Here is a 57,671-nt window from a genome sequence, read left to right on the forward strand (position 1 = left end):
CTTGTGCTTTGGCCGCATAAAACGCTCCGTATTTTGCAAGGTAATTGATAAATACAAGTATTATCCTGAATTTAGCGCGAGTATTTTATTTTGCAAGTCCTTATTTGTAAAAATGTTAAATTATTTTTCAGGGACGACTAATATAGTGGTGTTTAAAAATGCGCAAGTGGCTTTTTCAGTTTGCTGCATATTTTGCTTTTTTTATACGATTTCATGTTGTTTTACTACTGATTTACTTTTGTTTGGTGTAAATTCGTGTTGTTCAGTGTTGATTTTTTTTCGAACTTGCGCGAATCAATTTTAAAGTGCGCGAAATACTAAGTAAATTCTTGCGCACAAATTACAAATCGGAGCTTTTTAAAGATTTTTTACTTCAATTAGGCGCAATTCAGATTTTTTTGCAGTGTTTTTTGAACTGAAAAACGTGTCCACAATCAATAAAAAACCCCGCCTGTTATGACGGGGTTTTGAATAATTTTCTATCAAATTTTCTTCGTGTCTTCGTGGTGAAAATTTACTTTTGTTCCGGCAAATCGAACGGCGAAACGAACTCGCCGAATTTTTTGCCTGCTTCTTCGAGACGTTTTTTCTGCTCTGCCAAAACTTTGAAAACTTCAGCAGGTGATTCAGCGACGTTTGCCTTATGATACGCAACGACTCTGTCAATCTTCTCAAGATTTTCTTTAATGCGAATCGTAAACTGACTTACGTAATCTGCCTGCGTATAATCTTTCTTCAAAACGTCTTTGAATAATTTATGTAAATCTTCATAGCACGGAATCAAACCGGTTGGTGCGACTCTGCATCCTGCTTCGCCGTGCACGCGGAGTTCCATCCATTTCACCCAGACGTGTTTATCGCGAACGCCGTTGCAGAATTTGCCGTCTTTATCGCGGAGGAAATAGTTCACGCCGAACACCAATGGCGGGTTCCTGAATTTCTTGCCGAACTCGAGATTGTTCTTCACATATTTGCCCAGTGAGATCGCGACGAAATCCTGAATGCTCATCAGGTTAATTTCCGGCACGCCTTCTTTGCCGATGGTTGCGAAAGTAGTTTCAGTTTCGAGCGAAGCGCCGTAAGACACAATGCCGTGTTCCCAACTGAATCCCTGCTGGCACGGAACGTAAGATTTCGGGTCGCGTCCGCCGTACATCAGGCCGGCAAGTTCAACGCCTTTTGGATTATCCAATTCCGGGTCGCAGTTTTTCAACGCCGACAGCGTAACCGCATAGCGTGCGTTTTTGTGTGCACAAGGTATTTCAACGCCTTTTGCGTCTTTCCTGCCTTTTGTCCATTGGCCGGAAAAGTTTTCGCCGTCAGCCGGAACATCGATACCCATACCGAGCCAATACGGCCTGCCGTCTTTTACAAGCACGTTGGAGAAAATAACTTCGCCTTCTTTCGTCAGCACATCCCAAATCGCCGGGTCGTCTTTTGCCGTAACGTTTTGGATAATGCCGAAGATACCTGCTTCAGCGTTGACAGCCATACATTTGCCGTTGACTTCGCGGAAGTATGCGATGTCGTCGCCGACGATTGTTTCGCCCGGCAGCATCGCGGTCGAAGTTTTGCCGCAAGCGCTCGGAAACGCGCCGGCCAGATAAGTCTTTCTGCCGCCCTTGCCGAAAACGCCTGAAAGGAACATATGCTCTGCCAGCCAGCCTTCACGGTCAGCTTTGCGGATAGTCAATCGCAGTGCTAATTTCTTCAAACCTACGGTATTGCCCGCATATTGCGTATTCACAGCGTAAACGGTATCAGTTGTGTAATCTATATATATGCGTTTTTTGTCAACTTCAGAGCTGGTCATTCTCTTGTCCATTTTACCGCTCGAGTGCAGTGTCGCGAAAAATTCCGCTTTTTTGCCAAGGCGTTTGAACTCTTCATAGCCGCGGCGATACAGCAAATCCAAACTGTGCGAAACATAGAATGAATCGGTGCATTCGACGCAGGGAATGCTGAAAACGGAGTTATTCGGTCCCAACGTCATAAAGCGAACGACCATCGTTCTGCCCTGCATTGAGCCTGCCATCAGGCCTTTAACTTCCGTCAAACCGGCGTCCCTGTCCATCTGATTAAGGGCGGTGCTCAAAGTCTGACCGGCCGGAACCATATATTTAGTAACTTCGCGGTCGCGTCCCTGGTCTTGCTCGCCGTCAAAGTGGAGAGTGTGTCCCTTAATGTTCAAAGTCTTTTCTTCGCCGGTAGTTATGGCATGCTTACGCGTATAATCAACGTCGGCAGGAGAATCTGAAGAGACGAAAACCTTGGCCGGCTTTGTCAGTTCGATGGATTCGGCGACAAACTGGAATAATTTGTCGTTATTCAGTGCCGACAATTTCTCGAAATTTTCTTTGTCTAACTGTTGTTTGAGGTACTGTTGGGCGTCCGCTATAGTCATAGCAAATCCGTCCTTTCGTTAAAAAAAATGGGTTTTATAGACATATCCCCGCACAAACGAGGATTAAAAAGTATAAATCGGGCTTTAAATTCAGTCCGGTTGGTTTTTTAAGAATGCGCAAAAAAACCGATGGATAATAGAAATTTAAACACAAAATGTCAACCTTAATCGCAAAAAAGCGCAAGAAATTTTTTAAAAAAACGCAAAAAACACGCCTAAAAGCCGGCAAAACAGTGTAAAACATCGCCAAAAACACAAAAAAAGTAAAAAAAATAGGGAAATTAGCGTCTAAAACATAGTGAAAACGGTTCAAAACATCGCGGCAGCAACCTGGACGTAACTAAAAAACGGTAAAATAATCTGAATTTACGTGGAAAAAAGTAAAAACGACAAAAATCAGCATAAAAATCAAGACTTTTATCGGACAAAATGCAAAAAAAAGTAAAAATCAGTAGCAAAATCGTAATAATTATCGGAACAAGTTGTGGATATAAAAAAGCGTGTTATTAATGCTGGAAATGCGGTTTTTTTTCAAGTTTTTCCTTGATTTTTATTACGGGAAATGCTAACATAGTCTTACGTTCACGTACTGCAAAAGGTGTAACGCATAAACGAAACTTTATTTTTTGCCCACAGGGCGAAAGGGGGTGTCGGAAAAAGGAAACGAGAACATTCAGATTCGCCTTCCGAATCTGAAGCGAGATGAATAACTTTGCTTGTTCGATTTCTTTTTCAGGCAAAAGGGTGGTCGAGACGGAATTAAAAGGGCCGTCTTGAAAGGAAGGGAACTTAAAAGAAATCAAAACCGTGCCGAGCAGGCTCCTAAACCAAAGCCGAGACGGCGTAATGAATGTAAGAAAAAAAAGAAAGATTGTTTTATTTTGAGAGGTATGAAATGAAGAAGCTGATTTTAGTATTAGCGATTTTATTAGTAGCTTCACCAGTTTGGGCTGTGTTGGATGTCAACATCGTTAAGGTTGATAGTGACACAGTTGCGATTACTTACACAGGCGCAGATGTTAACCTGCCAAGAGCGTTCGCTCTGACTGTTACTATTAATGGCACTGGTACATTCACAGCCACGTCGCTTAACAATTTCAAAACTGGCGAAAGCACAGCATCAAGTCGTGGCTTTGGTATTTATCCGGCAAGTATTACAATTGACAGTGCAGGCGTTGTTAGCAATTACGGTACACCGTTAGCTGACCCATGTTCAGTTGGTACAACTGACCAGATTCTGCCAAGCCAGAGCATCGTGCTTGAATTCGGTTCACTGTACTATGGCGATGTAAATGCTCCTGCTGCAAGCGGAACACTTTGCACGTTAGATTTCACAAAAGGTACAGCTACACAGATTACTTTAGGCACAGAGGCAGTATATCGCGGCGGTATCGTTCTTGAAAACGGCGACCAGACTACTGACACTTTCACCTATGTTATTCCAGTCGATGAATGCTTGAGCAGTTCTGCTACTGAATATGCGAAATGGGTTGAGTACGGCAAGCCAGCTTGCTGGTGCTTTAGAAAGAATTGCCGTGGTGATGCTGATGGCCAGAAGACATTCCTTAAACCTGTTATGAGTTCAGATTTGACTATTTTTAAGGGTGCTTACAATAAATCAAAAGCAGATGTAAAAGCACTCGTAGTTAGTGGAATGCCGGGTATCTGTGCAGATTTTGATCGTGCTGATACTTTCCTCAAACCTGTTATGAGTTCGGATCTGACTATATTCAAGGCATATTATAATGATGCCGACAATACAGTCCCAGAATGCGATCAGGCTCCTGTGACGACCGGACCATATAATTTCTGGACAAATTAGTAGTTGGTTCAATTTTGAAAGTGAATGTGAAATGTTTAATAGTAATGTTAATCTTTAAGGAGGTTTTATAATGAAGAAGTTGTTAGCTTTAGTATTAGTTTTGGGAATGGTTGCTTCAGCAAATGCTACATTAATTGCAGAGCTGACAGGTGGCAATAGTGTTGGTTCAGGTACAATAACTCTGAATGCATCTCCTGTTGCAGGACAACCAGATCTTTACTATGTTGTTACTATACAGGGTTCAGCGATTCTAACATCAAGTCTTGGTGCCAATGCGCCAACAGACGCAGTATTTATTGGCAAAATGTCAGATATGGGTGTTGCTGGGGTGTATGGTGAAGGTGACATTTATGGTATGACTTCATATACAAGCACATACCCGGCTGGAGCTTGGATCACTGTACACTATACGGGTGCAGTTGCAGGTGATGTGATCACTGCTTATGAGTCAGATGGTGGAAGCTTTACTGTGCTGGATCAGATTGTTATTCCAGAACCAGCGACAATGGCATTACTTGCTCTGGGCGGATTACTGTTCAGAAAGAAATAAGCTATTGAAGGCTTAGATTTTAAAAGGGCTGGCTAAACCAGCCCTTTTTTTGTGTTCACCACGGACTCTCACCACAGAGACGCAGAGAAAATAGAGATGTCCGATAATATTGGTGGAATCAGGGTATAGGGTGTAGGGTAGAGGGTATAGAACGCGGGCAAAATCCGAAATCCTAATATCTAAATCCTAAACAAATTCAAATTACCAAAATTCAAATGAACAAAAAATAACGTAACTAATCCCTTGTAAAACAAGGTCTTATAATGTATAGTTTTTTTAATTAAATTAGCTCTGTGTCCTCTGTGCACTCTGTGGCTAAAAATAATTTTATTTTTCTCTTGCAATCCTTTCCCTCATCGGGTATAATTCCATAATCAAGTTGGCGGTAGGCTTAACATCTACAGTCGATTATCACATTTTGGGGTTCGAGAGAAGTTATTGCAGTTCGTTTACCACGAAGAAAATGAAGAATTAGTTTTGTTGTTTTTACTTCATAGCTCTGTGGTGAAGAACGAACGGTAATTGCTCTTTCGAAAATTCATCACTATTTTAGCCACAGAGAACACAGAGTTCACAGAGATTTTGTATAAAAATAACCTTCGTGATCTTCGTTTCTTCGTGGTGAAAAACGCCGCAAAGGCGCAAAGACACTAATTTTTTAACTTTAGTTTTACTATCCATTTCTCTGTGTCCTCTGTGCACTCTGTGGCTGAACATCGGCTTTAAAACGCGTATCGTTTAATTTAGTTAACCATAGTTAACCACGAAGGCACGAAGATGTATTTGTTATATATCTCTATGTGTCGCAGTGGCAGGAAAAAGTAAATTTTTTTAACACTCTATTTTTTAGGAGATCGAACAATGAAAAAAATGTTGGTTTTAGTTTTAGTTCTGGGTTTGGCATCGTTGTCAAATGCTGCATTGGTTGCAAATCTGACAGGTAACAATAATGTTGGTTCAGGTACAGTAACTCTAAATGCATCTCCTGCCGCAGGACAAGCAGACCTTTACTATGTTATTACTATACAGGGTTCAGCTATTCTGACATCAAGTCTTGGTGCTAGTGCTCCAACTGATGCAGTATTAGTTGGCAAAATGTCAGATATGGGCGTTGCTGGACTTTACGGTGAAGGCGATATTTACGGTATGACTTCATATACAAGCACTTACCCAACTGGAGCTTGGATTAATGTATCATACGCTGGCGCAGTTGCAGGTGATTTGATTACTGCTTATGAATCAGATGGTGGAACTTATACTGTCCTTGATCAGATTACAATCGTTCCAGAGCCAATTACAATGGCATTACTTGGTCTTGGCGGACTTTTCATTCGCAGACGTAAATAATCAAAGCTTACAAGTGATTAGCAAAAACCCTGACATTAATGTCAGGGTTTTTTTTATGGTTGCGATTTTACAAAAAAAAAGTAGAATACGAAAGTAGTTTAAGTAATATTTTTCATTTTTGAAGGAAAAATAATGAAAAAGGTATTTTTATTTTCTACAATTATTTGTTTCATAGCCATAATCACAGGTTGTCAGGATTTTGCTAAAAAAGTAAAGCCAACTGATTCTAAAATTACATCAGATAATAATTTTCCACAAATTATGATTGGGGTGTGGGAAGCTCAAAAAGGAAAAGTAAGATGGGGCATTAAATTTGAACGAGATGGCTCAATAAAAAAAATTAACCATTTTTTGGCGGGGAAAGTTGATTTAGATGAAGGTGGGAAAACACTTAGTGGTTCAGACCCAAATACTTATGCTGCATTTGTAATGGGGCCTTGTACATCAGAATATGATAAGGATGCAAAAAGCCTAAATGTGAAAATTGTCTTAGATTTTTATGAAATGAAATTGCCGAATGGGAATCTTAGAGGACGGATAGAAGATAGTATATCAGGTCATGTTTCAGAAGATGGTACAATATGGAAAGCCGAATGGAGAAGTTATGGTTGGTTGGAAGATGCAGTTCCGCCAGATATAAATGAAATCAACGCAAATCCGGAGAAACTTACTTTTTATAAAATTGATCCAACTAAATTAGATGATAAAAACAATAAAGCTCATCGAATAGAAGAAAGCAATGAGGTAAGGATTCATTTTGGTCCTTATTGAGGAGAGTCTGTTAGGGGACAAGACGTAAGTACACAAGGCGAAATTGTCTAAAGACGGCAAAATATGGAAAGCGGACTGGTTTAGCTATAATTATATCGAGGGGGGCAATTCCGCCGGATGTGAACGCAATAAACGCAAATCCGGAAAAACTTACTTTTTATAAAATCGACCCGACGAAGATAGCTCCGGAGGGCAATGAGCCAAATACCCCGGCGGTTCCTCATAGCCATTAATAGGGTATAGGGGGCAGTTAAGAGTGGATAGTGGATTTCAATTTAAAATTTAATGATTTAACGATTTAAAATTTACGGATTTAAGATAAGACTTCAGATTTCAGGCATCAGATTTCAGATTTCAGACTATAATCAGTCCCATGGGTATCCAAATTGAAGAATGTCGATTGAAGATTGAAGAATGAGACGGATTTAAGATTTAACGATTTACAGATTTAAAATTGACGAGGCAGCCCAAAAGTGTGCAAATTGATGATCAGATCATCAGAAATCGTGGTGTTGTTTTCTGTCCCCTATCCCCTAAACCCTTTTTCACTACTGAAAACGGCAAAAAAATTGATTTTGTCCGATAAAGACTAAAGTTATTATGCTGTAATGGCCGAAAAACCAGATATGGGACTATGTGAAAATAGTCGATAGCCATTAGTCAGTAGTCATTAGTTGCGGAATCCCGACAGGGTCGGGATGGCTGTTTTAGTATTTTAAATTTAAGATTTAAGATTGAAAATTGAAGATAGGCCACGCCAACGAACGCTGATTTGAGATTTTAGGACGTTTTTAGCGGCAGTCTTGAGTTTAAGATTGAAAATTTAATATTTTGAGTATATAAATTAGCTTAATAGCTGTTTTTAATATTAGTAGTGCGGTTTTGACACGGATTGCACGGACTGTGAGACACGGATTGACACTGTTAAACTTGTTTTAGACACGGATTAACACGGATTTACACTGTAAGTAAAACTAAAAATCTCTGTGTCCTCTGTGTTCTCTGTGGCTGAAAACTCTGTGGCTAATGTAAGAATAAAGGATTATTCAATGAGAACAATAGCTGTAATTAACCAAAAAGGCGGATGCGGAAAAACAACCGTTTCTATCAACCTCGCAAGCGCTATTGCGGCCGAAGGCAAGAAAACATTACTTGTCGATATGGACCCGCAGGGTCACTGCGCTGTCGGGCTGGCTGTTCCCGAAGAACAAATCGAGTTGAGCATTTACGATTGTCTGGTCGGCTCACGCAAAGGCGAGCCGATTAAGCTGTCTGAAATCCTCTGGGAAATCGGCGATAACTTCCAACTCGCTCCGGCAAGTATCGACCTGGCCGCGCTCGAGCAGCAGTTAAGCAGTACTACCGACCGTGAAAATTGTCTGCGCGATGTTCTCAATGCTGTCGCGAAGGATTTCGATTACGCTGTTCTCGATTGTCCGCCTGCGGTTGGGCTGCTGACGTTCAATGCTTTGCGAGCCGCAAGCGATGTGGTTGTTCCGGTCGAGACCGGTTACTTCTCACTGCACGGCTTGAGCAAACAGCTCGACACATTAAGCATTCTCTGCAAGCAATGCTCCCAGCACATTAACGTAATGGTGCTGGCGAGTATGTATGATATCAGAACGAAGATGGGACGTGAAATTTTGTCGGAGTTGCGAAAGAATTTCGCCGGCAGAATGTTCAAGACTGTTGTCAATTTCAATACGCGACTCAAAGAGGCGGCAAGTCTCGGCCAGCCGATTTGCGAATACGACCCGGCCAGCAGAGGGCATAAGGATTTCCAGTGCCTTGCGCAGGAATTAATCGCGATGGATACGCTTGTTCAGCAGAAAGAAAAATCAGTTGCGGCAGTACAGCAGCCGGTAGTTGTTCAGGCTATTAAAGAAATACCGGCGGAACGAAAAGAAATTATCAAGACGCTGGACAATAATCTTGAGCTTATCAGCTCATCGGCACAGGAGCTTTTGGCCAGTCTGAAAGACAATCAGCCCAATCTGAAAGAGAACGCCGCTTCGCCTGTTAAGAAAGCCGAGCAGCCGACTCCGACAGCGCAGATACCTGTAAAAGATATCGATGCCAAGCTGAATGATTTTTATGGCGTTCGCCAGTTCGATAAGTCGGTTAAGTTTGTTACGCTTTACCCCAGGGCGAAAGCAGTGCAGATTGCCGGCGATTTCAATAATTGGCAGCCGCAGCAGACGATACTGAAACCGTCGAAGGATGGCAAATGGGAATTAGCGATGGAGCTTGCACCGGGCAAATATCGTTATCGTATGGTAGTTGACGGCCAGTGGCAGCAGGACCCGTATAATGGAAATGTCGAAGCGAATCCGTACGGCGAATATAATTCGATTCTCGAAGTAAAATAAGAAGATTTAATATTTAAAATTTAATATTTAAAATAGATAATTGAAGACCTTAATGACTTATCATTAGGGTCTTTTTTGTTATAAAGCCGCCGTGCCGGCGGCTGCTAAACTAAATAATAGGGGATAAAAACAAACCGGCCTTTCACTTGACGCGAAAGGCCGGTGCGACTGCAGCCTGATTACAGTCTTTATTCTGATTTCTAAATCTTACGACTTAGTAATTGTCAATATCCGAAACAAGGTAGCTATCATCTTCTGCTGTAGGAATAGTAGTTGTACTAATACCTACTGTCTGCAAAGTGGTGAAATTGGTTTCAAAAGATGTCGCTGAAGTTTCCTGGCCTTTTACTGCGCCTTTACCACATTGTCTGACTTCTTCCTTGGAGCTGTCAACAGTGTTGGTGCCCCAGTATGTGTAAATATTATCCTGTTGGATACCAACGTTTGCCTGTTTTTCGAATTTGGAATGAAGGTCGGCATAAAGCACGTTCTGGCCGTCTTTCTGGTGATAAGTGTTATTACCGGCCGGTATAGATGCCTGATAAGGTTTGCTGCTGGAAGAGTCCCAAGTGTACATGTAACCGGTGGTGTTGCCGCTTATCCAGAATGGGTTTCTGTCGGCCATAACTGGTCTTGCCGGGTTTGATGTTGTTGTTATTGGATAAACGGTTGTCAGCGTACTGGACATCGGGAGTGGTAACTGATAAGAATAAGTGTTGTGGCCCTTGCCCATAGTAAAGCCGCTTTTTGCATCTTTCTTGGCGCCGAAATCCCATACATCAGTAAAGCTTGCATTTGCATAACCAGTAGCAAGAGTAAAATTACCAAGTTCGAATTTCTTATTGTCAGAACCTGGGCAAATAAACTGGTCTGGAGTTGTATCTGCGATTTTAACAAGCAGATATAAACAAGAACTAATTGTAGCTCTTTTTGGAGTCGCCGGTGTTCCGGAACCTTCTACAAATGTTGAAATTCTCCAGTCCCATGAATCAGTACCAGCTGAACCACCTGTTCCTCTGTCCCAGTAAGCGCCTGAAGAACCGCCGATTGGGAACGACTCATATTTGTCGTCGTTGCTGTAGGTCAGCATAGCTTTGCCGAGACCTGACAGGTTTGTAGCGCACATAATACGCTGGGCTAACTGTCTTACTTTGCCCAGTGCCGGCATCAGAATAGCAAGCAGCATCGCGATGATAGCGATAACAACCAGCAACTCAACCAGCGTAAAGCCTTTCTTTTTCATTTTTCGCCTTTCCATAAAAGTTGTCCTTTCAATTATCTTTGGCCGAGAGACCTACCTTAAGTGCTGTCTTCGGCTACATTCTCAAATACTATAAGAGCAATCTGTTCTGTTCGGTTTTAGGTCACTGTGTCAGCAAATCTCTGGCCGTTAAATTACTTAAACCGAAAGGCAGCACTTTTTAATACATTAATACATTTAAATCGTTTAATCTTGAAAAATATTAAACTTCACAGGGTGCTTATCATAGATACATCGAATAAAACATGCTACTACTTTAAAATGTACTCGTAAAAAGTGCCAAATGTGGGCTGTAAGATATGAATAAACTAAAAAATATAATGGCTTTTAAAATATAATATATAGCGCCCAAACAATTGGCTTTAATCCAATACAAGTACAAAATAACAAAATATTAAGAATGTGTCAATAGAAAAAAATAAAATATGTAAAAAAGATAGGGTGTAGGGGATGGGTATAGGGGGTAGGGTGGTATGGTGTATAAAGGACTATATTCGTCTTGTTGCCGGTTTTGCTGTTTTGGGGCTGGTTGAAATAATCATTATAGGACGTTAGGTTACAATCTTCAATCTACAATATACAATCTTCAATTTTAGATTGCCTTTTCCTCACTTCTTTATATCTTACCTTATTAGTGTCATAATTTTACGAAAGGCAATTAATGGCAATTACGCGATTCGCTCCATCTCCGACAGGCTATTTGCACATCGGCGGCGCCCGCACAGCCCTTTTCGACTTGATTTGGGCAAAGAATACCGGCGGAAAGTATGTTCTTAGAATAGAAGATACCGACCAGAGTAGGAATAGTCCCACAGCAGCAAAACAGGTCATGGACGACCTTAAATGGCTGGGAATTATTTGGGATGAAGGCCCTGATAAAGAAGGAGCTGCTGGGCCTTATTTTCAATCTCAACGACTTGATATTTATAGAAAATATATCCAGAAACTTCTGGATATGGGCAAGGCTTATTATTGTTTTGATACTGCTGAAGAACTGGAAGCGATGCGAAAAGAGGCTTCCGCCAAGAAACTAAATTTTATTTACCCACGTCCGAAAACATTTCCGAATCTGGCAGATGTAGAAAAGGCAAAATCGCAGGGCAGAAATGTTGTCGTTCGATTCTGTATGCCTGATGAGGAGGTGCTCGTTCAGGATATTGTCCGCGGCGAAGTCAAATTTGCCGGCAAAGACCTAAGCGATTTTATCATTCTCAAAAGCGATGGCTTCCCGACATATCATCTTGCCTGCGTAGTCGATGACGAACTGATGGGCATTACGCACGTCATCAGAGGCCAGGAACACTTGATGAACACACCCGGCCACGTCGCAATGCAGGCCGCGTTCGGTTTTAAAACGCCGATGTATGCGCACCTGTCGGTCATTATCAGCGAGGGCGGCGGTAAAATGTCCAAACGCGAACAGGCAAAAGTTTTGAAAGCCGCTATAAAAAAGGCACAAGGCCTTGAAAAAGAAAAACTCGCAGAGGTCGGCAAAATCAGCGTTGATGAACTGAACGAATTTCTTTCAGGCGACGCAACGCCGGATACGCCTTCGATTGACGCAATGGCGGCATATCTGAAGGTTGAACTGCCGGAGATTAATATAATAGATTTCTGGAAAAGCGGGTTTTTGCCGGAAACGCTCGTAAACTTCATCGCGCTTTTAGGCTACAGCGCTCCGCTTGATAAGGAAATTTTAACGCTTCAGGAAATTATTGATAGTTTCGACCCGACGCGGTTTAACAAGACCAATTGCCTTTTTGACCGCAAGAAACTGCTGGCGTTCAATACCGAACATATCAAAATGCTTTCGGAAGATGCGTTGTTGGGCAGGTATAAGGATTTTCTGAAGATTGTGAATTCGCCGGCGGCAAAAGCCGATGATGCACTGCTCAAAAAAGTCTTAAAGGCCAGCCATGGTGCAAGAACGCTTGCGGAAATAGATAATAAGAGCAGGTTTTTGTTTATTGAGGACGACAAAATAGAGTATAATCAGCAGGACGTTGACAAGGTTCTGCTCAAAAACGGCGAAGGTCTGGCGATGCTTGGTCTTTTGAAAGAAAAGCTCCTGGCTCTCGGCACTATCAGTGAAGAGGCGATAGAGAATCTGCTTCGTGGTATTGCCGAGGAAAAGCAAATTGGCTTGGGCAAGGTAGCCCAGCCTTTAAGGGTTGCGATTTGCGGCACAACTATTTCGCTTCCAATATTTGAATCTATTGATATGTTGGGAATAGATGTTACAATTCGCAGAATGGAACGTGCTATAAATAAGTTTTCAAAATAATTGCAAGGGAGGCAAAATGAGTTTGCTAGTAACAGGATCGATAGGAATTGATACGGTAACCACGCCGATTGGCAAAAGCGAAAGCTGCATCGGCGGTTCAGCGGTTTATTTCTCAATGGCGGCAAGTTTCTTTTCACCGGTGCGTTTCGTCGGCGTTGTCGGCGATGATTGCCCGTTTGAATTGTCGAAAGTCTTCGCCGGCAGAGAGGTTGACCTTTCAGGCCTTGAAGTCAGAAGCGGCAGCAAAACGTTCAGATGGAAAGGTTCGTATCAGGGCGATATGAGTCAGGCTCTTACCGATGGAATGCAGCTTAATGTTCTTTCCGAGCACCCGCCGATTGTGCCGGAGCATTTCCGCGACAGCGAATATGTATTCCTTGCAAACACACATCCGTCTCTTCAGATGCAGCTTCTCGACCAGTTAAGGAAACCGAAATTTGTAGTTGCCGATACGATGAACTGCTGGATTGACAGTCATACCGATGAGTTGAAGAATCTTTTGAAACGGATTGATGCACTTATCCTGAACGACGGCGAGGCAAGGAGATTGACAAAGCTGGAAAATCTGCCGACTGCTGCCGAAGAACTTATCAAAATGGGGCCGAAACTCGTTATCATAAAGAAGGGCGCCAACGGTTCAATTTCATTGGATAAGGACGGCAACTGGTTTATGCTCGGCGGTTTCCCCGCGGCTGAACTTAAAGACCCGACAGGAGCGGGCGATTCGTTCGCCGGTGCCTTTATGGGTTATCTCGCCTCGGAGGGCAGAATAGACTGGCAGTTTATCAAAAGAGCGATTGCTTACGGTACTGTAACTGCATCGATTGTAATCGAAGGTTTCTCGCTGTCGACAATATCATCCGCAAGCAAATCGACTATCGATAAGAGACTTGACGAGTTAAAAGCGATGACGGAATTCTAAAGGATTGAAAATTGAAAAATGAAGATTGAAAATTTAATAAGGAAGGTATTCCAAAAATCTTCTATCTTCTATCTTCAATCTTCAATTTTGAGTTATGCGGACTTTTATTGCGGCTGATATTAGTAGTGAACTTCGCGGAAGGATTGAAAAGCTTCAGAGCGAACTAAGACGTTGCGTCAGGAATCAGGCCAGTGGCATTAAATGGGTCAAACCGCAGCTTATTCATCTTACTCTTAAATTCCTCGGCGAAGTTGATGATGGCCAAACAGAAGAAATCTGTCAGGCTGTCGAATTGGTTTGTACTGGCGTGAAAAGTTTCGAGCTTGAGTTTACGAAGCTCGGCAGTTTCGGTCGGCCGCCAAAGGTTATTTGGCTGGGGATGGAAAAACAGGTCGCCGGACTGCAAAAACTGGCCGTCGATTTGGAAACCGCGTTCGAGGAGCTGGGCTTTGAGAAGGAAGGGCGGGATTTTAGTCCGCACCTGACTTTAGCGCGATTAAATGACGGCAGGGGTGATAAAACTCTGGTGCAAATTATAGAAAGTTTTGGTAAAATTGATGCCCCGAAGGTCAAAATTGACGGCGTATGCTTTTTTAAAAGTCAGTTGACATCTGATGGTCCAATATATACGCTGTTGAAGAAAATAAATTTTGTATAAGGATATAAACGTAACAGACAGGAAGGAAACTTATGGCTAAAGCAGCTAAACCAAAGAAAATGGAAGAAAAAGAAGAAAAAAAGGAAAAAGTTGAGAAGCTCGACAAACAGCAGGACAAGCTCGAAAAGCAGCAGGAGAAACAACAGGCTGAAAAGAACAGCTCTCTTGAACGAACGATAGCACAAATAGAAAAACAATACGGCAGCGGCTCGATTATGCAGATGGACGAGAGCAAATACGCAAAAATTGAAGGCGTTTCGACCGGCTGTTCATCACTCGACATTGCACTGGGCGGCTGCGGCATTCCTCGCGGCAGAATAGTTGAATTTTTCGGCCCGGAATCCAGCGGTAAAACCACTCTCGCATTGCACGTTATCGCACAGGCACAAAAAGTTGGCGGCGTCGCGGCATTTATCGATGCAGAACACGCGCTCGATACCACATGGGCAAAACGAATCGGCGTTGATGTCAGCGGTTTGCTCGTCAGCCAGCCGGACACAGGTGAACAGGCACTCGACATTGCTGAAATGCTCGTGAAGTCGAACGCTGTTGATGTGATTGTTATTGACTCGGTTGCCGCTCTTACGCCCGCCGTTGAATTGGCCGGCGAGATGGGACAATCGCACGTTGGTTTACAGGCAAGACTGATGAGTCAGGCGATGCGAAAGCTTACCGGCGTAATCAGCAAAACAAAAACGATTTTGATTTTCATCAATCAGATAAGAATGAAGATTGGTGTAATGTTCGGCAATCCTGAAACAACGAGCGGCGGAAACGCATTGAAATTTTACTGTTCTGTAAGAGTTGATATTCGCAGATTATCGACAATTAAAGACGCGACAAACGCAATCGGTAACAGAGTTCGTGCCAGAGTTGTAAAAAATAAAATCGCTCCGCCATTCCGCGAAGCTGAATTCGATATTATGTTCGACAGCGGCATAAGCTACGAAGGCGATTTGATTGATTTGGGAACTACCTGCGGCGTTATCACCAAGAGCGGCGCATGGCTGCTTTACGGCGAAACAAAACTCGGCCAGGGCAGAGAAAACGCTAAGAAACTTTTAGCTGAAGATAAAAAACTTGCCAAGGAAATCAGTGAAAAGATTTTGACGGCAATCGGAGTAAAGGCAGCGAAATAAAATGTTGACAGCGGCACAAATTCGTAAATCGTTTATCGACTTCTTTGTCGAAAAGAATCATACTTTTGTTCAAAGTTGGCCGGTAGTGCCGATTGGCGATGATACGCTGCTGTTTACCAATGCCGGGATGAATCAGTTTAAGGATGTGTTCCTCGGCACAGGCTCGCGCGATTACAAACGCGCAGCTAATAGTCAGAAGTGTATCCGTGCCGGCGGCAAACATAACGATTTGGAAGATGTCGGCACCGATACTTATCATCATACGTTTTTCGAAATGCTCGGCAACTGGTCGTTCGGCGATTATTTTAAAGCCGAGGCGATTGAATGGGCGTGGGAGCTTTTGACGCAGCGATGGGGAATCGACCCAAGCAGACTTCACGCCACTTATTTTCAGGGCGACGCATCCGACGGCCTTGACGCCGATGATGAGGCGCGGGATTTCTGGCGAAGATTTCTGCCTGACGAGCGGATTCACAAAGGAAATAAAAAAGATAACTTCTGGGAAATGGGCGAAACCGGTCCTTGCGGTCCGTGCAGTGAAATTCATTATGACGGCACGCCGGACAAATCTGGCGCAGCTTTTATTAATAAAGATAATCCAAATGTAATTGAAATTTGGAATCTTGTTTTCATGCAGTTCAATCGCGACAGTACCGGCAAACTGTTGCCGCTTCCCGCAAAGCACGTCGATACCGGAATGGGTTTCGAAAGAATCACGCGCATTTTGCAGGGCAAAAATTCGAACTACGATACGGATTTGTTCACGCCGATTCTCAACGCCATCGGTATTTTGTGCAATCAGCAGTACGGCGGCACAATGGAAAAGAAAGACATCGCGTTTCGCGTAATCGCAGACCACCTGCGAACGCTCGTCTTTGCGATAACCGACGGCTGTATGCCGAGCAATGACGGCAGAGGGTATGTCCTTCGCAGAATTTTGCGACGAGCCGCGCGTTTCGGCAGAACGCTCGATATGCACGAGCCGTTTATTTACAGACTCGTTGACGTTGTCATAAATTTAATGGGGCACGCATTCGAGGAAATCAAACAAAAAGGCGAACTTGTAAAAACAGTTATCCGGTCTGAAGAAGAAAGTTTCGGCAGAACACTTGACAGGGGGCTGGAAATTTTCGCAGACGCTGCGGAAAAAGGAAAAGCCGCGGGCGTTATCAGCGGAGCAGATGCGTTTCAGCTTTACGATACTTTCGGCTTTCCGCTGGATTTAACGCAGCTTATGGCTCGTGAGCAGAATTTGAAAGTTGACACCGCAGGCTTTGAAAGGCTGATGGAAGAGCAAAGAGAACGTGCAAGAGCCGCGCAGAAACCGAGTGGTTTCACACAGGTCGTAACCGACCAGCAATTACCTGCGACAGATGATAGTGCAAAATATAATCACGAAACTCTGCGAACAAAAGTTATTGGTTTCGTAAATCAGTCGGGCTTTAGTGCAGATGGCGAAATGAAAGTTGGTACTGAATTGGCTGTTGTTCTTGACAAGACTTGTTTTTATGCCGAGTCGGGCGGGCAGGTCGGCGACAAAGGAATCATAAAATCTTCCGCAGGTCAGTTTGAAGTCCAAGCAACTGAAAAAATCGCGGATTGCATAGTACACAAAGGTAAACTGGCAACAGGCACAATGAAAGTCGGCGATGAAGTTGACGCGATTGTTGACGCCTCTCGTCAGCAGAGCAGGAAAAATCATACGGCAACTCATATCCTGCAATGGGCTTTGCAGCAGGTGATGGGCAATACCGTCGCGCAGCAGGGCAGTATGGTTTGTCCGGACTATCTGCGTTTCGATTTCACAACTCCGCGGGCGCTCAAGCCGGAGGAAGTGAAAGAAGTTGAAAGACTTGCCAACGAAAAAATCAGGCAGGCTTTACCGGTAACATCGGTTGTTATGCCGATTGACGAAGCGAAAAAAATTGGCGCGATGGCGCTGTTCAATGAAAAGTACGGCGACACTGTTCGCGTTATCGGCGTCGGCGCACCGGATGCGCATAATCTTTCGCAGGCGTTCAGCAGAGAATTCTGCGGCGGGACGCACATTGACAACACCGGCAAAATCGTCGGCCTGAAAATTATCAAAGAAGAAAGCATTTCCACTGGTGTGCGAAGAATTACCGCCCTGACGGGCAGCGGCCTTTTGGATTATTACGCGGAAAGAAGTGAAATAGTCGAACAGCTCAATCAGTTGCTCAAAGTAAAAGCGCAGGAACTTCCCGCGCGAGTGAATAAACTAATTGACGAAAATAAAAAACTTGGCAAACAGTTAAAAGCCTCACCGGTCGCAAACGGCACGAATTTTCTCGATAAAGCACGACAGCTTTTGGACAACGCTGAAAAAATCGGAAGCGTTACGGTAGTTGTAAGCAAAATTGAGCAGACGCCGATTGACCAGGTGCGCACGGCTATCGATATGATTAAACAAAAAGCAGGAACTGCTGTCGTTGTTTTCGGTATGGCCGAGGGCGAGGACAAAGTTACACTAATTGCCGGCGTTACAGATGACATTGCGGCAAAGGGCTTGAGAGCAGGCGATATAGTGAAAGAAATTGCTCCGATAGTTTCCGGTGCAGGCGGCGGCAGACCTCAAATGGCGCAGGCCGGCGGGAAAGACCCGTCGAAAATCGACGATGCGATGGCAAGAGCGATGGAAATTATCAAAGCGCATTTAAGAAAATAGCAACAAAGTTTTTTCGCGCGGGTTTATGATTCACTTTACTTGTGCAAAGTGTGGTAAGTCCTTTACCGCGACAAACGACTACGCGGGCAAAGCCGGCAAATGCACCAGATGCAAATCTGAAATATTCATCCCCGCAAACAAAGATGCTCCCCCGCCCGAACTGCAAAAACCCAAAAATTTGCCCAACGACCCGCAGCTTGTCGAAAATAATTATAACGATGAGTTCAAAAAAGAAGCACCGCCTGAAGCGTTCAAAAGAAAATTCCCTTGGCTGCTCGATATATTTCTTTATCCTGCTAATATCACCGGCGTTGCAATGCTGCTGATTATGGCGGGCATTCCGCTGGTTACGCTATTGGTGTCTTCTGTTTTCGCGTTTATACCAGTTATCGGCTTATTTATAGGCTTTCTGGCCGGATTGATAGTTTCCGTGGTGAACATATATTCTTATGTTTATTTTTGCCAGTGCGTGCAGAATAGTGCGCAGGGGTATGTTCGGCTTTCAGTCGGCATGGGAGAGTTTATGGATTTCTGGGATGCGTTTTTAATGATGTTCAGAATCATCGTCAGCATAGTTTTGTTTGCCGCGCCGGCTTTTGCTCATTTATATTTGAGCAGCGAAGCGGATGACATCCCGGATTTCATATTTAATTTTCCGGAGTATAACAAACCTGACGAGTTTTTCTATTATCTGCTGGCAATCGGGGCGGCACTATTTCCTATGGCGATGCTGTCGGTTGTTATGCATGAATCGTTTGCGGGACTGAATCCGTTTTTGATATTATCGTCGTTGTTAAAGACGCACGTTTTTTATATTGGTTTTATAGTGCTTTTCTGGGCGGGTGTTTTCTCATTTTGGTATATTCGTTCATACTGTTTTAAATCATTTAAGGTGAATTCATATTCTCTTTTGTTTGCGATAGGCGCATACCGTTTCATTAAGATTTATCTTATGATGGTTCTTATGCACCTGATGGGAAGATTTTATTATAAAAATTCCGAGCGTCTGAACTGGATTTAACTATTTTTCCAAACGAATCGCGACGCTTTTTGCGTGTGCATCCAGACCTTCAGCTTCGGCAATTCGGATTATATCTTTCGCACTCTTTGCCAGCGTTTTTTTGCTGTATTCGATTATGCTTGTCGATTTGATAAAATCGTTACTGCTTAGCGGACTGAAAAATCTTGCGCTTGCACCGGTCGGAAGCGTATGGCTCGGCCCCGCGAAATAATCGCCCGTTGCTACCGGACTGTATTCGCCGATGAACATAGCGCCGGCATTTTTAATTTTGCCCGCGATTTTCCTGCTGTTTTTGCCGCATTGGATTTGTAAATGTTCGGATGCAAAACTGTCGGCCTGTTTGATTGCTTCATCCATATTTTTAAAACACGCGATAAGACTGAAATTCAAAAGACACTTCAGCGTCTCCTGTGCGCGTGATAATTTTCCGCATTGTGATTGAAGATTTTTAAGCACGTCCGTTGCGAGTTTTTGCGAATCAGTGAAAAGCACCGCGCTTCCGGGGGCGTGTTCAGCCTGACTCAACATATCTGCCGCGATGTATGCCGGGTTCGCGTTTTTATCCGCGATTATTAAAACTTCGCTCGGCCCTGCAACAGAATCGATATCAACCTGACCGAAAACTTCTTTTTTTGCAGTCTGCACCCAACTATTACCCGGTCCGACAATTTTATAAACTCGTTTAATTGTTTGCGTTCCGTAAGCAAGAGCCGCAACAGCCTGCACTCCGCCGATGCGATATACTTCATTTATTCCCAATTCCCAGCAAGTCGCCAGAATCACCGGATGAATACTGCCTTTGAATCTTGGCGGCGAAACAACCGCGATTTCTTTTACGCCTGCGACTTGAGCCGGAACAGCCGTCATAATCACGGTCGATGGCAGCGGGGCAGAAGCGCCCGGCACGCAAATGCCGATTCGTTCTATGGCAGAGTATTTTACACCGGTGTTGGCGAATTTTTTATCTTTGCCGATGAAAATTTGTTTCTGATACTGCCGAACATTCTTAATGCTTTTCTTTATCGAAGCCAGCAGTTTTTTATCGATATTTTTATAAGCATTATCCAATTCGCTTTGGGATATTTTAAAATTCGCAGGCGTTAATTTTGCGTTGTCGAATTTTTTTGTGTATTCGGCGACAGCTTTATCCTGTTTTTGCTGAACGTCTTTGATAATTTTTCTGACCTTTTCGCAGTCTTGTTCTTTGAGCAACGGAATATTTATAATTTTAGTGCGAAAACTTCCCAGTTTTTCGTAAAATTTTTGTTCAGTATCTTGCGATATAAATATTTTTTTAAAATTGTGTTTATTCGTGTTCATTCGTGGTTACCGTGCGAAATTGCCGTGGGAATAAAGTCTTGCCGCCCGCTGGAGCAATAAATAATTTTTACCTTTATATTTTGTAACGATTGCGAAAATTTTGAAACGCAGCGGAAACGCCGATGCCTTTTGCTGTTTTTCCATTTGTTCAAGCTCTTTGCATTGTAAAAGCGGAAGCTGCAATAAATCAACATTTCTGCCCATCGCATCGAATCCGAAATAACAGCCTTCCGGCGATACTTTCAGAAAACCTGTTCTGTCTGTGAGTATTCCGTCAGCTTCAATGGCCATCGGCTTTTGAAGTTCCGTAAGATTTATAACTCTTGTCGGCTTGAGCAGCGCGAGCGCATCATCTGGTATGATTTTGCTTTCGTTGACATCCGGCTCATTGACCGGAGTATTTGTGTCGCGGACTTTTGTTACTTTCAGAAAATATGAAAGATAAACGTAGTTTTTGTCTTTGTATGTTGTGAGTTTTCCCCAGACACGAAACGAATTATTCTGCTCCGATATAACGCTGACCAATTTTTCGAGCATACTCGACGGCAGAATCTCCGCCGGCGATGTTATAAATCCTTTGCCGTCCGTCGTCGGCTCGTAAACGGAGAAATACCATTTGCCGTTTTGTGTTGTGATTTTTCCGTCAATGCCGTTGAGCATAAACCCGTCGCTGGCAGGAACAGGTTTATGAAATGGACTTTCCTCCGCAAGACAGCAGCAGCTTAACAAAATAGAAAGCAGAACAACAGTGTTAATCTGTGTTAATCCGTGTCTAAAAACAACAGTGTTAATCTGTGTCTTTTTCATTTCCAAATTCCCTGTAATATTTCGACTGCTTTTTCGGCGTCCTCGGCCTGTACGATATAGTTTTTGCAGCCGGGGTCGTCTTTGGCCATCAGTTCCACTAATGGCGTCCAGAAATCGCCTAACAGTATAATCGGTTTGGCCGGTTTTACAAAGCCTTTGTTTGCCGATTCCCAGATTTCCGCAAGCTCTAAAAGTGTGCCTGTCCCGCCGGGCAAAACAGCGTAAGCATCGCCTATTTCGACTAATTTGCCGACTCTTTGCGTAAGGTTTTCTGTGATAATGTTGTCTGTGATGAATTCGTTTGGCCCTTTTTTGCCGAAAGCCGTGCAGGTAACGCCGATGGTTTTTCCGCAGGCAAGTTTCGCGCCTTTGGCGCTTGCGGTCATTATGCCCTTGTACCCGCCGTTAGCGATTACAAATCCCGCCTCCGCGCAGAGCTTGCCGAATTGGTAAGCAAGATTAAAAACCTCATCGCCTTCTTTGGCTTTGCTTGTCCCGAATATTGTTACGACTTTTTCTCTCATTTGTTTTGCCACAGAGTTTTATTTTTTATTAGCCACAGAGAACACAGAGCCCACAGAGAAAAAACTATTTTACATAAATGTTCTTCGTTTAAAAATCTTAACATCATTATTTGATAAATCAAACCATTCGCCGCGTGTTCTTTTATCTCCAAATCTCTTATGCCAATAGGCTTCTATTCCGAGGGGGTCATCTGTTTTGATTTTATGGACTATTTTTAATTCTTCCGGCAGCTTAATTCCTATTTCATAATTTCGTTTCTCGACATAATCGCTTTTTCCGATTTTGTAATATCCCCCTGATTTCATTAAGTATACGTAACCGAATTTTACATCATCTTTTTCAGAATCAGAGTCGTTTTCCTTTTCTGAAGAAACACAAATACCTTTGCAAATTTCAATAACGTCTTGGTATTCACTTTTGTCTTTGCAATAGGCGAGAAGCTTCTGAACCATTTCAGTTTTCTTCCCTAAACGACGAAATGTATTATGAGCAGGAAAACCTTTTGTGTTATATGCTTTTAACCGGATATCACCCGAGGTAGGAAATTTATTTATTTCTCTAATTAAGGAAATTACACATCCTATTAGGAAATCTTCATCATATGCGGATTGAAGTTTATTTGGCTTAAATCCGGCTTCTAGAACAGCGTCACCAAATTTAGTCCAATACTTTCCATACCAATCTGACCATTTAATTCCTGTCGCGTTGGTAAATCTGTCTTTTCCTAATGGAGTGCCATTGTTTTCATTGGCCGTCCTAATAATTTCATTAATAATATGTTTTTTATCCATTTTTAATGCCCATCAAAAAAATCTCTGTGTTCTCTGTGAGCTCTGTGGCTAAAACAGTATTATTATTTTTCTCTGTGGCCATTTTTTTATTTTGTATTTTTCGTAAAATTTAATAATCCGCCGGCTAAAAGTATTTCTCTGTCTCTTGCCGAAAGTGTCAGTTTGCACTTGAACTCGAAGCTTGTGGTTTTATCTTTAACCATAATAAAATCTGCTGACTTGATTGCGTCATTCAGATTTTTAATTTCAAATTCATCGTCCGCGTTGATTTTGTCGTAGTCAGCCGGGTTTTCAAACTCTGCCGGTAAAAGTGCGAAGTTAATTAAATTCGCTTTATGAATTCGCTCAATGCTCTTTGCGATAATCATTTTAACGCCCAGATACATCGGACAAAGCGCTGCGTGTTCACGCGATGAACCCTGGCCGTAACTTTCCGACGCTACAACGATTCCAGCTATCCCATTTTTCTTTAAATCCAATCCACGCTGCGCAAAAGTCGGCTTGCCTTGCTCGTTGAAGCAGTTGAAAACATATTTCGAATATTCCGGCACGTTCGAGCGATATTTCAAAAACGCTCCCGCCGGCATAATATGGTCTGTCGTAATTTTGTCGCCGCATTTGAGAATGACTTTGCCTTTCAAATCGTTCGGCAATTTCGACGCCGCTTCCGGCACGACGATAGTTGAGCCGCGAATGACCTGTACATTTTTAGCTTCGGCAGGTGCAAGCGGTTTTTGAATCATATTATCATCAACCGTAAACTCGAACGGCATTTCGATGTTTGGATATTCAATTCCGCACTTGTCCGGCTCGACAACCTCGCCCTTCAACGCGGTCAAAACAGCAATTTCCGGACTGGTCAAAAATACGTTATCGTTTTTCGTTCCCGTTCTGCCGGCAAAATTTCTGTTGAATGTCCGCACAGATACAATGCCGTCGGCAGGCGAAAATCCCTGCCCGATACACGGCCCGCAGCCGGATTCGAGAATTCGTGCGCCCGAAGAAATAATATCGCCCAACGCGCCATTTGCAGCCAGCATATTCATAACCTGCTTACTGCCCGGCGCAATTGCGAATTCAACTGATGGATGAACAGTCTTGCCCTTGAGAGCTTTCGCAACCATCATCAAATCCGTGAAGCTGGAATTCGTGCAGCTTCCGATTATCACCTGATTAACCTTTGTACCCGCAAGCGATTTGATAGTTTTGATATTATCCGGCGAAGGCGAACAGGCAGCCATCGCTTCGAGTTGTGATAAATCTATTTCAATTATGCGGTCGTATTCGCATCCATCATCGGCAGCAAGAGGCAAATAATCTTTTTCTCTTTTTTGTGCTGTGAGGAATTTTTCCGTTTGTTCATCGGATGGAAAAACGCTCGTTGTTACGCCAAGCTCTGCGCCCATATTCGTAACGGTCGCTCTTTGCGGAACTGTCAGCGTGGCAACGCCGGTGCCGAAATATTCAACAACGCAGCCGACGTTTCCTTTTGTGGTCAGGATGCTCAATAATTTTAAGATAATGTCTTTGCTGGCGACCCAGGGGCTAAGTTTGCCGACGAGTTTAACGCCGATAACTTTCGGACAGGTAAGATAAAACGCTCCGCCGCCCATCGCGACCGCGACATCGAGACCGCCTGCGCCGATAGCGAGCATACCGATACCGCCGCCGGTTGGTGTATGTGAATCGCTGCCGAGAAGTGTGCCGCCGGGTTTGCCGAATCGTTCGAGATTAACCTGATGACAAATTCCGTTTCCTGGCCGTGAAAAATAAACACCTTTTTTGGCTGCGACGCTTTGCAGATAAAGATGGTCGTTGTGATTTTCCGGCCCGAACTGCGACATATTGTGATCGATATAGCTGACTGCGGTGTCTGCTTTTACACGTTCAACGCCCATCGATTCGAACAGCAAAAATGCAGTCGTGCCGGTAGCGTCTTGCGTTAGTGTTTGATCTATTTTTATGCCGATGGGTTTGGATTTTTCCAGAACACCATCCATCAGATGCTTTTCAAGGATCTTGAAAGTCAGCGTCTTAGCCAATTTGATGCTCCCTATATATGTATAGCTGATTTGTTGAAAATCAGCGCAATTTATTGTTTGCCGATAGTGCTTGGGTCTTTACCCTCTTCTATCGCGGAGATTTTGTTGACTCTTCGTTGATGTCTGCCGCCGGAGAATTCGGTGGACAGCCATACTTCAACCATTTTCCGCAAGATTTGTGAGCCGAGTAAATCGCCGCTTAAGCAAAGAACGTTTGCGTCGTTGTGCTGTCTGCTGATTCTCGCGTTGAGTTCGTCATAGCAAAGCGCCGCCCGAATGCCGTGCACCTTATTGGCGGCAATACACATTCCGATACCGGTGCCGCAGACAAGAATAGCTCTGTCGGCCTGTTTGTCGGCGACTGCTTTGGCGGCTAAATATGCCATATCCGGATAATCAACTGGGCTGTCGCTGTTCGTACCAACATCTATACAAGTATGGCCGAGTTCGGTTACGATAGCCTTAATCTGTTCCTTTGCTTCAATTCCTCTATGATCGTTGGCAACTGCTACTTTCATTGAGAATTACACTCATCCTTTCGTTAACTGCTTTTTCTATCATTTCACCGCAAGCTGCATACGCTTCGTCATCGCCGCCAATAGGGTCGTCAACTTCCTGACCATCAATCAGCATCATACATTTCTGTTCGGCCTGCGGACAGATTCGGATTATAGCATCTTTGTGTCCGTTTGACATGGCAAAAATGTGGTCGGCAAGACGAATTTTTGCGCCGGTCAGCCGTTGACTCCTGTGCGTGTGGAGATTTATACCTCTCGATTCACAAAACATTATAGAGCCTTCACTTGCGCTAATGCCGTTGACAGCTAAAATGCCCGCCGATTCGATGTTATAACCGTATTCTTCCAATTGGTTAATATTACAGCCGAGTTTTTCGGCCATTTTTTTCTTCGCCAAAGCCTCTGCCATCGGGCTTCTGCAGGTGTTTCCGCTGCATACAAAAACGATATTTATGGCATACATTTTCTGTATTCTCCTTTCGGAATACGCCCCGACTCGTAAAATTTTCAAACCGGTGGAGGATATTTTTGCGACAGTACTACTTTTTTCGTATTTACACTTGCCTGTATTAATCACTATATCGACCAAATCGCCGATTTGTGTGAAAGCTTCTTTGCCGTCAGTTGCCGGCGGGTTACCGGCAGTGTTTGCGCTTGGCGCGACAACCGGATATTTGCACAGGTTCAGCAATTTATTGCCGACTGGTTCGTCCGGACAGCGGATGCCAATACTATTATCCTTATATAATAGTTCGACGACTTCGCTGCCGTGCTTTTCGCGCAGTTTTTTAATTTCATCATCATTGACTTCGAAAACAACTGTCAGCGGACCGGGCCAAGTGTGTTTGAGCAGTTTTTTGACCTGCGCGGTCAGAGTCGGCACAAAATCCACAAGTTTGCTCTTGTCTCCGATGTGCAGGGTGTATCTTTTTTCAAGGTTTCTTTGTTTTACTTCGTCGAGTCTGGCTAAACTTTTTTTCTCCGCCCGGCAGGCAATCCCGTACACGGTTTCAGTCGGAAAAACAACAAGCCCGCCTGCGTCGATGCACTCGGCGCACTTTTTGAGTTTTTCCAAATCCGTTTTCGGGTCTTTTATCTCTATGTATTCCACCATAGCCAGTAAAATACCGGATTAACAGCCAAAAAGGAAGAGTTTTATTCATGTGCTAATTAAACAGCGGTAATTAGACAATTAAGACAAATTAGCTTATGATTATCTATAACATCAAATCAGGTACTTTCCGAAATTATCATTCAGTTAATTTGAGACGAAATAATCTATATAACAAATTTTGGATATGCATAGATGAGAGAATATTGATGTGTGGGAAACTCAATTATTAAAAAAAAGAAGAATCATAATGGGAACCACAGTGGATACTGAAATGCTGTTTACCGATGCACTCAAAAACGACCGAGGTGATATTTTCTCCGATCATATGGCAACATCTTTCCGTATCTGGATGGAAGCAAAGGATGTGATGAGTGAAGAAGTTGTTACTATCTCTATGAATGAAAGTGTGGTATCGGCTGCAAAGCTGATGGCTGAAAATAACATTTCCTGTATCGTGGTTGTAAACAATGATATCGTTGCAGGCATTCTTACTGAAACAGACCTCCTTAGAAAGGTTGCCGGTCAGAATAAAGATTTCGATAAAGTAAGAATTTCAGAAATAATGTCTTCGCCGGTTATTGATATAGCTCCAGAGTTGCCTGTACTTGAGGTTAGCAGAATTTTGAACGAGAACGGCATCAAACGACTGCCGGTCATCGATAAAAATCAATTGGTTGGAATTATAACGCAGACGGATATGGTTCGTGTTATGACATTCTACGGCATGTGGAAAGACGTAGGAGAGATAATGAGCAGGGATGTGGCTGTGATACAGAAGGAAGGAACAGTCGCAGATGCTGCACATATTATGAACACCCGTAAATGTTCGTGCGTTGTGGTACTGTCGGGCAGCGATGTGGCGGGAATTATAACTGAAAAGGATATGATGAAAAAAGTGGTGGCGGTAAAAAAAGACCCCACCAACACAAGAGCAGAGGAGGTAATGTCTTGGCCGGTGATAAGCATACCTGCCGACCATTCGGCGTTTAGTTCGAGCAGAATGATGGAACAAAAGCGCATTCGCAGGATGGTAGTAATGGAAAACGAGCGATTGTGCGGCATTGTAACTCAAACGGATATTTTCAGAGCTATAAAAAAGAAGCTGCAAACCGATGAAGAAAAAAACATAAAGTCTTTGGACAATTCTATCCACAGCATTTACACCCTCGACACAGATGGGCAGATAACCTATGTCAACCAATCGTTCATGAAACTGTTTGATGTGGTGGATTGTAAAGAATTTATAAATCAACTTTTTTTGCCGGAACGATTCTGGGTTAATCCTGAAGACAGGGAACAATTTTTAAGTGAACTGAAAAGTGAGAAATTGGAACTCAAGGAGCTGACGCTTAAAACTTCCAAAGGTAACAAAATATACGTTACTATATTTAATATTATTACCAGAAATGTTCACGGCGACATTAATGGAAGTCAGGGAATAATTTACGATATTACTCCGCAAAAAGAATTATTAGCCCTCCGTAAAACGGAGGAAATGTTAATACAAGCCAAAGCCAAAGCCGAAGCTGCCAATGAAGCCAAAAGCCAGTTCATTGCCAATATGAGCCATGAGATTCGTACTCCGATGAACGCCATTATCGGATTCAGCGATTTTCTGGCAGATGAAAAAATGACTAAAGAACAAAAAGAATATATAAATCTAATCAGAGAATCCGGCCAGAATCTATTAAGGGTTATAAATGATATTCTGGACTTTACCAAAATTGAGGCAGACAAGCTTGACATAGAGATTATTGCCTGTTCGTTAAGTCATTTGCTCAATTCCATTGAATCAATGATGAGGTTAAAGGCAAACGAAAAAGGACTTGAATTCAAAGTTATTAAAAACGACGGCCTCCCTGACCAAATATGTACAGACCCGACACGCCTGCGACAATGCCTGATTAATCTTGTCGGCAACGCAATCAAATTCACGGAAAAAGGACACGTGTATGTAAGAGTTTCATTAGAAACCACAGGCAACAACTCGAACATCCGATTTGACGTTGAAGATACAGGTATAGGTATTTTAGAAGACAGCTGTAACAAAATATTTGAACCATTTACTCAAGCAGACGGCAGCACTACTCGCAAATTTGGCGGGACAGGTCTGGGATTAACTATTACAAAGCGGCTGGTAGGACTTCTGGGCGGTAAGCTTAATTTGACCAGCCAAGTGGGAACAGGTTCTGCATTTAGCATAGCGATACCTGTTGGTTTAGACGCAACAAAACAGCAGTTGCTTGAAACAAATAATATTGATTGTTATTGGGAAGATGAATTAAACAAAGTGGAGATAAAGAAGTTCTCCGGAAAGGCATTAGTTGCAGAAGATGTCAAAACCAATCAGATACTAATGAAGTTGCTGCTTGGAACAATGGGCATTGAGGTAACTATTGCAGAGAACGGAAACGAAGTGATTCAGAAAGCTCTTGCCGAAGAATTCGACCTGATATTTATGGACATTCTGATGCCGTATATGGACGGCTATGAAGCCCTGAAGGCTTTAAGGTCAGAGGGGGTGGTAACACCGATAATCGCCTTAACAGCTAATGCAATGACAGAAGATGTCAAAAAATGTGTAGAGGCCGGTTTTGATGATTATTTAGCCAAACCACTTGATCACTTCAAATTAATGAAAATAATCAATAAATACTTATTGTCAGAAGCCCCTGCTCAAATCGAAACCTTAAATTCTTCCCTATAGGGAAGAACTCATCATAGATTAAAAATTAACAATGCCGGCAACGGCTAAACGAACCCTGCCATATTCCTTTACAGGATTGAAATGATGGCAGGGCTAACAATTATTTGCCCATCTACCCATCGCTCACGCTCCGGGCTCGGATTGATTTATATTTTTGCACCATATTTGCCAGATTTTTCGGTATGCAAGTTCGAGCACTTGGGTAAATTTTTTTCTATCGCAAAGAATGCTCGCTGACATTCTCTGACGCATCGTCTGGCGAATTTTCGACAACGATTCCTGTTTTGCCGCCAATGCGCAGGCTTTATTAACATACTCATCGTGTTTTTGTGCGGCGAAAAATGTCATATCCAATCGACTGAACAAACTCAACGAAACACGGCTGCTGTGGCAGTCGCCGACAAGCGAAATAACAGGCACGCCCATCCATAACGCTTCGCATGTAGTCGTTGTGCCGTTGTACGGGAATGTGTCTAATCCGATATCTATCCTGTTATACAGTTCTAAATGCTCGGCAGGGGATTTGTGGCCGTGGATTTCAATTCTGTTTTTCTGCACGCCGAGCTTTTCAAATATTTCAAAATAATATTCCTGCATCGAGGTGTGCTGGCCGCCGCGGATTTTTAAAATCAATCGCGAATTCTCGACACGCTTTAGTATCTGCGACCATAACGACATAACTTCCAAATTAATTTTCTGATTTATGTTAAATGAGCCAAATGTGGTAAAACCGTTTTTTACGCACGGGCATTCGGCAAGCGGCGGCGCGAAGTCCGGCGGTCTGTAACACAAAAAACCGGTCGGCAGACAAATCTGGCTTTCAGTGTAATATTTGTGATTGTCCGGCGGGTCGGCAAGTTCGTCTGTGATTCGATAATCCATCTGCGAAAGGCCTGTCGTGTCGGGATAGCCGAGCCAGGTAACCTGAATCGGCGCAGGCTTTCGTGTAAAGGCCGCGAGTCTGCCGCCCGCGGTGTGGCCGGCGAGGTCAACGAGAATGTCAATTTTATCTCTGGCAATTGTGTCAGCGGCTTGCTGGTCTGTCAGGCCGTGAATATCCTTAAAGTTATCGAATTGCGGACGCATACGTTTTGTAACTCTGTCGGTTTCTTTCGAGTTATTATAGCCGAAGATTTCAAACGCACTGCGGTTATGACTTTCGAGAACAGGCTCAAAAAAATACGCGACGGAATGCTGATTAAAATTCGGCGAGACGTAACCTATGCGTAGTTTTCTGTCCGGTTCGGGAGTATTGGTGTGTTTGAGCGGAACATCCGACGTGAAATTTTTGCCCCATTTGATGTGTTCGTGAAATAGCGTTTGCGGGCTTATATCCGGCTTATAATGCAGTGAGTAGAGCAGTGTGTCGGCGGTTTCTGTGTCATCCTGCGCGATTTGGACGGCTTTTCGCAGCATTTCGATTCCCTCATTCGATTTGCCCAGCGAGATTAATTGGCCGCCGAGGATATTAAAAATTTTCGGGTCGCCGGGTTCGAGTTTTAATGCTTTTTCGGCATATTCAACGGCAGAGATGAAATTGCATCTTTCCTCTTCGATTCGACTCAACTCATAATACGCAAAGGAGTATTGGCCGAGTTCGAGAATTTTTTTGTTCAAGTTTTCCGCTCTGTCCAACTGTCGAATCTTGAACAGCAGGGTGGAAAAAATATAGAGCGATAAAGTTTTCGTGTTGGCATCCGGGATTGCGCAGACTTCTTCGACCGCGGTTTCGGTCAGCAGGTTTTCAGCTTTTTTGTTATCACCTGCGTTTACAGCGTTTTCCGCTTCGATTAAAAAATCGGGAATATTATCTGCCAAATTTTCGGCATTGTTCATAATCGTTCGGCGACGCTTTGAGCGTTAACTGTTTTTTTATCGTTCTGCTTTTGGCACCATGTCTGCCACATCTGCCGATACGCGTTTTCCATTCTCGCGGCGAATACGACTTTGTTGCAAAGCGCACTTGCCCGCAACCTGTCTCGCATTGTGTTTCTGATTTTGGCCAGCGAGTCCGGCTTCATTGCAAGCGCGACGGCTCTTGCGACGTACTGCTGCGGAGTCGGTGCGGCGAAAAATTCCATGCCGAGGTTTTTGAAAATGCTCAACCCTACTCTGGACATATGATTTTCGCCGACGAGCGATATCAGCGGTACGCCCATCAGCAGCGACTGGCAGGTGGTCGTCGTTCCGTTATACGGAAACGTATCGAGTGCAATATCTACCTTGTCATAGAGCATAAGGTCTGCCGGTGATTGCAGCCAACCTGAAATAGCTATGCGGTCTTTGGCGATGCCGGCCTGTTCAAATTGCTTCAAAAATATGTCGCGGATTTCATCGTCCTGACCTGATTTGAATTTCAACAGAAGATTCGAATTCGGAACCTGTTTTAGAATTTCAGCCCATAGTCCTATAATAAGCGGATTAATCTTACTGCTATTGTTGAAGCAGCCGAAAGTGATGTGCTTTGCCTCTATAAACGGCGCAGGTGCAACTAGCGGCTGGATTCCGCAGGGACTGTAGCAGAGGAAAATACCGGGGAGGTAAAATAATTTTTCGGAATAGTATTGTTCGCAGCCGGGCGGGTCGGCGATTGCATCGGTGATTCTGTAATCTATCTGGCTCATACCTGTTGTGTCAGGATAGCCCAGCCATGTTGCCTGAATCGGAGCGGGCTTGTATGCCATCGCGTACAGGCCCGTGTTGCCGGAATGGCCCGCCAAATCGACGAGGATGTCAATGCCGTCGCTTTCAATCAGCTCTGCTTTGGCTTTGTCGTCCAGTGGGCGGACATTTCTGTACTGGTCGAATTTGCTTTTGAGTCTTTCAGTTGTTTCGTCATGGTGAAAGACATTGCCGTAACCGAAAATTTCAAACTTATCGCGATTGTGTGCTTCGAGCAGCGGCTCAAAAAAATATGTTACTGAATGATTGCGAAAGTCCGGCGAGATATAACCGATTTTGAGTCTGCGGTTCGGGTCTGGGATATTGCGGTGTTGTTTTTTTGCCAGACGCGGAGGCATATTTCTCGATGCCCATCTGACGATATCGTTGAAAATTTCTGCACGCGGAAAATTTTGCAGATAATGGCTGTAAATAAAATAATTCGAATGTGCTATATCATGTTCCGGCCGCATTTTCATGACTTTTCGCAAAAGTTCTATCGCTTTTTCGGTTTGGCCGAGGCTTATCAGGTTACCTGCGAGATTTCCCCACAGAAAAGGTTCGTTCGGGGACATTTCGAGGGCTGTGTTCAAATAATGAATGGCTTTGTTGAGGCGTCCGGTTTTTTTGAAAATATCTGCCAACTCATTATAAACCGAAGAATGGTTATTAAATTTCAACAAATCTTCGAACATCTGTTCTGCACGGGCAATAATCTCGGCACTCTTCAGCAGCGAAGCGATTTTGAACATAGAAAAAACTTTTTCTGTGCCAATTAATCTTTCGAGTTCATTTTTGATGAACGTTTCGTCCAGAAGACGATTTGCCTTTTCCATATCGCCTGTTTCAATGGCATTTTCCGCGTCTTTGAGCCATTGCGGCATTAGTTTGGCCGCCCAGTCGTCGAACGACATTCCTTTGATTGGGTCGTTTTTTTTATTATTGCTGATTTTGAATTTTTGCTTCATTTTTTCTTGTGTCCAAATATAAACATATCATGAACAAAACAGCCTTGGAAAGTTTCAACAATTTCAAGCTGCGCGAGGCTGAAAAGTTGTTTGATATTTTTTTCATCATAGAGGAATATGTGTTCCGGCGGCTTAAACTGCGGCCATTGAGCATTTTCGTTGCGATAACACGGCGTTTGAAACATAAAGAATCCGTTGTCGTCGAGCAGGTCATATACTTTCTGCAAAGCTCTGACCGGCTGTTCAAAATGTTCGAGGACATCGAAGCCGGCGATTATGCCGAACTTGTTGATTGGGATGGTGATGTCTGGGAAAAGCCCGCTGACAACGCGGGGCAGTTTAAAATGCTCTCTGGCAAACTGACAGGTTTTTTCATCCGGTTCATTTCCGACAACGTTTTTCAGGCCTCGCTGCATACAGTAATGCAGAAAACCGCCGTGAGCGCAGCCGATTTCAAGCAGACGAGCAGGCACATCCTTATATTTTTGTATTATTTGAACCATCAGCTTAAACCATATTGGAATGCGGTCTTTCAAATCATTATCTACCCGCTGTTCAATTGGCGGCAATTTTTTAATACCGGCCTGGTCGTGCCAATACGTTTGGAAACCATAAAAATCTTTTAGCTGTTCATTGTTAAGTTGTTGTTTCAAAACAAAAGTATCGCAGTTTGCGCAGCGAAAATAAGCAGGATTGACGGAATCCTGAAGCGTTCCGCCGCCGCACCAGCATTTTTGAAGATTTTTGGCCGCTTCAACTGTCTGTGCTTTTTCCATAGCTTTTTCGAGAATCAACATAATTACTATCCTTAACTATGTACAGAGACTATGCTCGCAGGACAGAGTGCAAGAAATGTGCCAGTAGGTGAAAAAGGCTTTTTTTGCGGAAAATCGGTAACAGGTAAGGGGGGATGTAGTGATATTAAACGTTTTCTCGAACCAGACAGGAAAATTATAGTTTTGAGTCTTTAATTTTGAGTGACGTACTAAAAATGGTGTCGGTTGTCAGATTAAGAAGCAGGTTTGGCAGTGTGGAGTCGGTTGTTAGTCTAACAGATTCGGTGTTTTGGGTTAGTTTGCGATGGCTTTCCAACTCTGATTCAATTCCTCTAACAGTTTAATAACCTCTTCAAGTTTGGCGGTATTTCTTTGAATGTTGCCGTCGTGAATATTGCGAATCATAAATGTATATAAGGCTCTAAGGTTGTTCGCGATTTCGCCGCCGGTTTCCATATCCAAAACGGTATTAAGCTCGTTAATAATGTCCTCTACCTTATTGAGATACTTGCTTTTTGTCTCTTGGTTGCCTGCCTGCATTTCGAATATGGCATATTTCAGGAACTTAATCGCGCCTTCGTAAAGCATCACTACAATACGACCCTGGCTTTGTGTCGTAATTGAGTTCTCCTGATATGTTTCGATGCCCTTCATTATTCAGCACTCCGTTATTGCTTATTAAAATGTGTGATACCTTTAAATATGGGGGATGGCTTTTTATTAACCATCCCCCTGAAATTCAATCAAATCTGCTCTTAATTAGCTATTGAGCAGTGAAAGTGCCATTTGAGGCATTGAATTAGCCTGTGACAACATGGCGATGCCAGCTTGAGAAAGCACTTGTGTTCTGGTCAGCGTTGCCATTTCTGTCGCAACGTCAACGTCAGATATACGGCTTTCAGCAGACATCAAATTCTCTGCCTGAATATCAAGAATCGAAATCGTGCTTTCAAGACGGTTCATCTTGTAACCGAATGCTGCACGAGCCGCGTCTTTTACGGTAATCGCATTGCCAACCGAAGTCAAAGCTGACTGTGCGGCTGAAGCTGACAAAATGTTGATACCTGCACCAACTGCAACTGTGCCAAATGATGCAGACACATCTGAAGCTGTTGTAGCGTCTGAAGTAAGTACTATAGCACCGGTTGTGGTGACGTCCGTATTTGCGTTTGTTTGTCCTGTGATGGCGACGGAGTCGGCTGAATCTTCATTCGAATCGAGCTTGAGGTGGTAAGTTCCGCCAGTGGTGTCGTAGGTTGCCATCTGATAGTTCAGAGTCTGGCCGTCTGTGCCGTTACCAAGGTTCTGGCTTACGAGGTTAATCTTATCGATAACCTCCTGCAGAGTGTAGTCTGTAGTACCGTTGCTGCATGAGAAATAAACATCAACGGTCGTTTCTGACACATCCGTGGCAGGAGTGGTGTCAGTAAATGTAATGGAAATCTTTGCACCGTCAGAATAGGCATCAGTAGCAACAACACTTAAGTATGTAGTTGACAGAGCTGCGACGCCTGATGTTGCAGTGATTGTTGCGCCAACATTGCCAACAGCAATATTAAGACCGGTATCGGTTGTCATATCCTGTCGTTCGATTGTAATAGTGTCGGCAGTACCAACGTGAATTTCGATATCTTCAGCGCTGTCAGTTGTAGTTAACATTCTGATACCGTTAAACGATGTTGCACCGGCGACTCTGTCAATTTCGTCGGCCATTTCAGAAAATTCTGCGTTCATAATTGTTCTTTGTGCTGTCGAATACGAACCCGTAGCAGCCTGTTCAGCCAGCTCTTTCATACGGATAAGGTTCTCATCGATAACGCCCATAGCACCTTCCATCGTCTGTAACATACTAATACCGTCCTGTGCGTTACGTGCTCCCTGCTGAAGAACAGCAACGTCTGCACGAATCAATTCGCGAACGGCCAAACCTGCTGCATCGTCCTTAGCACTATTTATGCGAAGGCCAGATGCGAGTCTTTCAACACTTGTTGACAAGCTGTCATAAGCTTTTCCCAAGTGTCTGGCAGCATTACTTGCCATAATGTTGTTTTTAATCGCTAACATGGTTTTGCTCCTTAAAAATAAACGTTTACTTTTCAGGCCCTGTCAAGCCTTATTTCCTTAATGCGCTACAAGCACATCGCGGTAGTTATCTGATAAGTGCATTTTCGCTTACGAAATGAAAAACTTAAGGCCGGTTTTCAAGCTGGATAAGAAGAACAAGATAGGAGGGTAAAAAACGCGTCTTATAATACTGAAAATGCGGTTTTTACGGGGAGCAGGGAATAAAAAAAACTTATAAATTTTTATGGTCTTTTAATATTCCGCAAGAACATACTGATAATGATGTTACGAGGATTGAAATGGCAGAGAAAAAAGGAAAATTTTTAAAATTTTTACTTATTTTAACAAATTTGTGGTCCGATAAACGGTTTTTATTGAAGATTGTAGATTGAAGAATGAAGATTGGATAATTTGCCGTGGGCTTTTCGTAAATCTTCAATCTTCCCCCTCTGATTTTTGTTTTCAAGGAACAAAAATCCTTAATAACTCGGGGGTCTGCGACATTTTTCAATCTTAAATTCGTGCGTCGCACCAATTTTTCCACATTTGTCTGTAAGCGGCTTCGACTTCCTGTGCCATACGTTTGGCATCAAAAAGCGGACTGTTTTTCATCTTTTGTCGCAATGAAGTTCGCAATTCTGCCAGTTTTGCGGGATTTTGGGCAAGTTCAACGGCTTTAGCGATGTATTCCTCTCTTGTCGGCACGGCATATTCGCCCATATCGAGTCTGTTCAATATTGTCAGGCCGACCCTTCCGTTCATATGCGAACCGTACTTTGAAATGACAGGACAACCCATCCACATGGCATCACCGGTGGTTGTGCCGCCGTTTTCGGGGAAAGTATCGAATGTAATGTCAACATCGCTGTATTGTTTAATGTACTCATTGTACAATTTTCGCCCGCTAAACCTGATACGTTGGCGAGAAACACCGAAATCTTCAAATTTTTTAAAATAAGATTCCTGGATGGCTTTGTCATCGCCGGCGGTAAAACCGATAAAAAGTTTTGAGTTCGGAACTGATTTTACAATTTGTGCCCACGTTTTAAACAACAGGTCATTAAATCTCATATTATTGGAAAACACTCCAAATGTAATATAACCGTTTTTAACGCTCGGCGGCGGCAGGATTTCATATTCTGTGCGGTGGGTATAAAAACAGACACCGCCCGGCAGATAAGCGAATTTTTCAGTGTAATATTTCTGCGTTTCCGGCGGATTTAGCAGTTCATCGGTAATAATATAATCCATCTGCGACATTCCTGTTGTGTCGAAATAACCGAGATATGTAACCTGAACAGGAGCTGGTTTGCGTGCCATCATAATCAGCCTATGGCCGGCGGTGTGGCCGGCAAGATCAACCAAAATGTCAATTTTGTCATCTCTAATAAGCCGGGCAAGCGAATCGTCATTAACTTTAAAAACATCTCTATAACAATCAAACTTTTCCCTCAATTTTACAGTCAAATCGTCCGGCTGTTCCACGTTTCCATAGCCGAATATCTGCATAATATCGCGGTTGTGTGCATTGATAAGCACTTCAAATATCGCGCCAACCGGATGCCTTTTAAAATCAGGTGAAAGGTAACCAATACGGAGTTTGCGATTCGGGTCTGGATCGTTTGTGTGGTTCATATTGGCCATAGACGGCGGCGTATGTTTCGCACCCCATTGCTTGTGCGCATCTGAAATAGTCTGTAATTCCGCATCCGGCAGCAGATGCAGATGGTAAAGATATGTCGAATGTGTCTTGTCGTCAATTTGAGCCTTGTTGATGGCAGCCTGCAAAAGCTGTGAGCCTTCCTGAATTTCGCCGGATTTCATCAGAGCCGTAGCAAGACCGCTCTTGAGCTTTTCGTTATTTGGCTCTATCTGCAGACCCTTGCGAAAATGCGAAGCAGCCTGCGACATACGATCGGTTTTTACGCAAATCCAGCCGAGCCTGTCGTAAGTATGAACGTGAGGTATAATCTTTACGATTTTTTCATAATTTTTTTCGGCCTTTTCAAATTCTCTTATACCTTCAAAAAATACGCCGAGTTCAAATACGTAATCCAGTTTTGTCGGATTTTCTTTTATTAATTCCTCCAGAACTTCAGCGGCCTTTTCGCTATGTCCCTGTTTACGCATAGTATCTAATACCGCGCGAATGCCGGCCGCGTCTTTTTGGCGTTTGAGAGCTTTGCACATAATCGTCGCCGCTTCATCTGTCCGGTTGAGTTTTTTCAGCACTTTGGCCATACTGTCAATTATATTTGGAGCGTCAGGATTGTAGTCATACGCTTTTTGCAGCCATTTGAGAGCTTCTTCGTATTCGCATTTGGCGCGATATACATCGCCTATGCCGCAGTATGCTACGAAGCGGTTGTGTTCGATATTTTTCTTGAATATTTCAATTGCCTGGTCGTGGCAGCCTTTGTTTATGGCTGAAATGGCGTCGAGCAGAAATTGCGGCGGGCCGGCTTTTGGTGTTTTGGCAGTATTATTTGGCATATTCAATCCTTTGATATTTTGAGTACAATGGTATAAAGATAAACTTGAAAATTCAAGTTTTTTACAAATTAAACATTGAGAGGCAATAAAAAGATTATACAATTAAAGAATAATCGGAATTTGACGGGGCAATACTTGTCTGTAAATGGTAACAATATCGGCGATGACAAAGAGCTTGACCGTGCGTTTGCGTTATTCAAGGACGGAAACATTCGGCAGGCGGGGGAAATTTGTCGGGGCATTCTTGAAAAGACTCCCGCGCAAATCGACGCACTGCAATTACTCGGAGTAATTTACGGCAAAGAGGCCAAATACGCTGAATCGGCGGAATTGCTCGAAAAGGTAATCGAACTGCGGCCTGATTTGCCGAAAGTTTATAACAATCTCGGCTTTGCGCTGATGAAGCTTGGAAATCTTGAAAAGGCCGAAGCGGCTTTCGAAAAAGCAGTGTCTTTGCAGACCGATTTCAAACAGGCATACAACAACCTAGGGCTGGTTTCAAAAAAGCTCGGAAATTTTGCACAGGCAGAAATTGCGTTTGATAAAACTCTCCAAATCGACCCGAACTACGCAGAGGTGATAGCAAATCTCGGTATGACTTTTCTTGCACAGGGAAAATGCGAACAGGCGGCCGAATATCTTCGCAAAGCGATTAAGCTAATGCCGAAATTCGCGGAGTTTTATAATAATCTCGGCACGGCTGTAATGGAGCTTGAGCAGTTCGACGAGGCGCTGGCGGCGTTTGGAAAGGCGATTGAAATTGAGCCGCAGCTTGCGCAGCCGCATCATAATCGTGCGCTTGTAATGCTGCTGCTCGGACAATTTGAGCAGGGCTGGAAAGAATATGAATGGCGGTGGATGAACAGCGGATTTTCTACTCCGCATCGGCCGTTTATGCAGAAGCGATGGGATGGTTCTGTTGAAGGCGTTGGAAAACTGCTTGTCTGGGGTGAGCAGGGCATCGGCGACGAAGTGCAGTTCTCTTCATTCATCCCGCTTATAACAGCAAAAGGAATAAATGTAATCGTAGAATGCGATAAGCGGCTTGTGTCTATACTGCAAAGAAGTTTGCCGAATGTTGCTGTCTTTGCGCGAAGTGATGTGCCCGCTAAAGAGCTTGACGACGATTCGATTACACATCAGATACCGGTCTGTTCACTGCCGCAGGTTTTAGGTTGGCCGGTGAATTTACAGCCGCATATTCTGCCGGACGAAAATTTGCGCAAACAATTACGCGACAAATATAAGGCCGGCAAAGATATTTTGCTTGCAGGTATCAGTTGGCGGAGCGGCAACAGTCAGGAAGGTGCAAAACGCTCAATCGATTTGGAATTGTGGGAGCCGATTTTTAAAATCGCAGGCGTGAAATTTGTTAGTCTGCAATATGGTCAGTGTCAAAAACAAATTCAGCAGGCAAATCAGAAATTCGGAATTGAAATAATAAAAGATGAAAACGTAAATCCATTGACAGACCTCGAAGGTTTTTGCGCACAGACCGCGGCGATGGATATTGTAATTTCAGTTGATAATTCGACGGTGCATTTCGCCGGTGTTATGGGGACGCGAGTCTGGACAATGCTTGCGACAGTGCCGGACTGGAGATGGGGGTTACAAGGCGAAACGACTTGTTGGTATCCGTCGATGAAATTGTTCAGGCAGCATAAGCGGGGCGATTGGCGGCCGGTGATTGCGAAAGTCGCAACAGAGTTGAAAAACAAAAATCAAAAATAAAATATCAAAATTATTGAACGGCCTCGGCCGGACTGTTTAAATAAAAATCCATTCCGATTTATCGGGATTCCGCAATTTTGATTTTTGCTTTTTGATATTATCTTAAATGTTGTGGGAGTTCGATGCCGTAATTTCCATACATTCTTTGCAGCACTCTTTTTTGCAGATACTGAATTTTCGGCGACGACCATTCATTGTATCGTTTGTAAAGTATTTCAAGATTTATTAATCTTCTTTGCTTGTTCGAGCCGGTTTGAGAAATGTCATCGATTTTTTCGTGGAACTCCGATGTTATTTTCGCGATGTGCGCGAAATCAAACCAATGTGAAAGGCGAATCCACAAGTCGTGGTCTTCGTGCGTCGCCAGCGATTCGTCGAAATAACCGGTTTTGTCGAAACATGCCTTTTCGTGCATTATAGACTGAATGGCGATGTAGCTTGCGACCAGAAAATAATCACGATTGAAATCCTGCGATTGAAAAATTTCTTTGGAGATAGTAATGTATTTGTCGCCTTGCTTTTCCTGCAGGATGCGATATGAGTCGGTATATGCGACTTTGTATTCGGATGTTTGCAGAAAATTTGTCAGCGTCTCAATGTGTTCGGGATAAATTATATCATCATCATCAAGGTATGTAATGTATTTTCCCTCTGTGCAGGAAATAGCGGTATTGCGGGCAGCAGCGGGACCCTTGCTGTTTTGACAAACGTATTTTATCTCAAGTTTTTTTGACGCGGTGTCGATTATGTGTCGAACTTCACAGCCCCCATCGTTGACCACAATAACTTCCAAATCTTTGTACGTCTGTGTGGCGATACTATTTAACGCCCGTGCCAGAGTGTCCGGCCGGTTGTGAGTCGGAATAATTATTGAAACTGCTTTTGTCATTCAGATATTTTAATGAGGTTGTACTTGAGCATCCACAAAATATAATACATCGCAATCGCATCAGAGATATCAGCGTTTTCTTTTAAAACTTTAATAAATTGCGAAACGGCTATAGTCCGGCTGTAAATTATCTTAAGGGCTGTTATAACAAGATTTGGAATAATAACGCTTGCACTGACGTCAGAATACGCAAGAGGTGGTTTGCCTGAAATAAGTATTTCACGGCCGTATATACTTATGGAAATTTTACAGTCTTCCGAAACCATCTCTGACGGATAATGCGAAAATACCTTCCAGTAATCAAGTTCAAACGGATTTTCTCTCTTGTCAATTTCGCCTTTATAACTTTTTGCTTCCTTGGACAACTCATCCCATAAACAGCAGTATTGGCGGATAACGTGCGGCCATAAATATTGCCGCAGCGCCTTTGCCCTTGCTCTTTTGCCCATCGCATCACATTTTTCAGGATTGTCGAGCAGGTTCTGCAGCGTCTCGAATATTTTTTCCTGGTCAACGGCGACAGACTGGCTAAGCATCAGTTGCAGCGTGGCGAAATTCATAATTTCTGAAACGCCGTGGAGATGGCCTGTTATGTTTGCCCAATACGTCGGGATTTTTATGCCTGTCAGGTTCTGGTCAACTATTTCCGAATAGCCATCGAAATCTGAAACGACGACGGCACATTCGTGAGCCATCGCCTCGACTACGGAAATGCCGAAAGTCTCCTGGAAATTATCGACCGGAGAAGCATAAACATTAGCCGCTCTGTAAAGATGAGTTTTTAAATTGTTCTCAAAATTAAGAAACAATTTCGTATTGGCCTCAAGCTCGTATTCGGCTAAAAGACTATTAAGGAATTGCTGTGCCTGTTTGTCGCATCCGCCGGCAATCATAAGATTAATTTTTTTGTCCGCGTTCTTTTTTATGAGTCGTCTGACAGTATTCAAAAACGGAATTATGTCCATTTTGTTGTCGGTTTCGATTCTGCCGAGAATGAGAATCGCGAACGCGTCTTCGTCAATGCCGAGCAGTTTTCTGCTTTCGCTGCGTTTTGGGATGTCTCTGAATTTATCGTCAATGCCAAGAGGAATAATATCCAGCCTGCCGTTGTATTTCACATTTTTTTGTTCGAAATTATTTTCCGCAGCCATAAACAATTTCTGCATAACTTTTTTGCCGCAGTTACTTGTGCAGACAATCGAATCGAACGGCATCACAGGTGCAGCGCAGACTTTGAGCGCGTGATACGTTGCTTCTTTTGCGTTTAATGAGTGCGTAACGCCTGTTATGGGGAAGAGACTTTTAGCGTAAAGGTTGCGGATGTGAGCAAAGCCGGGATAAAAAAAGCCCCAGCCGCCAAGATGAAAAACATCGTATTTTTTTTTCTCTAATGAATTTTTTAACGATGAGATATGGTAAATTTTGATTCTGTCTTTGTTATTCTGACTTATGTATTCATCTTTAAAAATTCTATCCTGCGTCAATCGGCAATTAGCGTACGTAGGGCAAAAGATGTGATATTCGTTAAAGTCGGAAAATTTGAACAGGGCATTAAAGAATTCATAATTCGCCACGAGCCTGCCGATTTTGAAAGAAGACTCTGACGTTTCTATAAACGGCTGAACTGTACCAAAAACTTTCATTGCCGTATTATAATCCTTTTTCAACGCTATACCAGCATATTTACCGAATCTTCACTATAGTGCATATCCGGTGTGGAATACGGGTTATAACTTTCTGTGCCTTTGGACCCCCACCGACTGTAGATGTTCCCGCCGGTGTTGTTTTGCTGGTTGGATGAATTTTGCTGCCAAGACCAGTTGTTTTGTCCCGCTGATGAATGATCTTTCATATCCTGATGCTCCTGCTGGTTAGCCAAAACAACTTCTATTTTCTTTATGTCAACTCCGCCATCCTTGAGATTCTGAATTATTTCAGGAAGCGATTGCTGAATTTCATATCTTGTGTGCGGTTTATCGACTGAAAGTACGCCGGTAAGACCTGTGCTGTCTTCTGTAAATTTTATCTCGACTTTGCCAAGCTCCGGAGGATTGAGCTGAATAACAATTTCCCTGTTATCCGCGCTTAATGAAGATTGGATATTGTACTGAATCTGGCCGGCAACGCTTGTCGTCGAATCGGCGTTGTTTAGTTTGTGAGTGTTTTCAGCGACCGAAGATGTTTTGAAAATTTGTGAATCATCTGTAACCAAAGATTGCAGGCTTGTCAGTATTGAGTCGCTGTTGTTTGAATCCGATGTCTTGGCCTCAATAGTGCTGTCCTGTATATCCGGCGACTGCTGCGAGGAGTTTTTATCCGGCTCGACGGATTTTACAGAGAAATCGTCTGGGCTGAATTTGTCATCGCTGACTGAATCGGAAGATATGGAATTCGTATTATTGTTTTTCGCACTGTCCGGAATCGTGTTTTGAATCTCGCTTAAAATGTCCTTCAGTGTAGTATCTGATTCGACATCAATATTAATATCGCTATCACTATCGTCCTTTGAATCTATTTCACCGCTGAAAGCCTGCTGATTTTGAACGGTAGCTGCAACAACCGGAATTTCAAGTTCCGGCATTTCCACATTTGTCAAATCCTGACTGCCTGCCAGTTCTTCGATGGTAAGCTGTGGTTTTGTGTCTTCGCTTTCTTCAGTTTGAGTTTGGTCGGAAATATCGGTCAGATTTTCAACTGCGGTTGATGTTAGTTCTATTTCGTTTTTATTTTCGCTTTCGCAGACTGCGGTTTCATCAGTTACCGCTGTTTGCAGATTGTCTGAAATTATTTCGCTAATCGACTGTTCAGTTGCTTGCGTTTGCTCATCAGTCGGAGCAGCAATTTCCTGAATGTTCGTTTTTGAAACTGTTTGGGAAACGGCCGGGGTTTGAACAATATCGGCTGTTATTCGGACAGAATCGTCTGTCGTTGCGAGTTGTTCTTCCGGAACTACATCTGTGTTGGTATCGATATTGATATTTTGGGCAACGGGAATGGCCAGCAATTCCTGTGGTACAGCAGAATTTTCTGTGTTTTCTGTATTCTCGTCTTTTTCCTGCTGATTATCATCCGCGTCATTTTTTTTGGATGTTTTTTTCGGCTCTGTTTTCTTCGCCAAGGTTGCACTGAAATCATTAGCCGATTCATCGACCGATTTTTTCTGTGCCAAAGCTTGAGTGCTGCCGTCCAGTTCAGATGCGAAAGGTGATGATTTGTCTTCGGCCTGGCCGGCGGTTTGCGTTTTTTTGGAAGCTGCAGACTGCTTGGCCGCTGTGCCGGTGTTCGCGAACAAATTGTTAGCTAAAGATATAGTCATACACCCGATATTTAGCAATTAATGTGCCAGAATTGTCTTTTAATAACATTGTATTGTAAGGTGTTGAATAATAACGACTTATATTTGTAGAAAAATATATATAAATTTTAAAAAATTAGATATCAGGTGTTAAACGGCAAAGATGTCGCTATGGATAGGAAAAATCTTCCGGTTCGCACCGCAAACAGACACAAAAAATGAGTGTATAAGATTCGGACAGTGTTAAGACATCCTGGGGGGGTGGGGTGAATAAGGGAAGTGGGTTTTTGGTGTAAAAAGGCGGTTTTTGCGATGAGCAAACCATCTTTTTGCTACTTGGCACAATTATTGCTCCGTTGAACTTAAAATAGTCTGTTTATAGTCTGTTTATGGAATAGTATATGTCAAAAATAAATGAAATATTCGATGTAATCGGGGCCGGCATTAACGCTGAAGCCCTGCGTCAGAAGACTATTGCCAACAATGTCGCTAATCTTCAAACGCCGGGCTATCGCAGATTAGATGTCAAATTTCAGGATGTTTTGGCGAAAGCCCTTGAATCAAAAGATGAAAATATCGATTTGAACGAGGTTTCGCCGGAGGTTTTTCAGGCGAATGAAACGCCGGTGAAATCCAACGGCAACGATGTGAATCTCGAAATGGAAGTCGGTCAGATGGTAAAAAACAGCCTTCGTTACAAGGCACTCGTGATGATGCTTGATAAAAAATACCAGCAAATCGACCAGGCAATGAATGTAACGTAGTTAGACTGAAAGGCGAAACAAATGAGTGTTAATTCAATAGGCCCGATAGATATAGCGATTTCCGGTATGCGGGCGCAGGGCAAAAATATTGAAGTGCTCTCCTCGAACGTCGCCAACGCTCAATCTACCGATGACGGCAGCGGTCAGCCTTATCGCAGGCTCGAAACAATGCTCAAAACGGACAACGACGGTCTGGACGGCGTAACAATGGAAGATATTGTCGGCGATATGTCGGAGTTTCCGACCGTTTTCAAGCCGGGACATCCGAACGCAGATGAAAGCGGCTATGTAAAAATGCCGAACGTTGACCTGCCGAAGGAAATGATGAATTTGAATCTCGCGGCAAGGGCTTATCAGGCCAATACCGCTGTTTTAAAACGTTATCAGGCGATGGTCGAAACAACGCTTGAATTATTAAGATGAGGTGAAAAATGATAAATTTTAATCCTAACGTAAGTTCCTCAATGCCGGTTGGAATGGGTTCCGGCGGTCAGGCAAGCGCCAAGCCGCAGGGAAATTCCGATTTTGCCGACGCAATCAATGCCGTCGAGAAAAATATATCCAAAGTCGATGACGCGCAGCATTCTTCCGACGTGTCGATACAGGATTTATTGACCGGCAAAAACGAGGACATCAATATGGTAGTAACCGAAGTGGCAAAAGCGGATATGAGCTTCAAACTTCTTGTCGGCGTCAGGAACAAATTGATTGAGGCCTACAAACAAACAATGAATATGCCAATATAGTCGGGAAGATTTCAAGACTTGCATTGACGAAAGGTTTAAATGGACTTTTTCCAGAAGTTAAGAGTGATATGGCAGAATGTAAGCTTCGTGCAGAGAGTACTGCTCCTGTCGATAGCTATCGCATTTGTGCTCGTCAGCGTGGTTTTGACACATTGGGCACGCACGCCTGATTTTACCGTGTTATATTCAGGTTTGGATGCAGAAGAAGCGTCCAAAATCGTTGAGAAGATTGCCGAGAAGGGCATCTCGTACAACCTCGCAAACGGCGGCACAACGATATACGCACCGAAAGCAAACATCGCGCAGCTCCGCCTTGATATGGCAAAAGACGGTCTCCCGCAGGGCGGTCAAAAAGGTTACGGAATATTCGATGACGAGAAAATCGGTATCAGCCCATTCGTGCAGAATGTAAATCTCAACCGCGCCCTTCAGGATGAACTTGCAAAAAGCATACAAATGATTGACGGCGTTGTTCACGTAAGAGTGCACATTGTAACGCCCGAACACAACGTATTCAACGCATCGGCAATGCAGCCCAGCGCATCTGTCGTTCTGCGATTGAGAGCGGGTTATAAATTGAGCAACGTAAATGTCGCGGCGATAACACACCTTGTCGCCGGCAGCGTCGAAGGACTTAAAGCCGAAAGCATTACAATCGTTGACAGTCAGGGAAGACTGCTGTCAACAGACTCCGGCAGTGCCATCAGCGCGGGCGTTGGAACAGTTGTCGATTACAGGGAAAGAGTCGAACAGAGTCTGTCGGGCAAAGTTGAAGAAATGCTTGCGACAGTTCTCGGACACGGCAGAGCTTCGGTAAAAGTCAGCGTAGATTTGGATATGAACAGTACAAGTCTTACAACAAAATCCTACGATGCGACCGGCGTGACTGTAAAAGAAGAGATTACGGAAAAATCCAAAACAGCTCCCGCTGCCGCAAGCGCTGAAGGCGCACCGGTTGCCGCGGGCGGTAAGGAAACCGACAACACGATTACTACCAATAAACTTTTCGGCGAAAAAACTCAAACGGTAAACGAACTGCCCGGCACGATAAAATCAATTTCTGTCGCGGCGTTCGTGGATTTGTACCCGTCTGACCCAAATAACAAAGAATTAATTATACCCGAAGCCAGCGTGATGGAGATTATTAAAAACGCGATTGGTATTAAAGACGATTCAGCAATCAAAGTTGTAAACGCCAGATTTTATAAGCCGGTGATAGCGGCAGTCGAAGAGCCGAAAAAACTCGACCTCGTCGCGATAGCCGGTCAGGCGTCGCTTGGCATTATGGCGATTTGTGCACTGGTGGTCTTAAAGATGTTCAGCGGAGCAAATAAAAAGGCCGGCGCTGCGGTCGCCGCTGTGGCTCAAATGCCTGCGGGAATGCAGCTTCCCGGCGGCGGGGCGGCAGGTATGCTTCCGGCTTCGGTTGAAATCAATGACCCATCAATGCTGCGAAAGCAGATTGCAAATAGCTTAAGAAGCAACCCTGAACAGGCAAAACAATTATTCTCAAGCTGGATTGAAGAAAAAGCGAACTAAATAAAAATAAAATATCAGAAATAAAATTTTTGTATGATCAAAATAAATAAATGGCACTGACAGGAAAACAAAAAGCAGCGATGTTGCTGATGAGTCTCGACCCGACTACGGCCGCTGAACTACTAAAAGGCGTAAGGCCTGAAACAGTTCAGGAATTAGCCGTTGAGCTGGCATTTCTCGAGGCTTCCGGTATGCGCGACAGCAAGCAAAGCGTTGAGGTTGTTTCGCAATTCTGTCAGTCGATTGCACCGGTTCAAACTTCGCCGTTTAAAAAATTTCTCGGAACTCTGCTAACAAGCTCGGTTGGCATGGAGAAAGCCAAACAGATACAGGAACAGATAGACGAACTGCTTGACAAACGCGACCCGTTTAAGACCATCCGTGCGGCAAAGTCACGTAAATTGGCCGATATTTTATCTGTCGAACATCCGCAGGCGGTCGCGATTGTTCTTTCCGAACTGCCTGCGAAGAAGAGTTCTGAAGTGCTGGCATTAATAGACGAGAAAATCAGACTTGGAGCTATAAGCGGAATGAGCGGCGCGGTACTTGTAAACGCCGAGGCCAAAAAAAGAATCGCTGAAATAATAAGTAAGAAACTTGAAACTCGTGCCGCAGCGCCGGGAGCGCCATCGGCAGCAGCAGGGACAGGTGCAGAGGAAGGCGAAGAAGAGGGAGAGGCCGAACATCCTTTAAGAAAAACAGCGATGGTCATACGAAACCTCGCCAAAGAGATTCGCGACGGCCTTATGGCGGCTCTTCAGGAAAAAGACCCCGAAGCCGCTGAAAAAGTCAACGAACTGATGGTTGTCTGGGGAGATATGATGATAATAACCGACAGGTCGATGCAGGAGGCTTTGAAAGGTGTAGAGCCGAGTAAATTAGCGATTGCGTTAAGTAAAGCTGAAGAACAGCACATCAAAAAGATTAAAGCTAATATTTCCGAACGTGCTGCGGCGTCAATCGATGAAGAGGCTTCTCTTATGACACCTCCCAAGAAAGAGGAAATCATCAAAGCAAGAGAGGAACTCGTGGACGTGTGGCGGGATATGAACAAAAAAGGCACGCTGAATTTTATAGAAGAGGCAGAATAACACGATGGCGACTGTATTGCTAAAACTTGCCAGGCCTGTCAAATCCATAAGGGTTTGCGATGCTTCAGCCGCTGCGCTTAACGCCGAACAGATTACACTGATGGAAGATTTAAAAAAGCAGAAAATTCTTTATCAGCAGGCTTGCCGGACGGTTCAGGCAATATCCGATAATTTCAAAGAAAATTACGAAACAATATTCGCTCAAAGAAATGAAGAAATCGCCAGGCTGTCGGTAGAAATCGCGCGTAAGGTTTTGATGCAGGCAGTGAAAGACGGCGATTATGAAATCGAAAACGTAATAAAGGAAATACTTCAAAACGCGCCGTCGCAGCACGAGTTGGTTGTGCATCTGAATCCGAAAGATTTGGCCGCTATTCAGCAAATCGGGACAGAAGCGTTCGCCGATGTTGCGTTTGTGCCGGACAATAATATAGGACAGGCAGAATGTGTTCTCGAAAGTCCCAAGGGAATTATTAAATCCTTAATCGACGAACATCTCGAACAGATTGAAAGGGCGCTTACAAGAGCAGGTTAATTATGACAGTCGGGAAAATTAATAAAACACTGAATATTAAAAACAATGCTTCGGCAGAGTTTGGAAGCGATTTAATCGATTTCGATAAATTTCGCTCGGCTCTTCGCGGCGTTAATCTGCTGAACTGTCAGGGCTGTGTGATTCGCGTTTCCGGCCTTACGGTGGAGTCCAGCGGCCCGAAAGTCGGTATCGGCGAGCTTTGCGGAATCAATCTTCGCGATGGCAAAAGTGTTCTTGCAGAAGTTGTCGGCTTTCACAATGACCGTCTTGTTCTGCTGCCGCTTGAGCATATTGAAGGTATTTCGCCGGGTGATACGGTAACAAGCCGAACGTCGCCGCGGTTTATTACGCTGGGTGAAAATATTCTCGGGCGTGTATTAAATGGTTTGGGCGAACCAATCGACGGCAAAGGCCCGCTGGACGGCGAGGATAAACAGGCTTTGGACGCAAGCAGTCCGCCGGCGTTGAGCAGAAAAAAAATTACGCAGCCTCTTTCGCTTGGTATTCGTTCCATTGATGGAATGCTGACAATCGGCAGAGGGCAGCGTGTTGGTATTTTTGCCGGCAGCGGCGTAGGCAAAAGCGTACTGCTGGGCGATATCGCAAATTCGAGCGACGCAGATGTGAACGTTGTTGCACTGATTGGCGAACGCGGCCGTGAGGTTCGCGAATTTCTCGAAGAAAATTTAGGCCCGGAAGGTCTGGCACGCAGCGTTGTTATAATCGCAGCGTCCGATTCGCCGCCTATTCAAAGAGTTAAGGCCGCGTTTGTCGCTGTTACTATCGCGGAATATTTCAGAGACAAAGGCCGAAACGTGTTGTTTATGATGGATTCGTTTACACGTTTTGCGCAGGCGCAGCGAGAGATAGGGCTTGCAGCGGGTGAGCCGCCTGCCGCAAAAGGGTATTGCCCGAGCGTTTTTGCGTTGATGCCGAGAATTGTTGAGCGGTTAGGCAACTCTGATATCGGAAGCATTACGGGTATTCTTACTGTTCTTGTTGAGAACGATGATTTGTCCGACCCGGTCGCAGACAGCGCACGAAGTTTGCTCGACGGCCATATCGTATTGTCGCGCAAACTGGCCGACAGAAGTCATTTCCCTGCTGTTGATATATTAGGAAGCGTAAGCAGACTTATGTCAACCGTTGCAAGTAAAGAACACAAAATCGCGGCTCAAAAGATGAGGGAAATATATGCTACTTATATTGACGCCGAAGATTTAATCAATATCGGCGCGTTTTCAGCGGGCAGCAACCGCAGGATTGACGGAGCAATCGCGCTGATAGACAAGCTGAAAGGTTTTCTTGTTCAGGGCGTTCGGGAGCGAACTGGTTTTGACGATACGGTCGGCCAACTTGTTTCCATCGCGGGAGTTTGGGACGAGATGCTGAATGTAAATGTTGCAGGAAAGAAATAGTACCCTTAAGGGTAAAAAACTTTCGCTAAAGTTGTGTATCTCGCTGTTCGTGAAGCGTGAAGTGAAATACGAGATACGTTTTACGAGATGCGATTTTTTTCCGCGGATTATCGGGAGTGTTAAATTAGGTCTGGTTGATATATGAAACGTTTTGTCTGGCGAATGCAGCGGGTACTTGACATAAAAATTAAGGAAGAACAGGTTAAAAGAGCCGAACTGTTTGAAATAACCCAAAAGCTGACGCAGGCTCAAAGCGAGCTGGTTATGCAGAAAACGATATTGGCAGATACGATAAACGATTTGTCGAAGGAATCGCCGAAGAAGCGGTTAGACAAACAGGAATTGTTCCTGAAATTCGCGGCTGTCAACGATGAGCTTATCAAAAAGCTCGGAAAACAGGTGGCCGAGATTGAAAAGCAGCAAAAAGAAAAAATCAGTGAAGTTATGAGAATAAAGCAGTTCAGAAAAAGCCTTGAACGGCTTCGTGAAGAAACGAAAATGCAGTTTATAAAAGAACAGGAAAAAGTTGAACAGAAAGACGCTGATGAGCTTACGACCATCAGATACTCCCGCAAGATTATGGAAGCGGATAAATGGCAGAATAAGGAGATGAGTCTGTGAATAAAAAGCTGTTAATAATAATAGCAGTGGCAGGATTAATAAGTTTCGGCGGAACATTTTTTCTCGGGTTAAAGACGAAAAAAGCTTCGCCTGTTGTCCAGACCGCATCGCATCCGGCAGCGGACGCTAATGTCGAGACGATGAAACTTGAAGATCCGTCCGTTCGTATTCCAGGGGTCACGGAGACTGCCGGCGATAAGAATGTATCAATCGCGGAAAAGCAGCTTAAAGATCTCATTTATGAAGTCCGTGAAAAAATCAGCGAATACGATACCAAATTAAAGGAACTTGAATTACGCGAAAAGAATCTGCAGGCGGCCAGGGATACGCTTAAAAGTGATGTCAATGAACTCGATAATCTTAGAATCGAACTTACTTCGACTTTGTCGAGCATAAAGACCGAGCAGGACAAACTGGAAAAAACAATGGTTCAGATAACTCTTACCGAAGAGACTAATCTGAAATCTATTGCCGCGACTTACGACAAGATGGACGCGGCGCAGGCAGGTAAGATTTTGTCGAGTATGAACCAATCCAATAGGGGCAGCAGTGCCGACGATGCTATTAAGATACTATATTATATGTCGGAACGTACCAAAGCGAAAGTTTTGGCAGCGATAGCGGAATCAGAGCCTGCGATTTCCGCCAATTTCTGCCAGCGATTAAAAAAGATAAGTGTAAAGGATCAGTAAAATGGATATTGCAACAATATGCGGAATTATTTTTGGTTTTGTTACTGTTATCGGCACAATTCTATTTGAAGGAAATCTGGCTATATTCTTTAATATTCCTGCGCTGGCTATCGTAGGCGGCGGCTGTACCTGCGCAACGATGATTCATTTTTCGCTGCCGCAGCTTTTGGGTATTTTTTCCATCATTAAAAAAACATTTGTTACGAAACTGCCCTCACAGGCAATGATAATACAAAAGATGGTGGACTTTGCGACTATTAACAGACGTGACGGAACGCTGGCACTGGAGCAGGAAATACGAAAATTGAACGATCCGTTTTTCGCTCGCGGCCTGCAAATGCTTGTGGACGGCCAGAACGCCGAGGCCATTCACGAAATTATGTCTATGGAAGTTCAGTATCAGCAGGAACGCCACGCGATGGGCAAAAAAATCCTTGAGTTTATGGGCGCTTCGTGTCCGTCGTTTGCGATGGTTGGTACGCTGATTGGTTTGATATCGATGTTGAGCAAAATGGAAAGCCCTGAAGAGGTAGGACGCGGTATGGCGGTTGCTTTGGTTTGCACGTTTTATGGTGCTTTTACAGCTAATATGCTGTGTCTTCCGCTGGCCGGAAAATTAGGACAGTATTCCAAAGCCGAGACAATTATCAAGGAAATGATTATCGAAGGCGTCTGTGCGATAGCCAAGGGCGAAAACCCGACGGCAGTTCGTGAAAAAATACACGTGTTTGTTTCCGCCGGCCGGCGTGAAAACTTAAAGGTTAAATCCTAATGGCCGGGCACGAGAAAAAACAAGAGGAAGAAGAGAGTGGCGAGAGCGCGCCGCTATGGATGGTTACATTCTCCGATATGGCGTCGCTTTTGATGGCTTTCTTTGTGATGCTTACTACGTTTGCTTCTTTCGGGCCGGAAGAGACAATGGTAATTCAGGGGGTAGGCCGGGCCGCTCTGCTTCCGAATTATGGTGCACTCCAGCGATTACCTAAAACTGCAGTAGTAAAAGTTTCAAAATCCAACTCGCAGGCTCAAAGCGGCAGTGAAAAGCCTACTCTCGAAAAGCAGCCCGGCGGTGGATTCAAACACAGAGATTCGCAGGATTTCAGAAATCGTAAGGTATTTCTCATCGCCTCCAGATTAGTTTTTATTGCCAACGGCTCTACTTTATCTCCGCAAGGCAGGGAATTTTTGAATACTTTGGCAATGTTTGTGCAGGAAGTGCCGAACAGAATTATCATTAGCGAAAGCGGCACTGAAAATAGAAATACTGCTTACGGCGTAAAAAGATCTATGGCGGCACTGAAATTTTTAGTTGGGAAAGGCGTATCGGAGGACAATTGCAATATTGCCGCTGTGGGTATATCTCCGCCTGAAAATTTTCAAAAAGAAAGAATGCTCGAAATTGTTCTGCTTGATGAGGGCGTTGCCAAATGAAAGGCAAAGGACCACCTCCGGAAGAAAAAGGCGAACAGGCGCCGCTGTGGATTATTTCATTTGCGGATATGATTTCGCTGCTGATGGCGTTCTTTGTTATGCTTTTGACGATGTCGCATAGCGCTCGTCAGGGTAAAATATGCGAAGAAGGTTCCGGCGTTTTTGAAAAAACGATGGAGGGGTTCCGTACGTCGATATCAAGTTATGGAGTGCCAAACTGGTTCGGCTCTGAACAGGAAAATATGGATTTCGGCGCTGAAAAAAGCCATTATAACGTCAAAGGGCCTGAACCGAAAGTGGATACAACGAGGATAATCGATTACCGTGAAGAGAAAATCCGGCAGATGTATCAGAAACTTACCGAAAACGCCAAGACGATGAAATCTCAAATCCAGGGCTCAAGGCCGGAGTTCACTGTTTTGCCGATAACATTCAGCGAAGGACAAACTGTTTTGAATAGTACTTCACAACAGATTTTGAACGGATTTATTAATAATCTGTCCGGTGCATCGGCCAGTATAAAGACAATATACGTAGTCGGTCTTGCGCCGGAGGAATCAGACGAAACCAAGCAGTGGATAATTTCGACAATGCGGGCGCAGGAGGTGTCGGATTACATAAAAACCAAAGTGGTGTCCCGCTTTTCTGTTTATTCGTGGGGCGCCGGTTCCGGCGGAGCGTGGGTTACACGTGAAGGTGTAATTTCAAAAGATTCGCAGATATCAATCGCAATTTTGAAAGAGCACGAGTAATAATACCAATCGGGATGCCGCGTCAAGTTTTTCGACATCCTATTCAAATTACACCTCATTTTTTAATGAAAAGGGCGGTTTTTTGCCTAAAAATGCTGTTTCTACCATTCGGCACGTGATTTGCTCTGTGCATGGTATGAAGTCTTCTAAAAAAATGGTCATATTGTCGCTGACGCTGATTCTAATGTTATGCGCGACAAAAATGGTTTCCTCCGCGGAAAAACGTACGGTCTGCGCTGATGCCGACAGCAATTCACTCTTGAATTTGCTGACAGATGACAGCGGTGTTAAGAACGAAAGTGTTAAGCCCGCTCTGACCGTTGGTTCAAACAGTGATGTCGGCATCAAAGGCCTGTTCTACAAAATGATTTTCATGGTTCTGCTGATGGTCTTTCTCGGCGCAGCGGTGCTTTATATCTCCAAAAAACTGCTGCCGAAAATTAATCTGCCCGGCAAAAAAATACAAATGACAGAAACCGTTCATCTTGGACAACGCAAGTCGCTGCACCTGGTAAAAATCGGCAGCAAGACGCTTCTTATCGGCAGTACAAATGAAAATATCACCAACCTCGCCGATGTTTCAGAGCAGATGATGGAACTTGAGGAATAAATGACGATGAAAGCTGTTCAAAAAATTATTTTGCTTTTCATTGTTCTTTCGGCCGGCTCTTTCGCATTTGCAGAGGATGCCGCTGCTCCAACAAATGCGCTGCCGAGTCTTAACGATTTGGTCTCGGTCATCGATAAATCCACCCAGCAAAATCCAGAAGAGCAAAACGGCAAAGACTGGTCAACACCTGTAAAACTTGCAATCATTTTCAGCGGACTGGCGATTCTGCCGAGTCTTTTGGTGATGATGACGTCTTTTACGCGAATTGTTATCGTGCTGTCGTTCGTCCGCAAGGCGCTGGGCACGCAGACAATTCCGCCTACCATCGCAATCATCGGTCTTGCGCTGTTTCTTACGCTTTATACGATGACGCCGACATTTACAAAAATTAATCAGACAAGCATTCAGCCGTACCTTGCCGAGCAGATTGATTTCGGAGTCGCCTGCACAAAAGCCGCCGATGGCATAAAAGAGTTTATGCTTCGTCAGTGCCGGCCGACCGATTTAGCTCTGTTTGTGCAGATGTCGAAAATAGCGCCGCCAAAAGACCCGATGCAGATTGGTCTGCACGTGGTGATTCCCGCGTTCATCATCAGCGAGTTTCGCATATCTTTCGAAATCGGCTGCCTTTTGTTTATTCCGTTTCTTGTGATAGACCTCGTTATTTCGAGCGTCTTGTTGAGTGCGGGTATGATGATGCTTCCGCCGGTGATGATTTCTATGCCGTTTAAGCTGATATTGTTCATTCTCGTTGACGGCTGGGGATTGCTGGCGAAAAGTCTTGGTTTGGGATTCAATTAAAATAAATCAGGTACGAATATATGGATAGCAGTTTTGTAATTTATCTTGGCAGGCATACGCTTGAGATTTCATTGCTTGTGGCTGCGCCGATTTTGCTGACGTGTATTGTGGTAGGCGTTGTTGTTACGCTGTTTCAGGCCGTTACATCGATACGCGATATGTCATTGACGGTTGCGCCGAAACTTGTGGCCGTCGGTTTCGTAACGCTGATGTGCGGAAGCTGGATGCTCGATTTGCTTCTGAAGTTCACAATGGAAATTTTCGGCTATATACAAAATATCGCGCGGTAGCAAATGGAGCTGATGATAACAAAACTGCTCGGATTTATGCTGGTGCTCACACGGGTATCGGCTTTTTTTGTAGTAGCTCCGATTTTCAGCGCAGAAATAGTTCCCGCCAGAATCCGAATATGTATTGTTGTGCTAATATCGATTTTCTTTGCCTCGGTTTCTCCGCCTCCGATGGATTTCGGCGGAGTTACCGAACTCCAGGCGATTCTGCTTTTGATTAACGAATCGATTTATGGTTTTGCGCTGGGACTGATAAGCGTTTTGATATATTCAGCGGTAAAAGTCGCCGGCCAGCACATCGAACGCGAGATGGGGCTGACGATGGGCGAAATTTTCGACCCGATAAGCGGCGAAAGCGGCGAATCGCTCGGTCTTGTTATCGATATGCTGTTTATATTGATGTTCCTGAACGCCAACGGCCATCACATGCTTCTTATGATAATTTCCAAAAGCTATCAGGCGTTTCCTGTCGGGACTTTCGTATCTATTCCCGACCTGGTCGAGGGTGTCGTCAAGGCGGGTTCGGTAATGTTGACGGCAAGTCTGCGGCTGGCGGCTCCGATGCTTGCGGCGTTTTTACTGCTGCTGATAGTTCTTGCGGTCTTTTCACGTTTGATGCCTGATATGGATATTTTATTTATCAGTATGCCGCTGCGCGTAGGGCTCGGCCTGTTGATGCTCGGCACATTTTTGCCTTTTATAAATCAATTCGTAAGCGAGTTTGCCGACTGGATGGGCAAACTTTTGCCATTGTAGTTATGTAAAAATTTTAAAGGTGTAACTTGGCGGACAGTTCAGCATCTGACAAAACAGAGAAACCGACGTACCGAAAGCTCCAAAAAGCACATGAGCAGGGACAGGTTGCGCAGAGTGAGGAACTGCCGAATGTCGTCGCGATTTTAGCTCTTGTTATGGTACTGTTCGTATTTGCGCCGGATATGCTGCGGTGGTTTGTTCAGCAGATGAAAATAGGAATGTCTGCTCAAAATAATATTTTCACAGACAGCGAAACATTTATAAAATTCTTCAAAGCGGAAATTACAAGTGCAATAACAATTTTGATGCCTGTTTTCGCGGCTCTGGTTGTCGGGGGAATACTTTCCTGCCTGGTCGTGAGCGGAATACATTTTTCGTCAAAAGCTTTGGTTCCAAAGTTCGACCAGATAAATCCCGTAAACGGATTCAAACGCCTGTTCAATCTCAAAGCACTTGTTAAACTTGCCATCTCAATCGCAAAACTGATATTCATTTCAGTTATAGTGTGGAAATATCTTCAGGGCAAAATAGAATCGCTGGCCTTGATTCGATGGGCATGGACAGGTGGAATCATCGTGGCAATCAGCAATTTAATATTGGGAATGCTGACACGTATTTGCATCGCGATACTGATTATAGCGCTGGCCGATGTCGCTTTCCAGAAATGGAAATACATCAGAGACCTGATGATGACCAAGCAGGAACTCAAGCAGGAAAGAAAAGATATGGAAGGCTCGCCGGAAATAAAATCGCGCGTCCGCAGAATCCAGATGGAAATGGCCAAAAAGCGTATGCTCAAAGATGTTGCAACGGCCAATGTCGTACTTGTCAACCCGACTCACGTAGCTGTGGCATTAAAGTACAACCCTAAAACGATGGATGCGCCGATTATGGTCGCCAAAGGCGCAGACCTTATGGCAGAGAAAATCAGGGAAATCGCCAGAGCTTATGGTGTGCCGATTATCAGAAGGCCGGAAATTGCAAGAGCGATTTATTATGGTGTGAAAAAGCCCGGCGATACGATACCGCAGAAATTATATGCCGCCGTTGCGGAAATACTGGCGATGATTTACAGACTCCGTCGCAGAGGTGCTTAAAGATTCCTATTACTAAGAACTGCCGTATAAGGAAGTAAGCGAGCTTACTGACGCGGTTTGCTGTGATAACAAAGCCAATGTTTTTTCGAGACGCGCGAATTTATCGACGAGTCTTGCCTTATACGCAGTTAGTCTGTCATTTTCCTGTTCAATCTTGGTTTCGATGGCCGTTATTTTGTCATCTAATATATCTCCGCTGATGTCGAGCCTGCCATCGGTTTCGAGTATTCCTTCGATGTATTCGTCGAGTTTGCTCATAATACCCTGTTTTACGGAAATGGATGAGGTATAAGTACCTTCCGACTGCGTTAAGTCAACCGTGAACTGAAGCGAGTTTTCCGGGCTTATCGGGTTGCCATCGTCATCGAATGTCGTAATGCCTGATACGAGATTGCCGCTCCATGTGGCGTGCCGCCATTCTGTTTCGGTGGAGAGTTTTATTCTTACATCAGTTATTTCGTGGCTGCCGTTTAAGTCAACCGCTATGTCATAGTTGCCGGCAGTGGTGTATTTTTCGCTTGCGTTGTAAAATTCGATAACGCCGGTGTCGTTGTTGCTGATTTTATTGGCGCCGAGTAAATTCAAGACACCTG

General features: G+C 44.0%; 49 protein-coding genes (1 of these 49 running past the window's edge). 30 read left to right on the plus strand and 19 right to left on the minus strand.

The genetic code is table 11. The features are described 5' to 3' along the window. Positions 1-514 precede the first annotated feature (514 nt). Complete coding sequence (locus LLF92_01045; protein MCE5339698.1) at positions 515-2,404, minus strand: phosphoenolpyruvate carboxykinase (GTP); 1,890 nt, start codon at positions 2,402-2,404, stop codon at positions 515-517. A gap of 895 nt (positions 2,405-3,299) precedes the next feature. On the opposite strand from LLF92_01045, the gene LLF92_01050 reads away from it, so the two are divergent. The 5 genes from LLF92_01050 to LLF92_01070 all read left to right on the plus strand — a co-directional run bounded on the left by LLF92_01050 (position 3,300) and on the right by LLF92_01070 (position 9,263). Then, positions 3,300-4,226 carry a hypothetical protein gene (locus LLF92_01050; protein MCE5339699.1) on the plus strand — a complete coding sequence of 309 codons (927 nt, stop codon included), beginning with the start codon at positions 3,300-3,302 and terminating at the stop codon, positions 4,224-4,226. Between the two features lie 70 nt (positions 4,227-4,296). Next, positions 4,297-4,776: a PEP-CTERM sorting domain-containing protein gene (locus tag LLF92_01055; GenBank protein MCE5339700.1), complete on the plus strand. Its 480-nt coding sequence runs from the start codon at positions 4,297-4,299 to the stop codon at positions 4,774-4,776. An 861-nt stretch (positions 4,777-5,637) separates the two neighbouring features. Next, positions 5,638-6,123 (plus strand): PEP-CTERM sorting domain-containing protein, encoded by a 486-nt coding sequence (locus tag LLF92_01060; GenBank protein ID MCE5339701.1) that lies wholly within the window; start codon positions 5,638-5,640, stop codon positions 6,121-6,123. 132 nt (positions 6,124-6,255) lie between these two features. Continuing rightward, positions 6,256-6,894 (plus strand): hypothetical protein, encoded by a 639-nt coding sequence (locus LLF92_01065; protein ID MCE5339702.1) that lies wholly within the window; start codon positions 6,256-6,258, stop codon positions 6,892-6,894. A 1,049-nt stretch (positions 6,895-7,943) separates the two neighbouring features. Next, positions 7,944-9,263 carry an AAA family ATPase gene (locus LLF92_01070; GenBank protein ID MCE5339703.1) on the plus strand — a complete coding sequence of 440 codons (1,320 nt, stop codon included), beginning with the start codon at positions 7,944-7,946 and terminating at the stop codon, positions 9,261-9,263. Positions 9,264-9,477: 214 nt separating this feature from the next. On the opposite strand, the gene LLF92_01075 is transcribed toward LLF92_01070, so the two are convergent. Next, the gene (locus LLF92_01075; GenBank protein ID MCE5339704.1) at positions 9,478-10,521 is read right to left on the minus strand and encodes a type II secretion system GspH family protein; all 1,044 of its coding nucleotides are present in this window, start codon (positions 10,519-10,521) and stop codon (positions 9,478-9,480) included. Between the two features lie 664 nt (positions 10,522-11,185). Here LLF92_01075 and gltX point away from each other — a divergent pair. The 6 genes from gltX to LLF92_01105 all read left to right on the plus strand — a co-directional run bounded on the left by gltX (position 11,186) and on the right by LLF92_01105 (position 19,234). After that, positions 11,186-12,808: a glutamate--tRNA ligase gene (gltX, locus tag LLF92_01080; GenBank protein ID MCE5339705.1), complete on the plus strand. Its 1,623-nt coding sequence runs from the start codon at positions 11,186-11,188 to the stop codon at positions 12,806-12,808. Positions 12,809-12,824: 16 nt separating this feature from the next. Continuing rightward, positions 12,825-13,730 (plus strand): PfkB family carbohydrate kinase, encoded by a 906-nt coding sequence (locus LLF92_01085; protein MCE5339706.1) that lies wholly within the window; start codon positions 12,825-12,827, stop codon positions 13,728-13,730. A gap of 94 nt (positions 13,731-13,824) precedes the next feature. Beyond that, entirely contained in the window at positions 13,825-14,388 is a 564-nt protein-coding gene (thpR, locus tag LLF92_01090; protein ID MCE5339707.1) for an RNA 2',3'-cyclic phosphodiesterase, read from the plus strand. Positions 14,389-14,420: 32 nt separating this feature from the next. Continuing rightward, positions 14,421-15,527 carry a recombinase RecA gene (gene recA / locus LLF92_01095; protein MCE5339708.1) on the plus strand — a complete coding sequence of 369 codons (1,107 nt, stop codon included), beginning with the start codon at positions 14,421-14,423 and terminating at the stop codon, positions 15,525-15,527. Position 15,528: 1 nt separating this feature from the next. Next, a complete protein-coding gene (gene alaS, locus LLF92_01100; GenBank protein MCE5339709.1) occupies positions 15,529-18,213 on the plus strand; it encodes an alanine--tRNA ligase in 2,685 nt (894 codons plus the stop codon). 25 nt (positions 18,214-18,238) lie between these two features. Beyond that, positions 18,239-19,234, plus strand: coding sequence for a hypothetical protein (locus LLF92_01105; GenBank protein MCE5339710.1), 996 nt, complete (start codon positions 18,239-18,241; stop codon positions 19,232-19,234). Here LLF92_01105 and hisD read toward each other — a convergent pair whose 3' ends face one another. From hisD to LLF92_01140, 7 genes are all read right to left on the minus strand, one after another. After that, positions 19,235-20,554, minus strand: coding sequence for a histidinol dehydrogenase (hisD, locus tag LLF92_01110; GenBank protein MCE5339711.1), 1,320 nt, complete (start codon positions 20,552-20,554; stop codon positions 19,235-19,237). 6 nt (positions 20,555-20,560) lie between these two features. Further along, entirely contained in the window at positions 20,561-21,361 is an 801-nt protein-coding gene (locus tag LLF92_01115) for a hypothetical protein (protein ID MCE5339712.1), read from the minus strand. Next, complete coding sequence (locus tag LLF92_01120) at positions 21,358-21,885, minus strand: LOG family protein (GenBank protein ID MCE5339713.1); 528 nt, start codon at positions 21,883-21,885, stop codon at positions 21,358-21,360. The genes LLF92_01115 and LLF92_01120 overlap by 4 nt, the downstream gene beginning before the upstream one ends. 69 nt (positions 21,886-21,954) lie before the next feature. After that, positions 21,955-22,677 (minus strand): GIY-YIG nuclease family protein, encoded by a 723-nt coding sequence (locus LLF92_01125; GenBank protein MCE5339714.1) that lies wholly within the window; start codon positions 22,675-22,677, stop codon positions 21,955-21,957. 86 nt (positions 22,678-22,763) lie between these two features. Next, positions 22,764-24,719: an aconitate hydratase gene (locus LLF92_01130; protein MCE5339715.1), complete on the minus strand. Its 1,956-nt coding sequence runs from the start codon at positions 24,717-24,719 to the stop codon at positions 22,764-22,766. 50 nt (positions 24,720-24,769) lie between these two features. Next, positions 24,770-25,237 (minus strand): ribose 5-phosphate isomerase B, encoded by a 468-nt coding sequence (rpiB, locus tag LLF92_01135; protein ID MCE5339716.1) that lies wholly within the window; start codon positions 25,235-25,237, stop codon positions 24,770-24,772. After that, entirely contained in the window at positions 25,209-26,351 is a 1,143-nt protein-coding gene (locus LLF92_01140; protein ID MCE5339717.1) for a threonylcarbamoyl-AMP synthase, read from the minus strand. The genes rpiB and LLF92_01140 overlap by 29 nt, the downstream gene beginning before the upstream one ends. A gap of 247 nt (positions 26,352-26,598) precedes the next feature. Here LLF92_01140 and LLF92_01145 point away from each other — a divergent pair, with 247 nt between their 5' ends. Further along, entirely contained in the window at positions 26,599-29,058 is a 2,460-nt protein-coding gene (locus LLF92_01145) for a CBS domain-containing protein (GenBank protein MCE5339718.1), read from the plus strand. Between the two features lie 123 nt (positions 29,059-29,181). On the opposite strand, the gene LLF92_01150 is transcribed toward LLF92_01145, so the two are convergent. The 6 genes from LLF92_01150 to LLF92_01175 all read right to left on the minus strand — a co-directional run bounded on the left by LLF92_01150 (position 29,182) and on the right by LLF92_01175 (position 38,020). After that, on the minus strand, positions 29,182-30,894 hold the full coding sequence (locus LLF92_01150) for a hypothetical protein (GenBank protein MCE5339719.1): 1,713 nt from the start codon (positions 30,892-30,894) through the stop codon (positions 29,182-29,184). Continuing rightward, entirely contained in the window at positions 30,891-32,687 is a 1,797-nt protein-coding gene (locus LLF92_01155) for a tetratricopeptide repeat protein (GenBank protein ID MCE5339720.1), read from the minus strand. The genes LLF92_01150 and LLF92_01155 overlap by 4 nt, the downstream gene beginning before the upstream one ends. Then, positions 32,684-33,484, minus strand: coding sequence for a class I SAM-dependent methyltransferase (locus LLF92_01160; protein ID MCE5339721.1), 801 nt, complete (start codon positions 33,482-33,484; stop codon positions 32,684-32,686). Before LLF92_01160 ends, LLF92_01155 begins: the two co-directional genes overlap by 4 nt. Before the next feature lie 273 nt (positions 33,485-33,757). Continuing rightward, on the minus strand, positions 33,758-34,117 hold the full coding sequence (gene fliS, locus LLF92_01165; protein ID MCE5339722.1) for a flagellar export chaperone FliS: 360 nt from the start codon (positions 34,115-34,117) through the stop codon (positions 33,758-33,760). A gap of 105 nt (positions 34,118-34,222) precedes the next feature. Next, a complete protein-coding gene (locus tag LLF92_01170; GenBank protein MCE5339723.1) occupies positions 34,223-35,527 on the minus strand; it encodes a hypothetical protein in 1,305 nt (434 codons plus the stop codon). 513 nt (positions 35,528-36,040) lie between these two features. Next, positions 36,041-38,020, minus strand: coding sequence for a tetratricopeptide repeat protein (locus LLF92_01175; protein ID MCE5339724.1), 1,980 nt, complete (start codon positions 38,018-38,020; stop codon positions 36,041-36,043). Between the two features lie 135 nt (positions 38,021-38,155). Between LLF92_01175 and LLF92_01180 the strand changes: the two genes are divergently transcribed. Continuing rightward, on the plus strand, positions 38,156-39,751 hold the full coding sequence (locus LLF92_01180; GenBank protein MCE5339725.1) for a tetratricopeptide repeat protein: 1,596 nt from the start codon (positions 38,156-38,158) through the stop codon (positions 39,749-39,751). Positions 39,752-39,848: 97 nt separating this feature from the next. Here the strand turns inward: LLF92_01180 and LLF92_01185 are convergent, their stop codons facing one another. The 3 genes from LLF92_01185 to LLF92_01195 are packed head-to-tail and all read right to left on the minus strand — an operon-like array spanning position 39,849 to position 43,956. Then, positions 39,849-40,640, minus strand: a complete 792-nt coding sequence (locus tag LLF92_01185) for a glycosyltransferase family 2 protein (GenBank protein MCE5339726.1) — start codon at positions 40,638-40,640, stop codon at positions 39,849-39,851. Next, positions 40,637-42,283, minus strand: coding sequence for a glycosyltransferase family 4 protein (locus LLF92_01190; GenBank protein ID MCE5339727.1), 1,647 nt, complete (start codon positions 42,281-42,283; stop codon positions 40,637-40,639). The genes LLF92_01185 and LLF92_01190 overlap by 4 nt, the downstream gene beginning before the upstream one ends. A gap of 26 nt (positions 42,284-42,309) precedes the next feature. After that, positions 42,310-43,956: a flagellar hook-length control protein FliK gene (locus LLF92_01195; GenBank protein MCE5339728.1), complete on the minus strand. Its 1,647-nt coding sequence runs from the start codon at positions 43,954-43,956 to the stop codon at positions 42,310-42,312. Positions 43,957-44,336: 380 nt separating this feature from the next. On the opposite strand from LLF92_01195, the gene flgB reads away from it, so the two are divergent. The 17 genes from flgB to flhB all read left to right on the plus strand — a co-directional run bounded on the left by flgB (position 44,337) and on the right by flhB (position 57,078). After that, complete coding sequence (flgB, locus tag LLF92_01200; protein MCE5339729.1) at positions 44,337-44,699, plus strand: flagellar basal body rod protein FlgB; 363 nt, start codon at positions 44,337-44,339, stop codon at positions 44,697-44,699. Positions 44,700-44,720: 21 nt separating this feature from the next. Next, entirely contained in the window at positions 44,721-45,122 is a 402-nt protein-coding gene (flgC, locus tag LLF92_01205) for a flagellar basal body rod protein FlgC (protein ID MCE5339730.1), read from the plus strand. Positions 45,123-45,130: 8 nt separating this feature from the next. After that, positions 45,131-45,445 carry a flagellar hook-basal body complex protein FliE gene (gene fliE / locus LLF92_01210; protein ID MCE5339731.1) on the plus strand — a complete coding sequence of 105 codons (315 nt, stop codon included), beginning with the start codon at positions 45,131-45,133 and terminating at the stop codon, positions 45,443-45,445. A gap of 39 nt (positions 45,446-45,484) precedes the next feature. Then, positions 45,485-46,984: a flagellar M-ring protein FliF gene (gene fliF / locus LLF92_01215; protein MCE5339732.1), complete on the plus strand. Its 1,500-nt coding sequence runs from the start codon at positions 45,485-45,487 to the stop codon at positions 46,982-46,984. 50 nt (positions 46,985-47,034) lie between these two features. Further along, positions 47,035-48,075 carry a hypothetical protein gene (locus LLF92_01220; protein MCE5339733.1) on the plus strand — a complete coding sequence of 347 codons (1,041 nt, stop codon included), beginning with the start codon at positions 47,035-47,037 and terminating at the stop codon, positions 48,073-48,075. Positions 48,076-48,079: 4 nt separating this feature from the next. Beyond that, positions 48,080-48,610, plus strand: coding sequence for a hypothetical protein (locus tag LLF92_01225; protein MCE5339734.1), 531 nt, complete (start codon positions 48,080-48,082; stop codon positions 48,608-48,610). Between the two features lie 2 nt (positions 48,611-48,612). After that, entirely contained in the window at positions 48,613-50,028 is a 1,416-nt protein-coding gene (locus LLF92_01230) for a FliI/YscN family ATPase (GenBank protein MCE5339735.1), read from the plus strand. A 141-nt stretch (positions 50,029-50,169) separates the two neighbouring features. Next, on the plus strand, positions 50,170-50,649 hold the full coding sequence (locus tag LLF92_01235; protein ID MCE5339736.1) for a flagellar FliJ family protein: 480 nt from the start codon (positions 50,170-50,172) through the stop codon (positions 50,647-50,649). Then, entirely contained in the window at positions 50,646-51,341 is a 696-nt protein-coding gene (locus LLF92_01240; protein MCE5339737.1) for a hypothetical protein, read from the plus strand. The genes LLF92_01235 and LLF92_01240 overlap by 4 nt, the downstream gene beginning before the upstream one ends. Before the next feature lies 1 nt (position 51,342). Continuing rightward, positions 51,343-52,113, plus strand: coding sequence for a MotA/TolQ/ExbB proton channel family protein (locus tag LLF92_01245; GenBank protein ID MCE5339738.1), 771 nt, complete (start codon positions 51,343-51,345; stop codon positions 52,111-52,113). Continuing rightward, on the plus strand, positions 52,113-52,772 hold the full coding sequence (locus LLF92_01250; protein MCE5339739.1) for a hypothetical protein: 660 nt from the start codon (positions 52,113-52,115) through the stop codon (positions 52,770-52,772). The genes LLF92_01245 and LLF92_01250 overlap by 1 nt, the downstream gene beginning before the upstream one ends. Continuing rightward, positions 52,769-53,524, plus strand: a complete 756-nt coding sequence (locus LLF92_01255) for an OmpA family protein (GenBank protein ID MCE5339740.1) — start codon at positions 52,769-52,771, stop codon at positions 53,522-53,524. Before LLF92_01250 ends, LLF92_01255 begins: the two co-directional genes overlap by 4 nt. A 136-nt stretch (positions 53,525-53,660) precedes the next feature. After that, entirely contained in the window at positions 53,661-54,134 is a 474-nt protein-coding gene (locus LLF92_01260; protein ID MCE5339741.1) for a flagellar biosynthetic protein FliO, read from the plus strand. Beyond that, positions 54,135-54,935, plus strand: coding sequence for a flagellar type III secretion system pore protein FliP (gene fliP, locus LLF92_01265; GenBank protein MCE5339742.1), 801 nt, complete (start codon positions 54,135-54,137; stop codon positions 54,933-54,935). It begins immediately after the preceding gene. 20 nt (positions 54,936-54,955) lie between these two features. Then, positions 54,956-55,225, plus strand: coding sequence for a flagellar biosynthetic protein FliQ (locus tag LLF92_01270; GenBank protein ID MCE5339743.1), 270 nt, complete (start codon positions 54,956-54,958; stop codon positions 55,223-55,225). Positions 55,226-55,237: 12 nt separating this feature from the next. Further along, the gene (fliR, locus tag LLF92_01275) at positions 55,238-55,981 is read left to right on the plus strand and encodes a flagellar biosynthetic protein FliR (protein ID MCE5339744.1); all 744 of its coding nucleotides are present in this window, start codon (positions 55,238-55,240) and stop codon (positions 55,979-55,981) included. A gap of 26 nt (positions 55,982-56,007) precedes the next feature. Beyond that, positions 56,008-57,078, plus strand: coding sequence for a flagellar biosynthesis protein FlhB (flhB, locus tag LLF92_01280; GenBank protein ID MCE5339745.1), 1,071 nt, complete (start codon positions 56,008-56,010; stop codon positions 57,076-57,078). Between the two features lie 12 nt (positions 57,079-57,090). Here the strand turns inward: flhB and fliD are convergent, their stop codons facing one another. Next, a protein-coding gene (gene fliD / locus LLF92_01285) for a flagellar filament capping protein FliD (protein MCE5339746.1) crosses the window boundary here: on the minus strand, positions 57,091-57,671 show its 3' end. Its footprint extends 1,798 nt past the window's final position; only the last 581 of its 2,379 coding nucleotides appear in the window; its start codon lies beyond the right edge, outside the window — the gene reads right to left on this strand; its stop codon occupies positions 57,091-57,093.

Source organism: Planctomycetaceae bacterium, from assembly GCA_021371795.1.
Taxonomy (GTDB): domain Bacteria; phylum Planctomycetota; class Phycisphaerae; order Sedimentisphaerales; family UBA12454; genus UBA12454.

Coding starts and splice junctions, on each gene's coding strand:
- LLF92_01235 (MCE5339736.1), top strand. CDS start 50,170: ATGAAACGTTTTGTCTGGCGAATGCAGCGGGTACTTGACATAAAAATT.
- LLF92_01270 (MCE5339743.1), top strand. CDS start 54,956: ATGGATAGCAGTTTTGTAATTTATCTTGGCAGGCATACGCTTGAGATT.
- flgC (MCE5339730.1), top strand. CDS start 44,721: ATGAGTGTTAATTCAATAGGCCCGATAGATATAGCGATTTCCGGTATG.
- LLF92_01050 (MCE5339699.1), top strand. CDS start 3,300: ATGAAGAAGCTGATTTTAGTATTAGCGATTTTATTAGTAGCTTCACCA.
- LLF92_01170 (MCE5339723.1), bottom strand. CDS start 35,527: ATGTTAGCGATTAAAAACAACATTATGGCAAGTAATGCTGCCAGACAC.
- LLF92_01185 (MCE5339726.1), bottom strand. CDS start 40,640: ATGACAAAAGCAGTTTCAATAATTATTCCGACTCACAACCGGCCGGAC.
- thpR (MCE5339707.1), top strand. CDS start 13,825: ATGCGGACTTTTATTGCGGCTGATATTAGTAGTGAACTTCGCGGAAGG.
- hisD (MCE5339711.1), bottom strand. CDS start 20,554: ATGAACACGAATAAACACAATTTTAAAAAAATATTTATATCGCAAGAT.
- fliR (MCE5339744.1), top strand. CDS start 55,238: ATGATAACAAAACTGCTCGGATTTATGCTGGTGCTCACACGGGTATCG.
- LLF92_01085 (MCE5339706.1), top strand. CDS start 12,825: ATGAGTTTGCTAGTAACAGGATCGATAGGAATTGATACGGTAACCACG.
- fliE (MCE5339731.1), top strand. CDS start 45,131: ATGATAAATTTTAATCCTAACGTAAGTTCCTCAATGCCGGTTGGAATG.
- LLF92_01055 (MCE5339700.1), top strand. CDS start 4,297: ATGAAGAAGTTGTTAGCTTTAGTATTAGTTTTGGGAATGGTTGCTTCA.
- recA (MCE5339708.1), top strand. CDS start 14,421: ATGGCTAAAGCAGCTAAACCAAAGAAAATGGAAGAAAAAGAAGAAAAA.
- LLF92_01250 (MCE5339739.1), top strand. CDS start 52,113: ATGGCCGGGCACGAGAAAAAACAAGAGGAAGAAGAGAGTGGCGAGAGC.
- fliF (MCE5339732.1), top strand. CDS start 45,485: ATGGACTTTTTCCAGAAGTTAAGAGTGATATGGCAGAATGTAAGCTTC.
- LLF92_01070 (MCE5339703.1), top strand. CDS start 7,944: ATGAGAACAATAGCTGTAATTAACCAAAAAGGCGGATGCGGAAAAACA.
- fliS (MCE5339722.1), bottom strand. CDS start 34,117: ATGAAGGGCATCGAAACATATCAGGAGAACTCAATTACGACACAAAGC.
- alaS (MCE5339709.1), top strand. CDS start 15,529: ATGTTGACAGCGGCACAAATTCGTAAATCGTTTATCGACTTCTTTGTC.
- LLF92_01145 (MCE5339718.1), top strand. CDS start 26,599: ATGGGAACCACAGTGGATACTGAAATGCTGTTTACCGATGCACTCAAA.
- LLF92_01075 (MCE5339704.1), bottom strand. CDS start 10,521: ATGGAAAGGCGAAAAATGAAAAAGAAAGGCTTTACGCTGGTTGAGTTG.
- LLF92_01150 (MCE5339719.1), bottom strand. CDS start 30,894: ATGAACAATGCCGAAAATTTGGCAGATAATATTCCCGATTTTTTAATC.
- LLF92_01260 (MCE5339741.1), top strand. CDS start 53,661: ATGAAGTCTTCTAAAAAAATGGTCATATTGTCGCTGACGCTGATTCTA.
- LLF92_01140 (MCE5339717.1), bottom strand. CDS start 26,351: ATGGTGGAATACATAGAGATAAAAGACCCGAAAACGGATTTGGAAAAA.
- LLF92_01255 (MCE5339740.1), top strand. CDS start 52,769: ATGAAAGGCAAAGGACCACCTCCGGAAGAAAAAGGCGAACAGGCGCCG.
- LLF92_01060 (MCE5339701.1), top strand. CDS start 5,638: ATGAAAAAAATGTTGGTTTTAGTTTTAGTTCTGGGTTTGGCATCGTTG.
- LLF92_01045 (MCE5339698.1), bottom strand. CDS start 2,404: ATGACTATAGCGGACGCCCAACAGTACCTCAAACAACAGTTAGACAAA.
- fliP (MCE5339742.1), top strand. CDS start 54,135: ATGACGATGAAAGCTGTTCAAAAAATTATTTTGCTTTTCATTGTTCTT.
- LLF92_01190 (MCE5339727.1), bottom strand. CDS start 42,283: ATGAAAGTTTTTGGTACAGTTCAGCCGTTTATAGAAACGTCAGAGTCT.
- LLF92_01230 (MCE5339735.1), top strand. CDS start 48,613: ATGACAGTCGGGAAAATTAATAAAACACTGAATATTAAAAACAATGCT.
- LLF92_01195 (MCE5339728.1), bottom strand. CDS start 43,956: ATGACTATATCTTTAGCTAACAATTTGTTCGCGAACACCGGCACAGCG.
- LLF92_01115 (MCE5339712.1), bottom strand. CDS start 21,361: ATGAAAAAGACACAGATTAACACTGTTGTTTTTAGACACGGATTAACA.
- LLF92_01220 (MCE5339733.1), top strand. CDS start 47,035: ATGGCACTGACAGGAAAACAAAAAGCAGCGATGTTGCTGATGAGTCTC.
- LLF92_01065 (MCE5339702.1), top strand. CDS start 6,256: ATGAAAAAGGTATTTTTATTTTCTACAATTATTTGTTTCATAGCCATA.
- rpiB (MCE5339716.1), bottom strand. CDS start 25,237: ATGAAAGTAGCAGTTGCCAACGATCATAGAGGAATTGAAGCAAAGGAA.
- LLF92_01125 (MCE5339714.1), bottom strand. CDS start 22,677: ATGGATAAAAAACATATTATTAATGAAATTATTAGGACGGCCAATGAA.
- LLF92_01105 (MCE5339710.1), top strand. CDS start 18,239: ATGATTCACTTTACTTGTGCAAAGTGTGGTAAGTCCTTTACCGCGACA.
- LLF92_01245 (MCE5339738.1), top strand. CDS start 51,343: ATGGATATTGCAACAATATGCGGAATTATTTTTGGTTTTGTTACTGTT.
- LLF92_01155 (MCE5339720.1), bottom strand. CDS start 32,687: ATGAAGCAAAAATTCAAAATCAGCAATAATAAAAAAAACGACCCAATC.
- LLF92_01225 (MCE5339734.1), top strand. CDS start 48,080: ATGGCGACTGTATTGCTAAAACTTGCCAGGCCTGTCAAATCCATAAGG.
- flgB (MCE5339729.1), top strand. CDS start 44,337: ATGTCAAAAATAAATGAAATATTCGATGTAATCGGGGCCGGCATTAAC.
- LLF92_01120 (MCE5339713.1), bottom strand. CDS start 21,885: ATGAGAGAAAAAGTCGTAACAATATTCGGGACAAGCAAAGCCAAAGAA.
- LLF92_01175 (MCE5339724.1), bottom strand. CDS start 38,020: ATGCCAAATAATACTGCCAAAACACCAAAAGCCGGCCCGCCGCAATTT.
- LLF92_01160 (MCE5339721.1), bottom strand. CDS start 33,484: ATGTTGATTCTCGAAAAAGCTATGGAAAAAGCACAGACAGTTGAAGCG.
- gltX (MCE5339705.1), top strand. CDS start 11,186: ATGGCAATTACGCGATTCGCTCCATCTCCGACAGGCTATTTGCACATC.